At 50.5% G+C, this 57,671-nt stretch carries 45 protein-coding genes and 1 pseudogene (2 of these 46 cut by a window edge); 21 read left to right on the top strand and 25 right to left on the bottom strand.

The features are described 5' to 3' along the window. On the bottom strand, positions 1–968 hold the 5' portion of the coding sequence (locus OO017_RS08190) for a PQQ-dependent sugar dehydrogenase (protein WP_266051986.1). It extends 496 nt beyond the left edge of the window; the window shows 968 of its 1,464 coding nt (coding positions 1–968); it begins with the start codon at positions 966–968; its stop codon lies off the left edge, out of view. A 122-nt stretch (positions 969–1,090) separates the two neighbouring features. Then, entirely contained in the window at positions 1,091–1,603 is a 513-nt protein-coding gene (locus OO017_RS08185) for a cupin domain-containing protein (protein ID WP_266051985.1), read from the bottom strand. Positions 1,604–1,677: 74 nt separating this feature from the next. Here OO017_RS08185 and OO017_RS08180 point away from each other — a divergent pair, with 74 nt between their 5' ends. The 7 genes from OO017_RS08180 (at position 1,678) to OO017_RS08150 (ending at position 11,056) form a co-directional block, all read left to right on the top strand. Further along, complete coding sequence (locus OO017_RS08180) at positions 1,678–2,763, top strand: Gfo/Idh/MocA family protein (protein ID WP_266051984.1); 1,086 nt, start codon at positions 1,678–1,680, stop codon at positions 2,761–2,763. 101 nt (positions 2,764–2,864) lie between these two features. After that, complete coding sequence (locus tag OO017_RS08175; protein ID WP_266051983.1) at positions 2,865–3,278, top strand: Dabb family protein; 414 nt, start codon at positions 2,865–2,867, stop codon at positions 3,276–3,278. A gap of 814 nt (positions 3,279–4,092) precedes the next feature. Next, positions 4,093–5,328: a DUF6438 domain-containing protein gene (locus OO017_RS08170; protein WP_266051982.1), complete on the top strand. Its 1,236-nt coding sequence runs from the start codon at positions 4,093–4,095 to the stop codon at positions 5,326–5,328. Positions 5,329–5,455: 127 nt separating this feature from the next. After that, complete coding sequence (locus OO017_RS08165; RefSeq protein WP_266051981.1) at positions 5,456–6,766, top strand: DUF885 domain-containing protein; 1,311 nt, start codon at positions 5,456–5,458, stop codon at positions 6,764–6,766. A 141-nt stretch (positions 6,767–6,907) separates the two neighbouring features. After that, positions 6,908–7,384, top strand: a complete 477-nt coding sequence (locus tag OO017_RS08160; RefSeq protein ID WP_266051980.1) for a Dps family protein — start codon at positions 6,908–6,910, stop codon at positions 7,382–7,384. 290 nt (positions 7,385–7,674) lie between these two features. After that, positions 7,675–8,526, top strand: coding sequence for a class I SAM-dependent methyltransferase (locus tag OO017_RS08155; RefSeq protein ID WP_266051979.1), 852 nt, complete (start codon positions 7,675–7,677; stop codon positions 8,524–8,526). 16 nt (positions 8,527–8,542) lie between these two features. Beyond that, entirely contained in the window at positions 8,543–11,056 is a 2,514-nt protein-coding gene (locus OO017_RS08150; RefSeq protein WP_266051978.1) for an FAD-binding oxidoreductase, read from the top strand. A gap of 92 nt (positions 11,057–11,148) precedes the next feature. Here the strand turns inward: OO017_RS08150 and OO017_RS08145 are convergent, their stop codons facing one another. After that, positions 11,149–12,420, bottom strand: coding sequence for a hypothetical protein (locus OO017_RS08145; protein WP_266051977.1), 1,272 nt, complete (start codon positions 12,418–12,420; stop codon positions 11,149–11,151). Between the two features lie 80 nt (positions 12,421–12,500). Between OO017_RS08145 and OO017_RS08140 the strand changes: the two genes are divergently transcribed. Continuing rightward, a complete protein-coding gene (locus tag OO017_RS08140; protein WP_266051976.1) occupies positions 12,501–13,397 on the top strand; it encodes a PhzF family phenazine biosynthesis protein in 897 nt (298 codons plus the stop codon). Positions 13,398–13,460: 63 nt separating this feature from the next. Here the strand turns inward: OO017_RS08140 and OO017_RS08135 are convergent, their stop codons facing one another. From OO017_RS08135 to OO017_RS08110, 7 genes and pseudogenes are all read right to left on the bottom strand, one after another. Then, complete coding sequence (locus tag OO017_RS08135; protein WP_266051975.1) at positions 13,461–14,141, bottom strand: TetR/AcrR family transcriptional regulator; 681 nt, start codon at positions 14,139–14,141, stop codon at positions 13,461–13,463. Positions 14,142–14,151: 10 nt separating this feature from the next. Continuing rightward, entirely contained in the window at positions 14,152–14,787 is a 636-nt protein-coding gene (locus OO017_RS08130) for a carbonic anhydrase family protein (protein WP_266051974.1), read from the bottom strand. Between the two features lie 61 nt (positions 14,788–14,848). Next, positions 14,849–16,396 (bottom strand): SulP family inorganic anion transporter, encoded by a 1,548-nt coding sequence (locus OO017_RS08125; protein WP_266051973.1) that lies wholly within the window; start codon positions 16,394–16,396, stop codon positions 14,849–14,851. A 218-nt stretch (positions 16,397–16,614) separates the two neighbouring features. Then, the gene (locus OO017_RS08120) at positions 16,615–18,372 is read right to left on the bottom strand and encodes a M14 family metallopeptidase (protein ID WP_266051972.1); all 1,758 of its coding nucleotides are present in this window, start codon (positions 18,370–18,372) and stop codon (positions 16,615–16,617) included. A 724-nt stretch (positions 18,373–19,096) separates the two neighbouring features. Continuing rightward, positions 19,097–19,174: a hypothetical protein gene (locus tag OO017_RS19995; protein WP_369426423.1), complete on the bottom strand. Its 78-nt coding sequence runs from the start codon at positions 19,172–19,174 to the stop codon at positions 19,097–19,099. 109 nt (positions 19,175–19,283) lie between these two features. Beyond that, positions 19,284–19,562, bottom strand: a pseudogene (locus tag OO017_RS19990) (DoxX family protein); the annotation flags it as partial. A gap of 40 nt (positions 19,563–19,602) precedes the next feature. Next, positions 19,603–20,223, bottom strand: coding sequence for a mechanosensitive ion channel protein MscS (locus OO017_RS08110; protein WP_266051970.1), 621 nt, complete (start codon positions 20,221–20,223; stop codon positions 19,603–19,605). 123 nt (positions 20,224–20,346) lie between these two features. Between OO017_RS08110 and surE the strand changes: the two genes are divergently transcribed. Then, positions 20,347–21,123 (top strand): 5'/3'-nucleotidase SurE, encoded by a 777-nt coding sequence (gene surE, locus OO017_RS08105; protein WP_266051969.1) that lies wholly within the window; start codon positions 20,347–20,349, stop codon positions 21,121–21,123. An 82-nt stretch (positions 21,124–21,205) separates the two neighbouring features. Here surE and OO017_RS08100 read toward each other — a convergent pair whose 3' ends face one another. The 9 genes from OO017_RS08100 to OO017_RS08060 form a co-directional block, all read right to left on the bottom strand. After that, positions 21,206–21,901 (bottom strand): energy transducer TonB, encoded by a 696-nt coding sequence (locus OO017_RS08100; protein WP_266051968.1) that lies wholly within the window; start codon positions 21,899–21,901, stop codon positions 21,206–21,208. Positions 21,902–22,037: 136 nt separating this feature from the next. Beyond that, the gene (locus OO017_RS08095; RefSeq protein WP_266051967.1) at positions 22,038–23,483 is read right to left on the bottom strand and encodes a hypothetical protein; all 1,446 of its coding nucleotides are present in this window, start codon (positions 23,481–23,483) and stop codon (positions 22,038–22,040) included. 202 nt (positions 23,484–23,685) lie between these two features. Beyond that, the gene (locus OO017_RS08090; RefSeq protein WP_266051966.1) at positions 23,686–24,930 is read right to left on the bottom strand and encodes a TonB family protein; all 1,245 of its coding nucleotides are present in this window, start codon (positions 24,928–24,930) and stop codon (positions 23,686–23,688) included. A gap of 97 nt (positions 24,931–25,027) precedes the next feature. After that, positions 25,028–26,326, bottom strand: coding sequence for a M56 family metallopeptidase (locus OO017_RS08085; RefSeq protein WP_266051965.1), 1,299 nt, complete (start codon positions 26,324–26,326; stop codon positions 25,028–25,030). Continuing rightward, a complete protein-coding gene (locus tag OO017_RS08080) occupies positions 26,310–26,702 on the bottom strand; it encodes a BlaI/MecI/CopY family transcriptional regulator (protein ID WP_266051964.1) in 393 nt (130 codons plus the stop codon). Before OO017_RS08080 ends, OO017_RS08085 begins: the two co-directional genes overlap by 17 nt. Before the next feature lie 146 nt (positions 26,703–26,848). After that, positions 26,849–28,243 carry a RagB/SusD family nutrient uptake outer membrane protein gene (locus OO017_RS08075; RefSeq protein ID WP_266051963.1) on the bottom strand — a complete coding sequence of 465 codons (1,395 nt, stop codon included), beginning with the start codon at positions 28,241–28,243 and terminating at the stop codon, positions 26,849–26,851. 28 nt (positions 28,244–28,271) lie between these two features. Beyond that, entirely contained in the window at positions 28,272–31,298 is a 3,027-nt protein-coding gene (locus tag OO017_RS08070) for a SusC/RagA family TonB-linked outer membrane protein (protein WP_266051962.1), read from the bottom strand. Positions 31,299–31,554: 256 nt separating this feature from the next. After that, positions 31,555–32,142: a histidine phosphatase family protein gene (locus tag OO017_RS08065; protein ID WP_266051961.1), complete on the bottom strand. Its 588-nt coding sequence runs from the start codon at positions 32,140–32,142 to the stop codon at positions 31,555–31,557. Between the two features lie 62 nt (positions 32,143–32,204). Next, positions 32,205–32,807 (bottom strand): GNAT family N-acetyltransferase, encoded by a 603-nt coding sequence (locus OO017_RS08060; protein WP_266051960.1) that lies wholly within the window; start codon positions 32,805–32,807, stop codon positions 32,205–32,207. A gap of 318 nt (positions 32,808–33,125) precedes the next feature. Between OO017_RS08060 and OO017_RS08055 the strand changes: the two genes are divergently transcribed. The 11 genes from OO017_RS08055 (at position 33,126) to OO017_RS08005 (ending at position 45,510) form a co-directional block, all read left to right on the top strand. Beyond that, a complete protein-coding gene (locus tag OO017_RS08055) occupies positions 33,126–33,830 on the top strand; it encodes an SDR family oxidoreductase (protein WP_266051959.1) in 705 nt (234 codons plus the stop codon). Positions 33,831–33,919: 89 nt separating this feature from the next. Then, positions 33,920–35,038: an NAD-dependent epimerase/dehydratase family protein gene (locus tag OO017_RS08050; protein WP_266051958.1), complete on the top strand. Its 1,119-nt coding sequence runs from the start codon at positions 33,920–33,922 to the stop codon at positions 35,036–35,038. A gap of 38 nt (positions 35,039–35,076) precedes the next feature. Beyond that, positions 35,077–37,221, top strand: a complete 2,145-nt coding sequence (locus OO017_RS08045) for an SDR family NAD(P)-dependent oxidoreductase (protein WP_266051957.1) — start codon at positions 35,077–35,079, stop codon at positions 37,219–37,221. Further along, positions 37,145–38,155, top strand: coding sequence for an MDR/zinc-dependent alcohol dehydrogenase-like family protein (locus OO017_RS08040; RefSeq protein WP_266051956.1), 1,011 nt, complete (start codon positions 37,145–37,147; stop codon positions 38,153–38,155). The genes OO017_RS08045 and OO017_RS08040 overlap by 77 nt, the downstream gene beginning before the upstream one ends. Before the next feature lie 2 nt (positions 38,156–38,157). Continuing rightward, positions 38,158–39,210 (top strand): Gfo/Idh/MocA family protein, encoded by a 1,053-nt coding sequence (locus OO017_RS08035; RefSeq protein WP_266051955.1) that lies wholly within the window; start codon positions 38,158–38,160, stop codon positions 39,208–39,210. 6 nt (positions 39,211–39,216) lie between these two features. Then, positions 39,217–40,317, top strand: coding sequence for a glycosyltransferase (locus OO017_RS08030; RefSeq protein WP_266051954.1), 1,101 nt, complete (start codon positions 39,217–39,219; stop codon positions 40,315–40,317). 251 nt (positions 40,318–40,568) lie between these two features. Continuing rightward, positions 40,569–41,711, top strand: coding sequence for a CgeB family protein (locus tag OO017_RS08025; RefSeq protein WP_266051953.1), 1,143 nt, complete (start codon positions 40,569–40,571; stop codon positions 41,709–41,711). Beyond that, positions 41,701–42,807, top strand: coding sequence for a CgeB family protein (locus OO017_RS08020; protein WP_266051952.1), 1,107 nt, complete (start codon positions 41,701–41,703; stop codon positions 42,805–42,807). The genes OO017_RS08025 and OO017_RS08020 overlap by 11 nt, the downstream gene beginning before the upstream one ends. Next, positions 42,804–43,907 carry a CgeB family protein gene (locus tag OO017_RS08015; RefSeq protein ID WP_266051951.1) on the top strand — a complete coding sequence of 368 codons (1,104 nt, stop codon included), beginning with the start codon at positions 42,804–42,806 and terminating at the stop codon, positions 43,905–43,907. Before OO017_RS08020 ends, OO017_RS08015 begins: the two co-directional genes overlap by 4 nt. 121 nt (positions 43,908–44,028) lie before the next feature. Continuing rightward, entirely contained in the window at positions 44,029–44,844 is an 816-nt protein-coding gene (locus OO017_RS08010; protein ID WP_266051950.1) for a TIGR04290 family methyltransferase, read from the top strand. Between the two features lie 102 nt (positions 44,845–44,946). Continuing rightward, the gene (locus tag OO017_RS08005; RefSeq protein WP_266051949.1) at positions 44,947–45,510 is read left to right on the top strand and encodes an NUDIX hydrolase; all 564 of its coding nucleotides are present in this window, start codon (positions 44,947–44,949) and stop codon (positions 45,508–45,510) included. Positions 45,511–46,458: 948 nt separating this feature from the next. Here OO017_RS08005 and OO017_RS08000 read toward each other — a convergent pair. The 5 genes from OO017_RS08000 to OO017_RS07980 form a co-directional block, all read right to left on the bottom strand. After that, on the bottom strand, positions 46,459–48,027 hold the full coding sequence (locus OO017_RS08000; protein ID WP_266051948.1) for an NFACT RNA binding domain-containing protein: 1,569 nt from the start codon (positions 48,025–48,027) through the stop codon (positions 46,459–46,461). A gap of 113 nt (positions 48,028–48,140) precedes the next feature. Continuing rightward, positions 48,141–48,902: an MBL fold metallo-hydrolase gene (locus OO017_RS07995; protein ID WP_266051947.1), complete on the bottom strand. Its 762-nt coding sequence runs from the start codon at positions 48,900–48,902 to the stop codon at positions 48,141–48,143. Beyond that, positions 48,899–49,174, bottom strand: coding sequence for a hypothetical protein (locus tag OO017_RS07990; protein WP_266051946.1), 276 nt, complete (start codon positions 49,172–49,174; stop codon positions 48,899–48,901). Before OO017_RS07990 ends, OO017_RS07995 begins: the two co-directional genes overlap by 4 nt. Beyond that, the gene (locus tag OO017_RS07985; RefSeq protein WP_266051945.1) at positions 49,175–49,555 is read right to left on the bottom strand and encodes a response regulator; all 381 of its coding nucleotides are present in this window, start codon (positions 49,553–49,555) and stop codon (positions 49,175–49,177) included. Positions 49,556–49,558: 3 nt separating this feature from the next. Then, on the bottom strand, positions 49,559–54,787 hold the full coding sequence (locus tag OO017_RS07980; protein WP_266051944.1) for a PAS domain S-box protein: 5,229 nt from the start codon (positions 54,785–54,787) through the stop codon (positions 49,559–49,561). Between the two features lie 234 nt (positions 54,788–55,021). Between OO017_RS07980 and miaA the strand changes: the two genes are divergently transcribed. Continuing rightward, entirely contained in the window at positions 55,022–55,945 is a 924-nt protein-coding gene (miaA, locus tag OO017_RS07975; protein WP_266051943.1) for a tRNA (adenosine(37)-N6)-dimethylallyltransferase MiaA, read from the top strand. Between the two features lie 135 nt (positions 55,946–56,080). Here the strand turns inward: miaA and tamL are convergent, their stop codons facing one another. Next, positions 56,081–57,671 carry the 3' portion of a translocation and assembly module lipoprotein TamL gene (tamL, locus tag OO017_RS07970; protein WP_266051942.1) on the bottom strand. Its footprint extends 788 nt past the window's final position, so 1,591 of the gene's 2,379 nt are visible here — the last part of the coding sequence; the start codon falls outside the window, past its right edge; it ends in the stop codon at positions 56,081–56,083.

Raw genomic sequence — 57,671 nt, 5'->3', positions numbered from 1 at the left:
CCTGCCTGGTTCACGAATGGGTTATCTGCCGGTGTGCTGCCGTCGTCTTTTATGCGGTGCACCTTACCCGGGCCGCGCTCCAGGCTCTGTGGGTTCTCATCGTGGTTGCCGCGGTCGCCCACCGATAAGTATATATATCCGTCGCGGCCAAATTCCAGGCGGGAGCCGTAGTGGTGGCGGGTTCTGGAGTAAGGCAGCGCCTCAAAAATCACCTGCTGGTTCGTCAGTTTGTTGCCCTCCAGTTTGGCGCGCATCACGGCTGTGGTAGAGAGCGTATTTCCCCCTTCTTCTTTAAAAGCAGAGTAGGAGAGGTAAATAATGTTGTTTTTAGCAAAATTAGGGTGTAGTTCCACATCCAGCAATCCGCCCTGGCCTTGCGCCAGCACCTTCGGCCCTCCGGTTATTTCCTGCAACTGCTTTTTCTGCGTGAAGCGGTAAAGCACACCGGAGCGATCCGTTATCAGCATCTCGCCTTGTGGCAGAAAAGCCATACCCCAGGGTACATCCAGGCCGGTTACCACCGTGTCAAGCCGAAAGTTCAGGTCTTCGGACTGCTGCACCGCCGCCTGGGATCTCTCTTCGGTAAAATCATAGGCCTTCACCTCCTTAATGCCTTCTTTGATGTAGGCAACAAGCCCTTTTATCTCCTCATCGGTAAAAGTCTCGTCGAAAGCGGGCATGCCCTCGTCAGGGTAGCCGTGCTTAATGGCCTTGAACAGGTCTTCGTCGGAGCTGCCGTGCTTCCACTTACGGTCAGCGAAAGCCTCCAGCTCCTCGCCGTGGCAGCCGGAGCAGTAGCTGATATAGGATGCTTTGGCGCTCTGCAGGCCGGCCTCCGGTGCAGCCGCCGAGGCTACGGCATTGGCACCGGCATCGGTGGTGGCGTTAGGGGAGGAAGTGCTGCTGCAACTGCCCAAAGCAAGTATGGCGGCTACCAGTAACGTATAGAGGTATGAGGTTCTTTTCATGAGTTTCTGTGTGCGATGGTAAAGTATAGTTTTTAACAAATATAGCGCTCTCTCCGGATTCTCTGTATACGCTGTTAAGCAGTACAGGTAGTTTTGGGTGGAGGATACAAGTAGACTTGCACTTAATACTTCCAGTGTAGCAGCAGCGGACCATCGGCTCCAAAAACCGGATCGCTCGTAGGCAACGCAACCTGCGCTATGCTCTTTTTCTTCTCCTGCGGGTCATCTTTTTCGGTGCAGATGTCATAGTTCTCCTGGCCGACGGGATAGGCACCCACCACTTTAAAACCGGAAGCAGAGGACTTCAGGCAATGGCCTGTGCCGGCCGGAAGCACCAGCATGTCACCGGCTTTCACCTCAACTTCCTTGCCGGCCGGTCCGCCAAGTATAAGCACAGCTGAGCCAGCCGCCACACCCAACACCTCATGCGATCTGCTGTGGTAGTGGTGGTAATCGAATACGCCGTTCACCCAGCTGCCGCGCCAGTTGTTTTGCTTAAAAGTTTCTTTAAATTGATTTACCAGGTCATCGCTTTGCCCGAAAACCTGCTGATACACCAGCAGGGGCAGCTGCTGGTTGTTTGGTATGTTGCCGTGGGGCTGAAGGAAGTGAGGGGTTGAGGTTTGTTTCGTCATAATTCCTATATTTATACTGAAGTATTACGTCGCACGCTTTAAAGGTTAAAGCAAAGTATAAATCAATACATACAATGGCCGATAAAACAGCGCCTTTGCGCATACTGGTGGTAGGTTGCGGGAACATGGGGGCTTCGCATGCCCTGGCTTACCACACGCTGGATGGTTTCGAGATCTGCGGACTGGTGTCTACCGGCGCCAGCAAAGAGGCGCTGAACCAGCAGCTGGGCGGCGGCTACTCCCTGTTCAGTGACTTTGAGGAGGCCCTGCAGGTTACCCGACCCGAGGCCGTCTGTATCTCCACTTACCCCGATACCCATGAGGCCTTTGCCATCAGGGCGTTGGAGCAGGGCTGCCATGTGTTTCTCGAAAAGCCCCTGGCTGACTCTGTGGCAGGTGCCGAGCGCGTGGCGGAGGCAGCTAGAAGAGCAGGCAAGAAACTGGTGGTCGGGTACATTCTGCGCCATCACCCTTCCTGGGAGCGCTTTGTTACCCTAAGCCAGGGATTGGGCAAGCCCCTGGTGATGCGCATGAACCTGAACCAGCAGAGCCATGGCTACATGTGGACGGTGCACCGCAACCTGATGAAAAGTCTGAGCCCGATCGTGGACTGCGGTGTGCATTACATTGATGTGATGTGCCAGATGACGCGCTCCAGGCCTGTGCAGGTGAGCGCCATCGGGGCAAGGCTGACCGACGAAATACCGGAAGACAATTACAACTATGGCCAACTGCAGATCCGTTTCGAGGATGGCTCGGTGGGGTGGTATGAAGCCGGCTGGGGGCCGATGATGAGCGAAACCGCTTTTTTTGTGAAAGATGTGATCGGCCCGAAAGGGTCGGTGTCGATCGTGGCGCGGGAGGCGGGCGGAGCCGGTAAGTCGGATGCCGTTGCCGCGCACACCAAAACAGAGGCGCTCCGGGTGCACCACGCGGGGCTGGATGGGAATAACCAGTTTCTGCAGGATGACAGCTGGATAGACCTGGAAGATGAGCCGGACCACCAGGAACTCTGCAACCGCGAGCAGCGCTACTTCCTGAAAGCCATTCAGCACGATATGGACCTGACAGCGCATATCCAGGATGCGGTGAACAGCCTGCGGATCGCGTTTGCCTGTGATGAGTCAGTACGGACGGGGCGGGTGGTGTCGCTTATTTAATGCAAAAGCCAGTGTTAGGTCATAGGTATTAAAGAAACGCCTGGTTCTGTTGCAGCACCACAGCGATTACAGGTTTCAAATATGTTACAGATCAAGACAAAATGAAAAAGCTAACAAGAAGATCATTTCTCGGAAACAGTACCTTTTTATCTTTTGCCGGCATGCTGGGTGCTTTGCCGCTTATGGGCAGCATGCATAAAAAGCCGAAGGGCGATTTTGTGCACCACGTATACTTCTGGCTAAACAACCCAGACTCAGAAGAAGACAAGGCCAAGCTGATAGAAGGACTGAACACGCTGAAAGCGATCAAGGAGATCCGCCTGGCGCGCATCGGCGTACCTGCCAGCACCAACCGCGACGTGATAGAGCGTGGCTATGCCGTGTCTTGGCTGCTATTTTTTGACAACCTGGAGCAGCAGGAGGTATACCAGAAGCACCCCATCCACCTGAAGTTCGTGGAGAACTATTCGCACCTTTGGTCGAAGGTGATCGTGTATGATTCGGTGGATATGTAGGGGAAGTATGGTTGTTTGTACTTGTGTCGCCGCAGGCGCCCCGAAAGCTTTCAGGGTATCCTGAAATGATACCTTCTGTTGCTGCCGCGAGTTTGCAACTCGTGCCTTTTAATGATGTCGAGTTTGTAACTCGACTGGCTTGCAAAGCCATATTTTATACTTGGGTTATACTTTCTTACAATTGCTGTTCCGGACACACTTGTCCGGAACCTTTCTGCCGCGGTTTTCCAAATCCAAGTGAGCCATACTTTATACTTGTCCTTTTATATTTCGATAGCCGCTGCTACCTATAACTTGAACCAAGCTATCCTTCCTAGCCACCGTTCATCCTCAGTCTTACAAGCGACTCGTTGCATCTCCGGCTTTGGCTCCCTCCAGCCCGGGAGGGCTCGTCTTCCCGCATCGCGCTGGGAGCTTTTCCTGCCCTCGTGCTTCGGGCTGCCTTCGCTCCCGCTCGGCACCGGAAAAACTCCAAAGGCGCTCAACGGAAAGACTGGTATCAGATTCGATAGCCGCTGCCTTTGCTATGGAACAAGTATAATTCCCCTCCTCGGAGGGGTTAGGGGTGGGTTTACACCTGCCGAAAACTCCCCTCCTTAGTCAAGGAGGGGTAGGGGTGGTTGGAACCGGTACTGCGAAACTCCCCCCCCTCTGAACTAGCCTAAACGAGAGTTTTGAGCTAGCGAGTGTAGCTCTAGGGGTGGGTTAATCGAAGGAGTCATGATTGGTTGTACCCGACAACGCAGGCAATTACTCAAATTAATTAATTGCTTGTGCTTTTATTTTCATACTTTTAAAACAAGCCACTCTACACATGAAGAACATCCTATCATACTTATTGCTCATCCTGCTATTTGCTTGCAATGCAAAAAAGGATAGGCCAACAGGGCAGGAGAGGCAGCTGCAGGAGCAACTGATTGGAGATTGGGTGCCGGTGGAGTCTAAAAGCAGTAGCCTCTCAAATGGAGTTTACTTTTCGGAAGATTATATACCGAAAGGTTACACGTTCTATGCTAATGGTGAGACCGAAAACAAGCAAGGGTATTATAAAGTAGCACCTGCCGAAGGTGACACCCCTAATGGTCGTTTGAAAATCCACTACTTAGGAAGCAGAACAAAATTTAATATTTCAGGCGACTCTCTCAAAATTTATAATCCTGCGGACTCCACATGGGAAAATCTCGCTATCAACTACCTAAGAAATGATACCTTGTCTATCAAAGGTAAAGAAGGAATATATTTTTATAGAAGAGCATACTATAATTTAGACACAATCCCTACTTTCGATGCCATCATTCTGTCAACTTTGGGTTGCTATGGTAGATGCCCTGTAACCAACACTATGGTCACTCCTGAAGGAAAAATGTCTTTTATAGGAGAATACTTCACTACAAAAGAGGGGATATACTTGGGCTCCATATCCACTAAACTGTATTCTGAACTACAGGATAACTATAGAAGAGCCGCGGTAAATAGTATACCAGCTAAGTTCGAAAGTGACGAACATCATATGGAGACGATATTAGTTACATTCGTGAAAGACGGCAAGATTTATAAAACGATCCGGGATTATGGTAACTCTGGTCCTAAAGAGCTTGTGTGGGCTCACATCCCCCTGCGCTTCCTTCATCAGCAAATCGATTTAGAAGAAGTCAATGCATGGGATCAGGCAACACCTTTAGCTTATAATTTATTAGGTTTCATGAAAGCTGGTAAAGTGTTGACGCTTGAACCGTCTGAGAGTTTTTTGCTCTGGAATTATTTGAGAACTGGCTATAAGACTGACAAAGCTCCTCGTAAAAGGTTTGAAATGAAATGCTGGAGAAACTATCATGTAACTACTTATGCCTACGAAGCATCAGATAGTTTACAATCTAGAAAACAGCATGAGTTGCAGTCAGTGACAACTGACGGGCAGTTATACACCTTTACCTTTGAAGGTGAAAAACCTCTTACGATTGATATTGGCTTCAACTTTTTCGATGTGAATTTCGAAGAATCTGATATGGTAGCAGAGGCAGAAGAATGTTGGCAAAATGTGCCACACTAGCTTTATAACGATAGGCAAGGATGTACAGCAATTATATAGTAAGGCTATCCTATAACAGAAAAAGTCTCTTTCACCCCAAAAACCTTATCTTGCTAGCATAATCATACTTAAACAAAAATCACCTACTATGAAAAAAGTGCTTTTGCTGCTGGTACTGGGTTTCTGGGCCTGTTCCTCCCCGCAAAAAGATACAGAGAACGCCAGTGCAGCCATCAACATGGACCAACTGGCCGAACGCTACGTAAAAACCCTGCTCAAACTGGGCCAGTATGACGGCGATATAGTGGATGCCTATTACGGACCGGAGGAGTGGAAGCCAACCGAGACCGCCAAAGACTCGCTTCCGGCAGAGAAGTTCCTGGCCGAGTTCCGAGCGATTCAGGAGCAGCTGGAGGCGCAGGATGCCAGCGAACTGCCTGCCGATGAGCAACGCCGCCTGGCCATGTTTAAGAAGCAGGTGCTGGCCGCCATTACCAAAGTGGAGATGATGCAGGGCAAAAAGCTGCCGTTTGATGAGGAAGCAAAACTGCTCTACGATGCGGAGCCACCGCACTACGAGCTGGCTCACTTCGACTCCATACTGGCCGCCATAGACAAGGAGCTGCCGGGCAAGGGAAGTATAACCGAGCGCTGGGATGCCTACCGGGCCAAATTTGAGATACCAAAAGCCAGGCTGGACACAGTGTTTAAAGCCGCCATTGCCGAAGCGCGAAGCCGCACCAAAAAGCACTATAAGTTGCCGGAGCAGGAGAGCTTCAAGATGGAGTTCGTGACGGATAAGGCCTGGTCGGGTTACAACTATTACAAAGGCAACGGCTACAGCCTCATCCAGATCAACACCGACTTCCCGATTTACATTGAACGCGCCATCGACCTGGCCTCGCACGAGGGCTACCCGGGCCACCATGTGTTTAACGCGCTGCTGGAGCAAAACCTTGTCAACAAGAAAGGCTGGAAAGAATACGCCATCTATCCGCTGTTCAGCCCGCAGAGCCTGATTGCTGAGGGCAGCGCCAACTACGGCATTGAGGTGGCTTTCCCGGCAGAGGAGCGCCTGAAGTTCGAGAAGGAAGTGCTGTTTCCGCTGGCCGGCCTGGACCCAGCCGAAGCCGAACGCTACGACAGCATCCTAGAGAAGATCAGCCAGCTGGACTTTGCCGGGAACGAGGCGGCACGGCTTTACCTTAACGGTGAAATAAGCCGCGAGCAGGCCGCCGACATGCTGGTGAAGTATAACCTCTACCAGAAAGACCGGGCCCTGCAGCGCACCCGTTTTATGGATAAGTACCGCAGCTACGTGATTAACTATAACCTGGGCCAGCAACTGGTGCGCAACTACATCGAAGCCAACGGCGACACCGACGATAATCCGGAGAAGCGCTGGGAACTGTTCGAAGAACTGTTGTCAAACCCGTACACCGCCTCCATGCTAAATTAGCCGCCGTTCGCTTTCTTCAGGAGCCGTAGCCGTATACTAAGAATAAGTATGGCCATGAGTGACTTTAGTCATTTGCGGTAGAGTAGCAGCAGGCTATCTTTATACTTGTACAGGATGTTTTATCTAAAACAAAATAAAACTATGGCAACTAAGAACATGATAGGCATTGATGTTGAAAAGGCAGCGCACCTGGCCGACAAGCTTAACACGCTGCTAGCCGATTATCAGCTCTTTTATATCAATGCGCGGGGCTTCCATTGGAACATATCGGGCAACAAGTTCTTTGAGCTGCATGCCAAATTTGAGGAGCTTTACAGTGATGCTGTTATTAAGATAGACGAGATTGCGGAACGTATCCTGACGCTGGGACACACCCCTTTTCACTCCTTTACGGCATACCTGGAGAATGCTACCATAAAGGAGGTGGCCGATGTGTCGGATGGCGACCAGGCCGTGCGGGAGGTGCTGAACGGCTTTAAAGTGCTGATTGAAGCAGAGCGCGAGCTGCTGGCCCTGTCTGCCGAGGCCGACGATGAAGGCACCAACGCCCTAATGAGCGACTACATCCGCGAGCAGGAGAAGCTGGTGTGGATGTATTCGGCTTACCTGCGGGAGTAATGTAGATTTATACTTTGGTAGAACCGAAAAGCCACTCCTGAAGGAGTGGCTTTCTTGTTTATAGGATTTTTAATGGTTATTCCCTGGATGTATAATATCAAATCAATACAATATAGTATATTCGATATTCCATATCCATTCAACCGCCCATAAGGTTTCGTTTGGTAAAAGGCATTTGTTAACATCAATTTACAAAGAGAATGCGAAGACGTTTCTTCATGAAAACAATGCTACTGGTTGCTCTTCCATTAAAGATGTTTCCTCTTAGTGTTGTAAACACGCTTTCTGAAGTGAGAACCAACTTCAAGACTATTTACTCAAATAGTAAGCTAAAGCGTGAGTTCTACAAATTCCTCAAGAATATCTTTAACCTATACCCTGAGGATAATCTTCATCAACTTATAGCTGAAACCACAAAGCAAAAGGTTTATGACAGGGAAGTATACTTAGGGGCTCAATCCAGGCTAAACGGCATCACCCCTTTCTTCTCCACCTTCCGATACCAGTTGCCGGCCCTCTTCAAGCAAAAGGATGAAATGGCAAAGCAGACAGCCGAACTGTTGGGTGAGGGTTCCTCTTTCAAAGGATACCTGGAAATCGGTTCCTCAGGCAGATACCTGGACTACCTGGAAGAAACCATGGAAATACAGGGTGAAAGATACTATGCGGATGGAAAAGAGCCTGGTTATGCTATTACCGAAATGGTAGACAGGGGGCAAATAAGTATAGGCGCTACATACCTGCCGTTAGCCGACTACCGCACCGATTATGCCCGTGTTATTCCCCGGGAAAGCCTTGATTTGGTAACCGTTTATATCGGGTTCCACCATTGCCCCATAGAGTTACGAACCTCGTTTATCTCCTCTATCAGAGAAACCCTGCGGGTAGGTGGCAAATTGATTTTGAGAGACCACGACTGTGATACAGAAAACCAGAAAACATTGGTCGCGCTTGCTCATGATGTCTTTAACATGGGAACGAACGAAACCTGGGAGTACAACAGCAAGGAAGTGCGCAACTTCTACTCCTTAGATTTTATTTGCGGATTCGTGGAGAACCTGGGTTTTAAGTTTGACAAAAGAACCCTTTTCCAGGACGGCGACCCTACCAAGAATGCGCTGATGATGTTTACAAAAGTATAACGAGTATCCCCATTTAATGAAACGACTTATTAACCTGGTCTACTACCTGTTAACAAAGGTAGTAGTACTAGTAAAGACTCTGCTGGTATCTGCAAAACGCCTGCTACTCCACATAAGCCGAAAGAAGCGATATGCCATTCCGTTCTATGGCTTTATTGCTTATGTACTGTTTGTGGTTGCGCTGGTCAAGACATCCGGAGACGCTAACTACAATAAAGTGTTGGCCAATAAACGGATCAATGATGTTACGGTCATTAATCCCATTCAGGTGAATAAGATCATAAAGCCGCACACGAATGAAGAACTAATCCAGGCAATACAGGCAACTTCTGGCCCGATCTCTATTGGTGGTGGGAAGTTTAGCATGGGTGGGCAGACCGGGTATGAGAACAGCCTGCACATCGATACAAGGGAGTTCAACAAAGTCATCAAACTGGATACTGTTACAAAGCAGATCACCGTACAGCCCGGCATCACCTGGCGAGACTTACAGGATGTGATAGATCCGTATGATCTCTCTGTCAAAATTATGCAGACCTATGCCAATTTTACGGTAGGCGGTTCTCTGTCCGTAAACTGCCATGGTAGGTACATCGGCCATGGCCCGATAATATCCTCTGTGGTAGGCTTAAAGATCATAACAGCAAGCGGAGAAATAATCACGGCGAGCCGGAGCGAGAACCCAGACGTGTTTAATGCAGCCGTTGGTGGGTACGGTGGAGTGGGTGTTATAGCTGAGGCCACTTTGCAGCTGACGGATAATGTAAAGGTGGAGCGCCACACCCAGTTAGTAAAGGTTGAGGAATATCACCAGTACTTCAACAACAACATCAGGAACGACAAAAAAGTAATTTTCCAGAACGGGGATTTGTACCCGCCTGACTACGACTATGTGAATGTTGTGTCGTGGAAAGAAAGCGACAAGCCCTTAACCGACTCCGAGCGCTTCACATCAAAAGATGAAAATTACTGGCTGGAGCAAAACCTGGTAGAGGTAGTATCGTGGGGCGACTTTGGGAAGTGGGTGAGAAGAAGCGTTATCGACCCGATCAACTACAGTACTGAAAAGGTAACCTGGAGAAATAAGGAAGCAAGCTACGATGTAAAAGAGCTGGAGCCTGTGTCCAGGGAAGATGAGACGTATGTGCTGCAGGAGTACTTTATTCCGGTAAACCGCATAAACTCCTTCGTGCCTAAAATGAAGGCTGTCTTCGATAAGTATGAGGTGAATGTTATGAATGTCTCCTTGAGGCATGCTTACCCCGATACAGCATCCTTTCTTTCATGGGCAAATGAGGAGGTTTTTGCCTTCGTTGTTTACTACAAGCAAGGTACTGACCAGGCATCAAAGGAGACTGTAAAGCAGTGGACTCTTGAGATGACCGATGCTATCCTGAGCGAAAACGGAACATGGTATTTGCCGTACCAGCCCCATGCCTCGGCAGCGCAGTTTGAGAAAGGCTATCCGAATTCAGGTAAATACTTTGAAGTTAAAAACAAGCTTGATCCAGTGCATCGTTTTACCAACAAGCTTCTGGATAAGTATAACCCTTATGTAACCAATACGCTTGCCAAAGAAAGAGAGGCTATCAATGGATATTACAGGGCAGAAGAGCAGACAATCCTGACTGTTCCGGAGTGGTACCTGGTTTTCAACCCGAAAGAGTATGCTGATTTTCTGCAGGAAGGAAACAATCCCTCCGATTTCCCTTTCTATGCTTCTATTGATGAGTACTGGCGACTTTATGACCGCTCCATGAAACTTGTGTCGGATGCATACCCGGAAAATGAGGAATACAATACGATGCTTCAGGTGATAGGGGTAAGTATAACGATGGAGTACGCAGGCAAAATGATCTATGAGAACACCATCGGAAGGGTTTTCAGCTGGTTCTCAAATAGATCCCTGTCTGAGGAAGAAAAGACAATCATACAAGCTCACCGGGCCTACAGCGATTTTATCTATGATACCGCCTGGTACGAGTTTGAGTTTATGCCCTGGGTAGGTAAAGTATGGACTGTCTCCGATGCATCGGAAGCCAATTGGCTCAGGAAATGGGAAAGGGCATTGTTTTTTACGTTAGAATTTACTTTTAAGGCGGGTTATGCCCAGTTAATTGAATGGGCTGCAAAGAGCAGTTACGAAACTCCTGTTACAGATGTTTACCTGTTGGTTGCAGGTGAAGGACCAACTGAGGGGATGGGCATCAAAATCATAAAAGCGCTGGATGACAAGAAGATCATAAGTATACCTCGCTGGGGGGTATTCACGAGTACACTGTTAGAGTTAAAGAACACAAACTTTGAAATAATCGAAATTGGAGGCAATGATGAAATTGCCGTTTCTGTGTTAGTGGATAATTTAAAAAGCGTCGATTTCGATCAGGTTGATAGGCTGTATGAGTCACGTGTTGTAACGAAGCCTAATGCGAAAAGAATCGTTTATTTGTTGCAAGTTAAAGAGTTGTTGCCCTTCCTTAGCTACGCAGCAAGCAACCACATCGAAGTAGAGCATATGTATGATTATTGATGCTACCAGTTGCTAAGGCACATAAAACAAAGTGTCTACGCTACACCTTGGTTGGCGGTAGCACCAAATGTCAGGCTTGCTCTTGTTACTTCCTAATGCCAACTTCCCATATGCGCCGCATGTGTTTTAAGGTATGCCCCTGGCTTGTAAAACTTATCGTAAAACTCCAGGTCGAGGTGGTGGGCCTGCAGGTACATGATAGTGAAGATGGAAGGCACAGTGCCCGGGAACTTACCAAACGTGTCGTAGATATACTGCGCCTGCAGTGCCACACATTCCCTGAAGACCTCCGGGTGCTCCTCTGCCGCGCTACGTACTTTTGCTGATTCTTTCCAGGGGCCGGGGGTGCCAGAATTAAAAGGACCTCCTTTGCCAAATTTGCGCTCGCAGACGGCATCCACGGCGGCACGCATATCGGCGAAGTGCGGCGGGCAGTAGCCTTCCATCACGCCTTGTAAGCCGGTGGGGTTGGGGTAGGGCCAGTTATCGTTCGTATCAAACCGGAAGCCCAGCCCCGGCACGTCAGGGTTGCCGCTGGCGCCCAGCATACTGAAGGGATCAATGCCGTTGAACATCCAGCCGCCGAGCCCCATGGCCTGCAGCATCAGGGCTCCGGCATAGCAACTGGTGCTCAGTTCCGCCGTCAGCTCCGCCATCGACCATTGCTCCAGAAACGTGATTGGCCATACATTTTGCGGGTCGGCCAGGTGGCTGTACTTCTCTATGCCGGGTATGGGGCGCTTGTTGATATTGTCGGTGAGCACCATGCCGTTCTGTAACATATAGCAGATGGCCAGCAGCACATGCTGCGATAAATCCCCCACAGGCATCACCAGCAAAGTGCCGGGCTTGTTTACCACCCATGTATTATGCGCCTCCACGTAGGGAACCTCACAGGGTACGCCCACACGGCCATCCTGCAGTTTCTTTACCTGGCTTTTCAGGGCGCTTACCACGTCATCCAGGTTCAGCTTTCCCTCATTATCACGCTCAGCGGAGGCCGGGGCATCGCGGTTGTCGAGGACATAAACACCCTCATCATCGGTAAAAAAAGTCATGCTGGTATGGAAACCGGCGGCAGAGGGAAAGGTGCGGCCCCCGGCGGCACCTGCGTAGTTAGAGAGGTGCGGCGCGTAGCGCTCAGCCCTGTAGATCATGTGGTGCCAGCTGGTGTTGCCGGCACAGGCCGCTACCACCAACAGTTTCTCCAGCTCCGACAGCGGCACCGGCGCATGTTTGGATTTGTAGGTGAAAACCCCATCCGGTATCTCGGCACCCATAAAAAAACGGCGCGAACGTCGGCCAAGCAGTGCTTCTACCAAGCCGAAGTCCATCATCTGCTCAAATCCTTTAGGTAACTCCATAGTTCTACTTTTATACTTTGTTTTACTTTGATAACATGCTATGGTTCAGCTGTTGGCTAAGTATAAACCACATCGCTACTATGTTTTTCAGAAGTATGATTATGCTGATGCTACAGCGTATAAAGTATGGCAGGAATGGCTTTTTTCATACCTTAGTACTACAGATACAAACCTTAGATTCTATCACATTGAAAAAGATACAACTATACCAGGTGGATGCCTTCACCGACAAAGTGTTTGGCGGAAACCCTGCCGCCGTGTGCGTGCTGGATGCCTGGCTCGAGAATGATGTCATGCAGCAAATAGCCGCTGAGAACAACCTGGCCGAAACCGCCTTTGTAGTACCGAAAGGCGATTCTTACGAAATACGGTGGTTTACGCCAACAGTAGAGGTAGATCTGTGCGGCCACGCCACGCTGGCAGCTGCCTATGTGTTGTTCCGCTATTATGACCATCCTTCAAATAAGATTGTGCTTCACTCGCGCAACAGTGGCCAGCTGACTGTTACAAAACAAGGCGAAGAACTTACACTGGACTTTCCGGTGGATACACTTTCTGAGATAGATACGCCGCAGGTGTTGGTAGAGGCCCTGGATAAAGCACCAGTAGCAGCTTATAAAGGCAAAACCGACTTTTTACTGCTATACCCGACTCAGCAGGACATAGAGGAGCTAGTCCCGGATTTCAGATTAGTAGAGCGTGCAGGTGGGAGAGGTGTGATCGTGACAGCGCCCGGTGATGAGGTAGACTTTGTGTCAAGGTTCTTTTGCCCGAATGTGGGTATAAATGAAGACCCTGTAACCGGTTCTGCGCATACTACGCTTACACCTTACTGGAGCCAGAAATTAGATAAAACTATACTTACAGCAAAGCAACTCTCCAGGCGCCAGGGCAACCTTACCTGCGAACTAGACGGAGACAGAGTAAAGATTACCGGTAAGGCGGTAACATACTTAACCGGAGAAATTGAAGTATAAATAAAGCAGCAAGGCCACCCAAAAGGTGGCCTTGCTGCTTTATTTATACCTCGGTTAAAGTAACTATTTTGTGATAGCCTTAAACACCAGGTCAGTCAGAAACTCCTCGAGTTCGCTATGCTTGCTATCATTAATGTTAGTTAGCGAAGGCAGGTGCTGCGAAAAGAAAATCTGGTAATGGGCACTTTCCGCTACCGTAGAAATCAGGGAGTCTGGATACTTATAGTCGGGGTTAATTTCATGTATGATGCTGGAAATTCGCTTGCAAAGGCGTTTATAGCTCAGAAAGAACCCATGTTTATTGTCTGTATCTACCTCTTTAGTCAGATAAGCTTTAGAAGACTCCGCCACCACTATCCGCTGTAGCACCACCTCGCTGATGTGCGCAAAGTCCATATCGTTTTCTATCTTACCAGATAAGATGTGGATGGCAATTCTTAACCTGTCTTCTGGCGAGGCTATATTGCTTGTGGCGAACACCAAGCGGTACTCCAGCCAGTTCCAGTACCAGGATATAAGGTATACCAGCAGCATGTGCTTACTTTCAAAGTACCTGTAAATAGTGGCCTCTGTGGTTCCTATTTTCTCAGCAAGCTTTCTGAAAGTAAACGACTCAAGACCAAGTTCATCGATAAGAAGTATACTGTTCTGTATGATTTGCTGCCCTTTAACAGAGCTTTCAGGGTCTTTCAGGTATACTTTCTCGTCAACTTTGATCTTAATGTTTGCCAGCAAACTCCTCATGCGTTGTGTCTTATTTATTAAACGTGTGCTCGTAAAACTCAACGGCTCCGTTTTCTACATCATACATACCGCCTATGATACCAATCTCACCCTGCTCTATCATCTCCTTAAGTATAGGGCTTTTTTCCTGAATTTCATCAAGCATTTTGTGCACATTTGTCTCAGCTACCTTTTCTACGAACTCGGCATTTGAAGAATTTCTGGCGCCCTCTGTTTCAACAGCATTTACAGATGGTTCAATTTTCTTCACCAAACTTGTTAGGTTACCCATTTCTACATGGTCGCAGGCACCTTTAACAGCACCGCACTTGGTGTGGCCAAGCACTACAATTAGCTTAGAGCCGGCTACTTTGCAGGCAAACTCCATACTTCCAAGTATATCTTCGTTTACGATGTTTCCAGCAATTCTGGCACTGAAGATATCACCTAGCCCCTGGTCGAAGATCAGTTCAGCAGAGGTTCTGGAATCGATGCAGCTAAGGATAATAGCAAATGGATGCTGTCCTGTAGATGTCTCGTTTACCTGCTGTAGCAGGTTACGGTTTGCTTTCAGGTTGTTTACAAATCTCTTGTTTCCTTCAACAAGTATTTCAATCGCCTTTTGTGGGGTTAGCTGTGCCTGTGTTTCTTTTGTTTGGGTTCTCATTAATTTAGAATTATGTGTTAGGTGATACTATACTTATTATTATATGATACTATACTTATTATTATACTTTAAGCTCTTCCTCCTGTAACTCATGGATGGTCAGCCTTATGTTTTTGGTATGAGCTGTCTCTCTGAAGTCCTCTATCAGTTCCTTAACATCGTGGTCCACAACTGCTGACTTGGTATAATCAATTACCAATTCGGCTCCCTCAGGTACTTTTCTTAAGGTACGAAGAATGTTGCCCTTGTTCAGAAAAGTCACCTCTTCTGCCAACACCATATGGTATAGTTCGCCACCCTCAACTGATTTTTCTTTGTGCATGAAGTGGGATACTTGGTAGCTGTTTTTGAGTATAAAGAAAATCGCTACTGCCATACCTATACCGATACCTGTAAGCAGGTCGGTAAACACAATGGCCACAATGGTAACTACGAATGGCAGAAACTGCATCATGCCATTGCGATACATGCTCTTGAACAATGCAGGTTTAGCTAGTTTGTAGCCTACCATTAAAAGTATGGCTGCCAAACTTGCCAGCGGTATCATGTTAAGCACATTTGGTATGGCCATAACACAGATAAGTATAAGCAGGCCATGAATAAAGGCCGATAACTTAGTTCTGCCACCAGACTGTATGTTAGCTGAGCTTCTTACAATTACCTGAGTTAAGGGCAAACCACCGATCAAACCAGAGATAATGTTACCCACACCTTGTGCTTTTAACTCACGGTTAGCGGGGCTTATGCGCTTGTATGGGTCCAGTTTATCGGTTGCTTCCAAACATAACAATGTTTCTAAGCTTGCTACTATTGCAAGAGTACCTGCTAAAAACAGTACCTCGTAGCTTAAAACCCTGCTAAAATCTGGTGCTGTAAACAAAGTGAAGAAGCCGCCAATACTATCTGCGACAGGAAGCACGACCAGGTGGTTATCGCGTAAGGTTAGCTGCGGGAAGAAATTATCGAACACAACATTGAGTGCAATGCCTAACAAAACAACTACAAGCGGACCTTGTATCAGCTGGAAAACTCTACTTTTTTTAGCAAGCACCTGTTCCCAAAAAATTAAGATAAACAGCGATAAAACACTGATAACAACAGCTGCTGGTGTAATGTAGTTGATGGCCTTAAAGATCTCGGAGAATGTAGTTCCGCCCTGCGGTTCCAGGAAGTGTAAGTTACCCTCAAAGTTTTCATCATACCCGAATGCATGCGGAATCTGTTTCAGGATGATGATGACACCAATACCGGCCAGCATCCCTTTTATAACTGATGTTGGGAAATAGTAGCCAATACTTCCGGCCTGCAAAAAGCCTAGTACCAGTTGAATAACACCGGCTAAGACTACAGCAGAAAGAAACACCTCAAAGCTGCCTAAGTCCTGTATGGCATGCAATACGATAACAGCCAGACCCGCAGCCGGGCCACTAACGCCCAGTTGAGAACCACTGATAAGAGTAACTACAATACCACCAACAATTCCCGCGATGATACCTGAGAAAAGTGGCGCACCAGATGCCATGGCAATACCCAGGCAAAGTGGTACGGCTACCAGAAAAACTACAATGCCTGCCGGCAGGTCGTGTTTAATTTCTTTAAGGCTAATCATAATTCTATGCTAAAGTATTTTATTCTTTAACAATAGTAATACTATTGGGTTTCAAAGTAGATTATATTTTTTCTGTTTTGCAACATAACTTTTAGTAAGGGTATGGTTTTTAGTGGAGAAGGTACTCTTCTGTAATCAAGCTGTTTAAATTTGTTCCCACTATAAAGTATAAAAGCCACCCGGAAAGGTGGCTTTTATACTTTATACTTGACTATACGTTACAGCGGCAGTTTCACGTCCTGCATCAGGCGGCCCACAGGGTACATCTGGTGCGTGTACTCGTAATGCGGCGTGTTTCTGTAGACAAAGTCCAGTTGGGCGCGGGCACTTTTGGCAAATGCCGGATCCTGCTTTTTGCGTTCTTCCAGCTTTTTGCGCAGTTCAGGGTCTTTCTTCAAGTAATCGGCGGCCAGGTCCTCAAACACATAGCTGGAGAAATACTCTTTCTGCATTAGGATCCCGTCGAAGAAGTTCCAGTTGAAGTAGGAGTCCACGGCCTGCGGTTCCAGTGTCTCTACCAGAAAGCGGTTGGCCTCCTGGTTCAGGTACACCACATAATCGCCTTTGTAGAACTGGCGCGGCATGCGCTTCGTCTCCACTTTCACATCCGAGTGCAGGTAATGCCCCTCGTATGGGCGCTGGCCCGTTTTGTAATCGGTAATGTAATAGGTGTCGAGGGTGATGGTTGTGTCGCGCTGCAGTTGCTGCATTTGCACCTTGTTCAGCTTCAGTCGGTCAATCACCTCGCGCCAGGCCTGCGGAATAATGTAGGCCACTGGCTTTTCCACCGCCACGGTAGGCGTGAACTCATCGTAGTAATTTATTTTTTTGCTGTACGGTGATTTGCGGTCGTAGTACAGGCGCTCCAGTCCGCTCACTTCGCTCGGCTTATACTTTGCCTCATAACCAAGGAAGGGGATCTGCGCCACTTTGGTTGTATCCAGCTGCCAGTTCAGCGGGAACTGCTTTTGAGCAAGCGTCTGCTGCTTTGCCTGCTGGCGCAGTTTGCCTATCTCGTCGGCATCGCGGTGCACCGTCTCGATCATATTCTCCATCAGCTTGTAGGTAGCCTGCACGCGCTGGTTAAACGGCTTCAGCATGTGTGTTTCGGGCACAAAGCCAATGGTGTTATACAGGGCGGTGTAGCCGGTGGCATAACGGGGAGACTCCATGAAACCGATGATCCCTTTATCCGGCGTCTCCTCCACGGTGTTCATGTAAGGCACCATCGGAAACTTATCCTGCTTCATGCCCTCGTAAAGCGTTGGCACCATTTTCCCGTTCAGGTACTTGGCTAGTCCAGGGTTCAGTTTGTTGTGCTGTGTGGCGATCAAGGTCATCACGTGCTGGTAATCGGCTCCGTTGGAAGTATGGTTGTCCATAAACACGTCCGGGTCCCACTCCCTGAAAATCTCGTGGAAGGTCTGGGCGTTGCGCGAGTCGGTTTTGATGAAGTCGCGGTTCAGGTCCAGGTTGCGGGCATTGCCCCGAAAGCCGTATTCCTCGGGCCCGTTCTGGTTGGTGCGGGTGTGGCTGTTGCGGTTAAGCGCCCCGCCGATGTTGTATACTGGGATTACGGCAAGCACCACGTTATCCAGCTGCTTGCGCCGCTTTTTGTCTTGTAGGTAATCGCGCACCAGCATCATGGTGGCGTCAATGCCCTCCGGTTCGCCCGGGTGGATGCCGTTCTGAATCAGCAGGACACGTTTGTCCTTTTGTTTGATGGAGGCCGGGTCAAAATCCTTGTCAGTGGAGACGATGACCAGATGCAGCGGGCGGCCTACATCCGTAGTGCCATAAGGCATCATTTTAACTTCGTCATAAGCCGCATCAAGCTGCTGGTACCATTTTATGGCTTCGTCGTAAGTGGCTGTCTGGTTGCCGTTCCCTTGCTCAAAGGGCGTTTTTAAAGTGGGCTTGTCTTTGTCGGGTGCGCCGGTACTTAGTAGCGCAGCAAGTAGTAAGGAGGTTAGCATGGTTTGATTTAGCGTAAGATCAATAGGCAATGATAAGGAATTATGGGGAGTTAGCGGGTTAAAAAAAATAGAAATTGGTTACTCCAGCTGTTGTTCTGGTCCTTTTGTCCGGAAAATATCCGCTGCGGATTTACTAAATCGCATACCTACACTTTCCGGTTTATACGCCTTTAGGCGCCAGTCTTCAGACTTGTATACTTTTTATGAAGTTGGGTTTGTAACGCAACTGGCTCGAATACCTATTACATTGCTATACTTCATACCTGTCCATTAAGAATTTAGCCGCTGCTTCCTGCAACTGGAACCAAGCAATCTGTTATTTCTGCCGTTTATCCTCAGTCTTACAAGCCCACCGTTGCATCTCTGGCAGTGGTGCCCTCAAGGCCGGGAGGCCTCGTCCTGGGGGTAGGGGCCCTCGATGAAGGGCATCGCGCGGTGTACATTTCCTTTGCTCCTGACGTCGCAATGTCTCACTGCGTTCGTCACCGGAAATTTACAAGGCGCTCAACCCAAGGACTGGGATCAGGTACGATAGCCGCTGCCTTTGCTATGCGTTAAGTATAGCTCCCCTCCTTTGACAAGGAGGGGCAGTGGAAGTGGACCGTGAACTACTGCCACAACACATGATAATGCAAAACCCATGCCTCTAAATACGGAACACGAAAATAAGAACAGCAGAAACAGAAAGAGACGCTGGCGTTGCGTCTCTTTCTGTTTCTACTTCTTAGAAAAAGGTTAGTTTATGCGAAATACCGACGGGATCGGTTTTTGTCTTTTTGCAGGAACTTGTGATCGAAGCTATACTTGCCAGGGCCGATAAACAGCAACGAAAGGAATAGAAAAGCCGCTTCTAAGGCATGAGAGTACCCCCCGAAACCATCGCCTCCAAGCACGTGCTTGACAGTTGCCACGGCCATTGTAATAAGGAGCAGGAATACAGCGGGACGGAACAGCATGCCCATGATCAGCAATGCACCGCCCACTACCTCGGCAAAAGCTGCCATAAAACCCCAGAATACCGGCGCTACGCCAATGCTGAATAGCTCCATCGTTTGCCCGATCGCCTCCCAGCGCTCCGGGCCACCGTTCAGTTTCGGCCATCCATGAAGTATAAACATGACGCCAATACTCACCCGGAGGACTAGCAACCCAAAGTTTTTTGATTTGTAACTGGAGCGAAGTATACCCATAAGGGCAAGTATAGGAATTTTACTTTAACATAGCAACAGGCTAATATATTAAGATTTTACGAACCAACACGTTGGCCGGGACAGTGGAGGCGTTTAAAATAGGAAGCTGATCTGTCGGCAAGCTGCTATGGTCTAACATAAAACTCATACCAGCCGCTGGGGCAAGGGCAACTAAGTTCCCCTCTTCAAAGGTAACAGTGCGAATGGAGTAGGCTTTCTGCAGCTCGCCATACTTTGAGCCAACTCCTACACCTTTGCCTGTTCTGAAATCAGGGCTGAGCACGCTGATGCGCCAGACACGACATTCCTGCTGCTCACACTGCTGCTCTACCAGGATTCCCTTGGGCTTATCCTTGGGGTGCAAGACATAGGCCGTGCTTTGCATACCCTCCAACCGCAAGGTCGTGTCTTTTATGGCGAAGCCGTCGGGTACATGTTGCCGTACCTGCTCTATCGGCATGCCGATTTTTATGTTGCCTACGTGCTGTTTCCCTACGACAAACAGTGCAGGGGCAGGGGTGGCTTCTGAGTCATCTGCAGTGTCTGCAAGTATAAAGTCTTCTGAGGTGTCTTCGGGTGCATCCTCCTGTTTATCGTTTTGGGAGAGACAGGCCGCCATACCCGCCCCCAACAATACTGCGTAAATTATATTTCTCAACATGTAATTTTCATCGTCTAGGTTATTAAATATTAATAAACCTTGATGCGCTGCGGCAGGTTGTAGTATATTAGCAGCAGATACAAATTAGTTCTTTTTGTTAAACACCAACTTTAAATAATTAAAATGGCTAAACCATTAATATTAGTTTCTAACGACGACGGCATTACAGCCCCGGGCATCCGTACGCTGGTGCGTGTGGCCATGAAGATAGGGGAGGTAGTGGTAGTGGCGCCGGATTCGCCGCAGTCGGGTATGGGGCACGCCATCACCATCGGAAACACGCTTCGTTTAGATAAATCCATTGCGTTCGAGGATCTGGGCATAGAGGCTTACGAGTGCTCCGGCACGCCAGCCGACTGCGTAAAACTGGCCAAGCACCACGTGCTGCGCGACCGTCAGCCCGACCTGGTGGTGAGCGGCATTAACCACGGCTCCAACTCCAGCATCAGCGTGCTTTACTCCGGCACCATGTCTGCGGCCATCGAGGCGGCCATCGAGGGCTTGCCGGCCATCGGGTTCTCGCTTTGCGATTACGGCCACGGCGCAGATTTCTCGCATGTGGAGGAGTATGTGGAGAAGATCATCCGTGAGGCGATTGCCAAGGGGATCCCGGATAACACGACCCTGAACGTGAATATCCCGAAGAAGAGTGAGGAGCCGATAAAGGGCATTAAAATCTGCCGCCAGGCCCGCGCCAAGTGGCAAGAGGAGTTTGACGAGCGCCTGGACCCGCACAACCGCAAGTATTACTGGATGACGGGAAGCTTCGTGAATTTCGACAAAGGCGAGGACACCGATGAGTGGGCCCTGGTGAACAACTACATCTCCATCGTGCCGTGCCAGTTCGACATGACCGCTCACCATACCATTAGCATGATCAACGAGGAATGGGATTTCTAGACTACGCTTAAACCAACGTATAAATGCCCTGCTAAACTCAATCAGCAGGGCATTTATACGTTATACTTTGTGCGGGGAGGTATTAGAAGTATACCGGCATGGTATAGGTTACCTTCACTTTCTCTCCGTCTTTAACCGCAGGCAGCCAATTGCCTTCCGTTAGCCTGGCCAGTCGCAACGCTTCTTTATCCAGTACAGGCTCCACACTACTTTCTATTTGATAGTCGCTCAGGGATCCATCTTCATGAATGACAAACGAAACCACAACGGTGCCATGCTTGGTACCTTTGCGTGGGTATTTGGCGTTCTTTTTCATGAATGCCTTGAATGCAGCAGCACCTCCTTTGTACTCCGGCATGGTTTCAGGGCCGCTGTCTTTCAGGTCAGATTTGCCAAACTTAACGGGCAGGGTAAACCGAACCGCTACAGGTTCTCCCTTCTGTACGCCCGACGTCCATTTGCCGCTCATGGCATTTACAGCATTTACGCAGGCAGCATCCAGCGCCGGGTCCAAGCTTTTTACCACGTGCACACTATCCACAGAGCCATCTTTATCCACGATAAAACTTAGGACAACCATGCCCTCTGGCTGTGTGTTGGAGTAGGTTACCTGGGAGCCGATGAACTGCATCATGGCACCCATGCCGCCCTCAAAAACCGGCATTTGCTCTACGTAAGTATAAATTGGCTCGTCCGTGTCTTGTTTTTGGGCGAGGGCAGGGGCTGTGATCAGGGTAGCCGCAAAAAGCAGCGCGGCAGGAAAGAGTTTGTTGTTCATATCAACTATCTGGGTTCAAAGTATAAAAATAGCATATAGTTGATATTTATGATAATTATTTGCTGTGCTTTGTCACAATCACATCGGCGGATTGTGCAGGTTCTAGGCAATGTGCTTCACCAAGGCTCCTTTACTTTTATCGCTTATGATCCCTGTTTAAAGCAGATACCATTTTGTTTCCTACCTCTTTACCGTTTGCGTCAAAAAGAATAAGGTAAAAGTCTTTTGGAGGCAGCTTCAAGGTAGCCCTTTCATTAGGTTTCAAATAAATTGCATGAACAGGCGTTTTGTCTTTGTAATCATATTCATGCGCCAACTCTTCAGCTAAGAAGAAGGTAAGCTGCACCGGAAACGAGTATTTGTTTTTATAAGTGAAGTTAGCCTCTTGCTCATCTGTCAACGAATGTGACATATTATCTAGCAGGTGATAGTCTACGGCAAGAAGCCGGTTTTTGAAGTGTCGCCCCTCTACCATAGCTATTTCTTCTTTAAAGAACTTTCTGTACTTGTTTAAATGGGTTTGGCTTATGGTTAAGGGATCGATACCATATTCCTCATGAAGTATAGCACCCAACCACATCTTACCCTTTTCAGTTGGCTGTTCCAATATATGGTCTATTCCGCCTAATAGTAGAACTTTAGCATTTTTATCACGTCCTATCGTCTTATTATAGAGATTCTGGGCTTGTCCAAGTTCTCGATCCATTGAGCCGTCGCTTTCATAAGCTACAAATTCGAAGCCTAAGGTTTTGGCATACCTCAATAGGTTAGCAAAATGCTGCTCTCTTGTGTAGAAACCAGTTTCAAGAGTCGGAAATCCTCCCTCTTTGTTCAAAAGACTGTCCTGTTCTTTGCCTAAAGCCTCGAGAGCCAGATACTTGTAGCCAATTTCTCTTAGTGCGGGTAATAAGCTGTAGACAAATTGTCGGTGCTGTGGCATAAAGTGATTCTCATTGACCATTACTAAATTGGTCAATTTTGCTTTTGTCGTGATTTCTTCATAAACCTTAGGTGCAGGTATCAGGTTCTGTTGGATAATCTGGCTTATTGAGTCCTGAATACTTTTTGGAGTAAATCTGTTCATTAATTTATCATACTCGTAATGATTCTCTAAGAAAGAGGCATAGGTAAGCTGCATTTGCAGTTTTACCCACTCCTCACTTTCATCATAGGCGGGATACTTTTTTATTTCTTCATATGCTTCGATGAACCTGTTTGAACCACGGTACTTTGAAACGATATCTATAACAGTAGAAATATCCTTGCGATAACTTGGACCGATCTGAATACTGTAAAATATAGTATTTATGTCTGCCTTGAAAGCTACAGTATCCTGATCCAAGCTCTTAGCTATTAGACTGACCGTATGATTATTTAGTATGGTATCTAAAATGATGGTATTCTCTTGGATGCCTATTTTTGGAACAGCTGGATCATCTAAAATTAAGAAATACTCATAAAATGGATCTAAGTTAGTTTTTCCAAAAAGCAACACATTGCTATAAGTGCTTTTTCTTTTCCGAATGATTTTAGAAAGAGCTTTCCTTTCTGTAATGTAGGTGATGTCTCCGGGTGAATTCAAATACAGTTGAAGAGAATCATTGATGATGTGCGTATTATAGTTCTTTACGAATCTGTTAGCGGCGAAGTCTCTGTGAACCCGCTGAGTACAGGACAAAAAAACATGACTACAATAATAACATATCTACTCTTAAGCATGCCTTTTTAGCTTTTAATGTGGCCTTAATTATAGGAGTAATTTTACCCTTATGATAAATTATTACTTACCTGTGCCTTGTCACAATCACATCAGCAGGCTTTGCGGCGCTGGCAGTTGCTACTTGCTTCCTATCTTTTTGAACGAAGCGGATGTTCAGGTTTCGGAGGGTGGTAACGGGTGTGCCATCCACTTTACCTGCTATCCAGTTCTCCCTGGTTAGGTCGAGCACGCGGAAAATCTCATCTGTTATACTTTTGTCTTCGCTGGCAGCCATGGGCGCAAGCATTCTGCCGGTTTCGTCTATCACCAGCTTTACCATTACATCGCCTTCAAAGTCTGTGTTGGTCGGGTAGCGCAGGTTTTTGGCAATATGCTTCTCCAGCGGCCCATTCTTCAGTTGTGGCTTTACCTCCACCTCCTCATACGTATAGGCACTCTTGTGCTGCTCCGCCTTCTGCTTTGCCGGCGAGATATGCGAAGAGCCATCGTTTTCTATCTCAGAACCCATAAACTGCACGGGCAGGTACATTTCAGCGGCTACCGGTGTGCCGTTTTTGGTAGCGGGTTGCCATTGGCCGGAGGTTACTTTCACGGCTTCGGCGGCAGCTTCAGCCAGCTTGGCAAGTATGGTTTTGTTCTGCAGGTTAAACGTAGAGGCATCCATGTAATCAAGCTTGGCATCCGGGCCAACGGTTTTCTTTAGTTTGGTGTTTGCCAGTTGTATGTTCGATACACTGCCATCTTTCTCCACCGTGAATTTCACCACCACCCGGGCGTCCAGGTTTTCCTTTTTAGCTTCCTGCGGCATTTTCAGCTTCTGGTTGATGGAGCGCATCAGGGCTTCCTGCCCGCCTTTAAACTGCGGCTGCTGGTCTGGTGTGGCGGTACCTTTCTGCTCTTCCTTTATGGCGAAGCGAATGGGCAAGGTATACTTTACGGCTACAACCTTCCCGCCTTGCTTGCCGGGCACCCACTTGTTATCCGTCAGTTTTACAACACGGGTGGCTTCGGCATCGGTGCTGGTGCTGAGTGGTTTTACCACCTGCACATCACTTACGGATCCGTTGGCATCTATCACAAAGCTCAGTACCACCAGGCCCTGTACACCGGCTTTCACGGCATCCTCAGGGTAGTGGATGTTGGTTCCCAGGAACTTCATCAGTTCGTTCTCGCCTCCTTTAAAGGTTGGCATCTGCTCTACTACAGTATAAGGCTTTTCGGCTTTCTGGGCATGTGCAGAAGGTGCAGCGGCGAGTAGAGCCATACTTAACAGTGCTGCGGTAGTGAGTTGTTTGAATGTGTTTTTCATGGTTTGTGTATGTTTTAAGGTTTGAGAAAAGGCAATAGTTATCCTGCCCCAGCCCGAACAGGCTGAAAAAAGGTAAAGAGTAAGGATGGGGTATGGTTTATTTCATGGCGAAGCGCACTGGCAAGGTATAGCGTACCGGAACAGGCTTGCCGTTCTGTGTACCCGGGCTCCACTTGCCGTCCATCATTTCAACGACACGCATGGCTTCAGCATCTATACTTGGCTCCACGCCTTTTAGCACCTGAATCTCATGCAGCGAGCCATCATCTTCCACCACAAAGCTCAGCACTACCAGCCCCTCGGTACCGGCCTGCTGCGCCTGTTTCGGGTAGCGAACGTTTTTGCCCAGGAACTTCATCAGCTCCGTTTCGCCGCCCTCGAAAGTGGGCATTTGCTCCACAAAAGTATAAGGCTTTTCTTTGGTGGAGGAGGGCGACTCTAAAGCAGGCACCAGGGCCTCGGTTGGGGATGGTGCCTGAGTGGTAGTGGTGATGCTTTGTTTCTCTGCCGTAACCTGTTGGCGTGCAAGTATAAAAGCCAGACCAGCCAGAAGCGGGAGCGTGAGCAGCGGACGCAGCCAGCCGGGTTTCTGGCCTTGCCGTTGCAGCATGTGCAGGCGCTTGAGCACCTGTGGTTTGGTGAAGTGGCTGCCTACCGGCAAGCCCATACTTAGCAGCGCCTCTCTTGAGAGCAGCGAAGTATACTTCTGGGTTTGGTGCTCCTTTACCACAGCGGCATCGGCCTGGTACTCGTGCACATCGCGCAGCTCCTCTTTTATTAACCAAATGGCCGGGTGAAACCAAAGTATGGCCGAGAGTATTTCATAGAACAGCACATCCCAGGTATGGCCAAGCTCCACATGCGCCAACTCATGGGCCAGTACCTGTTCCTGCTCCTGCCGGTTTAGCTGCTCCTGCTGCCTGCTCAGGAAAATGCTGTTGCCAAAGGCAAAGGCGGGGTAGTGGCTCTGGAGCTGAAAAACCTCCGCGGGCACTTCGACCAGCACAGGGGTAGATGCAGCTTTTAACTGCCGAATCTGCCAGAGCTGCCGCCCCAACTTTGTTAGGATCAGTACCAGGCCTGTAAAGTATAAAATGGTAAGTATGGTGCTCAGGGAGGAGGCTGCGCCTGTTGCCGCCGCGGCCTCAGGCCGGTAGGCGGTTACGACTACCTCGCTAAGCTGCACTGCCTGCAGTGTCTGGCTTACCAATGTGTCCGGGGCAAGTATGGCTGGCCAGCTAAGCAGCGGGAGGAACAGTGCCACCAGCGGGGCAGCCAGGAGGTAAGCCCGGTTAAAGGCAAAGTTGTTCTGGCGGCGCAGCAGCGCGTAGTAGAACAGATACAGCACCAACAGCCCGATGCCGGCCTTGATGGCGTAGTTAAGAAGCTCTTCCATTGTTATTCTCGTCTTGATCCAGGTCTTGTTTTACATGCTTCATCAGCTCGTCCAGCTCCTTTACATCCAGGTTATTGTCCTTGGCAAAGAAGGAGACAAGCCGCTCGAAAGATCCCCCGAAGTAGCCACTCATAAAGTTCTTCAGGAAGAAGCTTTTATACTTGTTCTGGTCTACCAGCGGGTAGTACTGGTGCGACTTGCCAAAGGCCTCGTGCCCCACAAAACCCTTTGTCTCCAGTATACGCACGATGGTGGACACGGTATTATAGGCAGGTTTCGGCTCCGGCAGCTCCTCCAGGATGTCGCGCACAAAGGCCCGGTCCAGCTTCCAGAGCACCTGCATAATTTCTTCCTCGGCTTTGGTCAGTTCTTTCATATAAGTATAAGTAGCTGTAGTTCTGTAGTAAATATATAACTATATACTTAGTTTACAAACTAAAAGTTTAGTTTTAATGCAAGCTTTATAAAAAAAGCGGCCCTTGCATGTGCAGGGGCCGCTTTAGGTTTATACTTAGGAACAACTTAGTATGATGGGTTTTGGGTAATGTTTGGATTAACGTCGATCTCACGCTGTGGAATTGGCAGCACCAGCTTTGGTGCATTGTAAGCCAGGTTACCCACCGAGTTTCGCAAACGTTTTACATCATACAGGGCCAGTCCCTCAAAAGCCAGTTCTCTTCTTCTCTCCTGAAGTATATCCTCCAGCGTAACAAGCGCCAGCGGAGCAAGGTTTGCCCTTGTTCTAACGGTGTTGATATCTTCCAGAGCCTGCTCCAGGTCACCATTTCTGAAAGCGGCTTCTGCTCTGATCAGGTACATCTCAGCTACACGGATTACAGCTATGTTTGTGAAAGGATCAAGGTATTTGCCATTTCTCAGCACACCGTTATCATCTACATAGAATACATCCAGGCGTTCATCACCTTCAGCATACAGGTTGTCAACATAGTTAGGCGAGAGGTCAACATCACCACGGCCTACACCATTAAAGTCGGCATAGAAAGTAGCCAGGCCATCGTTAGACGAACCGGCATTGCTTTGCTGATTTTGCTGAATGGCAAATACATACTCAGAAATGTTGGCAGCATTATTAAATGCTTCCGTATAGTTTTGCGTAAGGGAGTATTTTCCAGACTCAATTACGCGATCCGCTTCTGCGCCGGCCATATCGAAGGCTTCATCAGCATTGTTAGAGGCATCAGCCTGCTGGAGGTATACACGTGCCAGGAAGGCGCTTGCCACATAGGTGTTGGCTCTTGTACCATTAGACTCCGGAAGCAATGTTTTTGCTCTTGTCAGGTCATCCAGCAATTGTGCATACACATCCGCTACGGAAGCTCTGCTAACATTGTCTGCATCAGAAATAGCCTGAGTTGGCTCAAGTATCAGCGGAACACCTGGGTTAGATGCTTGATTGCCGGCAGACCAAGGCAGGCCGTAGAGCTGAATCAGCTCAAAGTAAACGATGCCTCTGATGAAGAGCGCCTCACCCAGTACCCTGTCTCTTGTAGTTTCATCCTCAAACACATCTACACTGGCAATTACGTTGTTGGCAATGTTGATGGTCTCGTAAGCCCTTATCCAGGTCCTGGTTGCCTCTGAGTTGTCTGCCACAGTGGTTTTGCCGAAAAGCTGGCGATAACCTAGGAATGTACCTGACCACTGCAGCTCCGCTCCGGATGCAGCTAATAGCTCACTTACCAGGTTAAGGTTTGTGCCATACAGTTGGCCGCCCTGTAGCCTCTCATAGGCACCGATCAGGGCTGTCTGCACTCCCTCCGGCGTAGAAAGAGCTACGTCAGAACCGATGGACTGCTGCGGATCAATGTCGAGTTTATTATCGCAGGAGGAAACCAGCGCAAGCACGCTCAGTGCCGTAAAACCCAATCCTTTGCTTAATATATTTTTCAGTTTCATACTCTAATTTGTCTTAGTTGTAATCTGTTTAGAATCCGAAGTTTACACCTACTGCAAGCGTTTTAGCCTGTGGAGCTGTATAGAAGTCCGTACCGGCTCCTATGTTAGATCGCTGAGCATTTGGGCCTGTGCCCTGTGTGTTAACTTCCGGGTCCCAACCTGGGTAGTCTGTAATAGTGAAGAAATTCTGAGCTGTTAAGTATACACGCACGCTGGACATGTGTGCCTTTCCGGCAATATCCTTCGGTAAAGTATAACCCAGGGTCAGGTTCTTGCCGCGCAGGTAAGAACCATCATAGATCCAGCGGGAGGATGTAGCTGTACCGTTGCCATCCAGGAAGCGGGCTTCAGGCACATCTGTGATGTCGCCTGGCTGCTGCCATCTGTCCAGCTGGTCGCTTGTCTGGTTGTCCAGGTAATCCATGTTGGCTGACTGGAAACGGCCCGCATTATTGTATATTTCGTTGCCGGATACAAACTGTAGCAGCACGCTCAGGTCGAAACCTTTGAACGAGAAGTTGTTCAGTAAACCACCCTGAAAGTCAGGGTTCGGGTCACCTACCACCTGCTCTTCAGCAGCGCCATAGTCAGTTGTGGTTTCATCGCTCTCAGCGTTCAGGTAGTAAAGGGCATCCCCGGTCTGTGGGTCTACGCCTGCATACTTCTTCGTGAAGAACACACCAATAGGCTGCCCTTCCACAGCGCGGTTAATAGCACCCGCTCTGATTACCTGGCCCTGTAGGTCGGTAATCTCATTTCTGTTTCTGGCATAGTTCAGTGTGGTAGACCAGCTGAAATCTCCCGTCAGGTTCTGTGTGGTAAGGCTAACTTCCCAACCTTTGTTCTCCAGCTTACCCACGTTTTTGGTAATGCTTGTAAAACCGGTTGTAGATGGTACCTGTACGTTCAGCAGCAGGTCTTCAGTGTTCTTCTGGTAGTAATCAACAGTACCGGAAATGCGGTCGTTAAACAAGCCAAAGCTTACACCAGCGTCAAACTGCTTTGTAGTTTCCCACTGCAGGTCAGGGTTCTCAACAGAAATTGGAATGATACCTGAAGTACCGGCATAAGAGATGCCGCTATAAAGGCCTCTTGAGTCGAAGTTTCCAATCTCCTGGTTACCGGTAATACCGTAGCTGGTCTTCAGCTTCAGGAAGCTCAGGAAGTCAACTCCTTGCATAAAGGCCTCATCTGACACGATCCAGCCTAAGCCAATTGCCGGGAACACACCATACTTGTTGTCAGCACCGAAGCGGGATGAACCGTCCACACGGGCGCTAAGCGAGAACAGATATCTGTCGTACAACTTATAGTTAGCTCTTGCAAAGTATGAAAGCAGTGAGTTTGCCGTACCTGATGAAGAACCAGAGGTAATATCAGAGGCACTGGCAAGCTTCTTGAAGTCGTCGTTCGGGAAGCCCTGACCGGATACGTACGTAGCGTTTGTATTAGAACGCTGGTAACTCATACCCACAGTTCCGTCCAATGAATGGATATCACCGAACTCGGTGTTGTAGTTGAAGAAGTTGTTGGTAGTATAGTTTACTACGTTTACATTTCTCATCTCTCCAAGACCACCAACCGGCTCACCACCTTGTGTCTGTCGGCCTTGGTAAGATTCTTCTTCCTGGTTTAACAGGTCGAGGCCGAACTCACTTCTGAATGTCAGTTTTGGCGTGATGTTGAGGGCACCGTATACTTTGCTGATGTTTCGGTATACTCTGGCGTCATCAAACGCGTCTCTTGCCTCTATCAGACCGTTGTAGTAGATGGTGTTAGGGTTCAATTCTCCTGTTTCCGGATCCAGTATTGGCTGGATTGGAGCCAGGGCAACGATCTGAAGCGGAGTTGCGAAGGCATTGTCGTTAGCAACACGGTTATTCTCAGATCTTGCAAGGCTGAAGTTAGCACCAACCGTAATCTTGTCAGAAGCTTTGTGGTCCAGGTTGATACGGCCGCTAATACGCTCAAACGCGTTACCGATCAGTATCCCTTCCTGGTCGTTGTATGAGCCACCTACATAAAAAGTAGTTTTCTCATTACCGCCGCTGGCAGACACATTCACTTCCTGGTAAGAGCCGTTACGGAACACCTCATCCTGCCAGTTAGAGTTTACAGGGTTTCTCCACTCCGGTATGAAGTAGTCCATGGCGTCGTCCACATCAGCAAAAAAACCTAGGTCATTAATGTAGAAATCAATGGTAGAGGAACGCTCAAAAGACTCTCTAAGCAGCTCGCTGTATTCCGGGCCGTTCAGGAAGTCAACTTTGTTGGTGGCCTTGCTCACACCTGCAGAGTAACCCACGTTAAAGTTTGTCTTGCCTGCTCTACCTTTTTTAGTAGTAATGATCACAACACCGTTGGAAGCTCTTGAACCGTAAATTGAGGCAGAAGAGGCGTCCTTCAGAATGTCGATAGACTCGATGTCGTTCGGGTCAAGGTCAGCAAGCGGGTTGGTAGGCTCGTTGTTGGCGATACCTTGGTTATCAGAGGTGATCGGAATACCATCCACCACGTAAAGTGGCTGATTGCTGGCCGTAACTGAAGCCGAACCACGGATACGCACTTTTATCCCCTGCCCAACTTTACCGCTACCAGACTCAATCTGTACACCGGCAGCTCTGCCTTGTAAGGCAGACTCAAGGCTAGGGGTAGGTACGTTTTCCAGATCCTCACCAGACACACTGGCTACTGAACCAGTTACGTCACGCTTTTCCTGCGTACCGTAACCCACTACAACTACCTCCTGCAGTTGCTTCTCGTCAGCGCGAAGCTGCACGTCAACAGTAGCGCGGCCGTTTACAGGTACCTCCTGAGTGGTCATGCCTATAAAACGAAATACCAGCGTAGCATTTGGCTGCACGTTCAGGCGGTACTCTCCGTTAGCATCGGTAGTAATGCCATTGGTAGTACCTTTCTCCAGAACAGTAACCCCCGGCAGTATAGAGCCATCAGAGGCTGCCGTAACCCTTCCTGATACAGTTTGAGCCTGAGCCCACGCACTTGTCATAAGTGCGAAGATCATCAGAAAACTCAGTAGTAATTCTTTCTTCATAATTTGTACGTTAGGTTTAAATAATAAATAGGGTACTAGAAAAGTGTTTAGACATTCTTAAAAACATCTGAATAAATTAATAAAGTATACTGTAAATATAAAATTTGTATGCGAAATAATAGTACGCCAGGCAGCTGTTGCGTCAAATATTTTGCACAAGCGGGTAATCAACCAAAGAGAACATAGACAATGAATTAGCTATTGAAACGGGGGATATTAAGTCAATTCCCAGCAAAAAAGTGTTTTCAGGCTGGTTTTAAACTTTGCGTTCGGCCTTTTCCATTATATGCACCGATAAAAAGTTGTTGCCGCCTTTTATACTTGCCTGCCATCCTAAACGGGTTAACTCGCGACGGATAAAATTGTTTAGCAGCCCGTGGGCCACAAGCACGGTCGTATTGTTTTGTCGGGCATCCTCGTCCAGCAGCTCGGCGGCTTTTCGGGCGCGGGTACGGGCTTGCCGGAAGGTCTCGATGTCGCGGCTGTTGAAGCCCAGGAACCAGAGCAGCCGGGCGCTCAGCAGCCACAGTTTTATAGGCAGGCGCAGCAGGGGCAACGTAAATATGCGCCGCTCAAACTCCCTGAAAGTATGGTCTATCTTCAATTCTACCTTCTCCCCGAAAATAGCGCGTGCTGTAAGCTGGGAGCGCACGAGTGTGCTGCAGTATACTTTCTTGATCTGTTTGTAGGGGATAGCCTCGTGCTGCAACACAAACTCCTCTACCTGGGCTGTATCGTAGTCTGAAATGTACTGGCGTGCCGCCTCTACATCAAAAAAGCCTTCACGCTCTACCTTAGGTTTTGCGTGGCGGATAAGGAAAATTCGGTTTGGGGAAGAATTCAATTAAAGCAGCTTTGGTAACAGGTATACATTACCTGTAATGCCCTGCTGTGGTTGCCTTTGCCCTAATATGGTTTTATGGCTGGGGCAAAATCTGCAAAAACGCTATGCTTTATGCCCGGCCACTCCTGTTGCAGGATACTATAATAGATGGTGTCGCGGCGTCGGCCGTCGTGCATCTGGGTGTGGCTGCGCAGTACACCTTCTTCGGTTGCGCCAATCTTCAGCATGGCGCGCCGTGAGCGCTGGTTAAGTACGTCGGTCTTCAGCTCTACCCGCTCCATTTGCAGTTGCTCGAAGGCGTGCTGCAGCAGCAGGAACTTGCAATGGCGGTTAAGGCCGGTTCCACGGAAGGCGCTGCTCAGCCAGGTCCAGCCAATCTCCAGGCGTCTGTCCGGTACCGAGATGTTGCCGTAGCTGGTGCTGCCGGCAAGCTGGCCGCTGGCTTTGTCTATGATCATGAACGTATAGCGGGTACCATTTTCAAACCCCTGCTCCACTGTTTGCGCCCAGGCCAGTAGTTCGGTTTCAGTGCTGATCTTGTTAGGCATAAACCGCCATATATCCTCATCAAAGGCAATGGCAGGTAACTCGTTTAGGTCAAGAGGTTGGTAGCGGCGGAGCACCACGCGGTTGTCTTGCAGGGGAGTGTCTGTCTGGAAATTCATGGCAAGTATAGCTTTGGGCAGTAATTTACTGGGTTTATACTTAATGGCAAGCGATGGACGTGAGAGCGCTATATCTTTCTTCTTACTTTGTGCATACAAGCATGAGCGGCAAATTTCAACTTCTCCTCCTTTTTAATGCAACGCTTCAAGTATGAGTTTTTGGATTTTTTTGTTGTCCACCTAGCTATACCGATAGTTAAACTGATTTTATAAAGTAGTGCAGCAGCAGCTATAACCCTGTATCATTCTACTACGTTCTACCTAAAAGTTTTAAAGCACCCACATTTTTAACCAGGAGGACAAACTTTAACGGAAAACGTGCGGCACTTAGAAGGAAAAACAGCGCTAGTAAGTGGAGGCGGCTCAGGCATTGGAAAAGCCATTGTGGAGCAGCTATCAGAAGACGGCGTAAACACTGCCATTGCCGACCTGCACCTGCCCGTTAACTTACCCTCCGGAGCAATTCCTTATACCTGCGATGTAACTGATGGAAGAGCCGTAGATGCCCTTTTTGCAAAGGTGCAGCAGCAGCTGGGCACACCCGATATGCTTGTCTGCAGCGCCGGGCAGGGCATACACGAGAAACTCACCGAAGGCGACCCTGAGAAGTGGCAGCAGGTGATCAATACCAACCTGATGGGTACGCTCCGCATGATCCGGGCCTTTGTGCCGGGAATGCTAGCTGCGGGGCAGGGCGACGTGGTGCTGGTTACTTCCGTGGCTGCAGGGCAGGCTTACCCTTACGGAGGCGTTTATGCCGCCACTAAAACCGCCCTGCAGGTTATTGCCGAAACGCTGCGGCAGGAGGTGCTACCCTCCATTCGCGTAACGGTGGTCGCGCCAGGCGTAACCGACACCCCTTTTTTTGAGAACAGCCTCTCTGGTTACCAAACAGTGGAAAGTATAGGCTATGGCGCCCTTAGCCCCAGCCAGGTAGCCGACGCCGTTCTGTATGCCCTGCGGCAGCCCCCGGGGGTATCCATCAATAACATCACCCTCAGGCCAACGGAGCAGGTTTTTTAACAGCCTGCCAGTACGAGCGCCTCTTCTTCAAAAAAATAGAAGCATCCGATTAATCATATACAAACGAAACAGACCGTAAACGCTGAACTATGAAAAACAAAGTATTGATAACCGGCGGAGCCGGATTCATTGGATCTCACCTGGCCGATGAACTGTTGCAGCAGGGTTATGCTGTGAGAGCCCTGGATAACCTGAGCGAGCAGGTGCACGGCAAAGACTGTAAAAGGCCCGACTACCTTCACGAGGATGTGGAACTGATGATAGGGGATGTGCGCAGCCCGGAAGACGTGGCACGGGCGCTGGAGGGCGTAGACTACGTTTTCCACTTCTCAGCCATGGTGGGTGTGGGGCAGAGCATGTATGAGCTGCGGGAGTACACCGATGTAAACAACATCGGTACTACGGTGCTGCTGGAGGCGCTCATTAAAAATCCGGTGAAGAAGCTGGTGGTGGCCAGTAGCATGAGCATCTACGGCGAGGGTATGTATAAAAGTCCCGCTGGTGAGCTTACAAGCGTACAGGAGCGCCCGCTGGAGCAGCTAAAGGCCGCTGATTGGGAGCTATACAACGCCCAGGGCGAGCAGCTGCAGCCGGTGCCCACGCCGGAGTCCAAAACACCGTCGCTCTCCTCTGTTTACGCACTGTCCAAGTATGACCAGGAGCGCCTTTGCCTGATGGTGGGCCGCGCCTACAATATCCCGACAGTGGCCATGCGCTTCTTTAATGTGTACGGCACTCGCCAGGCGCTCTCCAACCCCTACACGGGTGTGCTGGCTATTTTTGCATCCCGCCTTTTAAACAACAATGCCCCCATGATTTTCGAAGACGGTTACCAGCAGCGCGACTTTGTGCATGTGCGCGATGTGGCGCTGGCCTGCCGCCTTGCCATGGAGAAAGAAGAGGCCGACGGCAAGGTGTTTAACGTGGGCAGCGGTCACAACTATACTATCCGGGAAATCGGGGAGCGATTGGCCACCGTGATGGGCAAGACGGAGCGGAAGCCGGAAATAACAGGCAAGTATAGGGTTGGAGACATTCGCCACTGCTACGCCGACATCTCCCTGGCCAAAGAAGTACTGGGCTTTTATCCGCAGGTGGAGTTTAACGCCGGCCTGGAGGAACTGGCCAACTGGCTGGAAGGGCAGATTGCCCATGACCGTGTAAGTGAGGCAAGTGCCGAACTGGCCTCCCGCGGATTAACGGTTTAAGCACCCGTTTATGTACTCAAAATAGGATTCAAGTAAATATGAAAATAGACGATAGAGCAAAGAACAACACGTCCTCGCTGCCCTTGGTGGGGCTTGTGGAGTGGTTCAGAATAGGGGAGTATGAGCATGTAAAAGAAGTGTTGGCGAGCTTGCAGGAATTGGGCATAACTGAGTTGCGCACCGGTGTTTCCTGGGCCGACTACTATACTCCCGAAGGAAAAGACTGGTACGACTGGCTTATACCTACACTGGCCAACAAGGTGAACATACTGCCGTGTTTCCTGTACACGCCGCCCAGCATTGGCGAAAAGCCCCGCACCTCTTCCCCTCCAAAAGACAAGAAGGCGTATGCCGATTTCCTGGATGTGTTTATCGCCAGGCATGGCGAGCACTTCGAGTGGGTAGAGCTCTGGAACGAGCCCAACAACATGGTAGAGTATGACTTTACGCATGACTACGGCTGGAACAAATTCTCCGAAATGATAGGCGGTGCGGCTTACTGGTGCCAGCAACTGGGCAAGAAAACCCTGCTGGGCGGCATGAGCCCCATCGATCCGAACTGGTTGCAAACTATGTATGACCACGGGGTAATGAAGTACATTGATGCCGTGGGTATACATGGCTTCCCGTATGTGTTCGATCAGATGTGGGATGGCTGGGAAACCAATATACAGGCTGTGCGCGAGGTAATGGAGCGCAACAACTGCACGGCAGAACTCTGGATCACGGAAGCCGGCTTCTCAACCTGGCAGCACGATGAGTTTAAACAGTTGCAGGAGTTTAAGGAGGCGCTGAAGGCCGATGCCGCACGTGTGTATTGGTACGCTGTAAAAGACCTGGACCCAAGCCTGCCGACGGTAGGGGGCTTCCATCTGGACGATCGGGAGTACTACTTCGGGCTGAAGCGCGCCGATGGCACCAGCAAATTACTGTACAGGCTCTGGGCACGCCATGGGCTTAAAAAGCTAGACAAGCTGGACTACGTGAAACGGACGCTCAACGAGCATACAGAGCCATATTCGCTGATAACCGGCGGCGCAGGTTTTGTGGGTACCAACCTGGCCAAGCGCCTGCTACAGCAGGGCAAACGCGTGCTGGTGTTCGATAGCCTGAGCCGCGACGGCGTGGAGCAGAACCTGCAGTGGCTGCACGATACCTATAGCGACAGGCTGGAAGTATACGTGGGCGACATCCGCGACATGCAGGCCGTTCGCCAGGTAATGAAGGGTGCCGAGGAGGTTTTCCACTTTGCTGCCCAGGTTGCCGTCACCACCTCGCTGGACTTGCCCATAAACGACTTCGAGATCAACGCCCGGGGTATTATAAACGTGCTGGAGGCAATACGCGAACAGGACAACCCGCCGCCGCTGGTGTTCACCTCTACGAACAAAGTATACGGTGGCCTGGAGGATATGACCTTCATCTCCAACGGCTCCCGCTACTACCCGGAGGACACGGGCACGAAAAAGTATGGCATCTCCGAAAAGCGCCACCTTGACTTCCACAGCCCCTACGGCTGCTCCAAAGGTGCCGCCGACCAATATGTGATCGACTATGCCCGCACCTATAACCTGCCGATGGCGGTGTTCCGGATGAGCTGCATCTACGGCCCACACCAGTACGGCAACGAAGACCAGGGTTGGGTGGCGCATTTTGCCATCAAGGCCATTGAGTGCGAGCCGGTGAACATCTACGGGGATGGCAAGCAGGTACGCGATATCCTTTTCGTGGAGGACCTGGTGGACGCCTTCCTACTGGCCCAGGAGCAGATAGAAAGTTTAAGCGGGCAAGCCTTTAATATTGGCGGCGGACCTGATAACACGGTAAGCCTGCTGGAGCTTCTCAAGACCATCAGCAAGTACCGGGGCCAGGAAATCCCGCTCCGCTTCGGCGACTGGCGCCCCGGCGACCAGCACTACTATGTGTCCGATACACGAAAGTTTCAGAAAGCCACCGGCTGGTATCCGAAGCACACGGTGCAGGAGGGCGTAGCCAAGCTATATCAGTGGCTATGTGAGAACCGGGGTGTTGAAGTACCCATGGCCCTTACCTCGATACTAGAGAAAGATGAAGAACCTGTTAAAAAAAGCCGCAGTAGCCTAACCCATGCAAGATACGCTTACAAACAACCAAAAGAAGGTAGCCAGCACCCAGGCTACCACCATGAAAGCCGCCGTAATTGAGGCGCCGAAAAGTATAAAAGTTCAGGAAACCGCCCTGCCCAGGCCAAAAGCTGGGCAGGTGCGCATCCGGCTGCAGGGCTGCGGCCTCTGCGCCTCCAACATACCGGTGTGGGAGGGCCGCGAGTGGTTTAGCTACCCGGTAGAGGCCGGTAATCCGGGCCATGAGGGCTGGGGTGTGGTAGATGCCGTGGGCGAGGGCGTGACGGAGGTGAAGCCCGGGGATCGGGTGGCAGCCTTATCCTACAACGCCTATGCCGCGTATGACCTGGCGGATGCCGACAAGGTGGTGAAACTGCCGGAGAGCCTGGCCGATAAACCTTTTCCGGGAGAGCCGCTGGGCTGTGCCCTGAACATCTTTAAGCGCAGCGGGATTGAAGAAGGGCAGACGGTGGCCATACTTGGTATCGGTTTCCTGGGGGCGCTGCTGGTGCAGCTGGCTAAAAGCGCAGGCGCAAGGGTTATCGCGGTGTCGCAGCGGGGTTTCTCCCTGGAGGTTGCCACAGCGTGCGGAGCTGATGAGATCATTAAAATGGATGATCATTATAAAATTATAGAAAAAGTTAAGGAACTGACAAACGGAAACTTCTGCGAGCGCGTAATAGAGTGCACCGGAAAGGAGTGGCCGCTGAACCTGGCAGGTGAACTGACCGCAGAGCGTGGCAGGCTGATCATCGCCGGTTTCCATCAGGACGGGATGCGCCAGGTGAACATTCAGCTTTGGAACTGGCGCGGCCTCGACGTCATCAATGCGCATGAGCGCGATCCAAAAGAGTACATCAAAGGTATAAAAGCAGCTGTAGAAGCAGTAGCGGAAGGCAAGATCAACCCTGACCCACTTTATACCCACAGTTATACTTTAGATAATATCGATAAAGCATTCGAGAACCTCACCAACCGCCCCGACGGTTTTGTGAAAGCGCTAATAACCTTTTAAATATGCAGGAAACTATACTTGATCAGGCGGAAGCCTATCCAGCATCTTCTTCTTCTAAAGCCTCAGACGCTAAGCCAAAGCTTGGCTTCCTGGGTGTTGGCTGGATTGGCCGCAACCGCATGGAAGTTATTGCCAAGCACAAAGCCGCGGAAGTTGCCTACATCTCCGACACTGCCGCACATAATGCCGAGGAGGCTCTGAAAAGTGCCCCGGAAGCAAAGCAGGTGCCTTCCTTGGAATCTATGCTGCACAAACCCGAAGTGGATGGTATCGTAATCGCCACGCCAAGCGCCTTCCATGCCGAGCAGAGCTCGCTGGCACTGGAGGCCGGCAAATCCGTTTTCTGCCAAAAGCCGCTGGGCCGCAACGTGGAGGAGACAAAACGTGTAGTGGAGGCCGCCCGCCAAAGCAACAAACTACTGGGCGTGGACCTGTCATACCGCTACACAGCAGCCATGCAGGAAGTGTACAAGGTGGTGCAGAGCGGGGAGCTAGGCCAGATCTACGCCATCGAGCTGGTTTTCCACAACGCATACGGTCCGGATAAAGCCTGGTTCTATGAGCCGAAGCTTTCGGGCGGCGGCTGCGTGATAGACCTGGGCGTGCACCTGGTGGACCTGGCGCTGTGGGGTATGAATTTCCCGAAGGTAAGAAAAGTACAAAGCCACCTGTTCGCCAAAGGCAAGCCCATAAGCATGGCCGAGGGCAAGGTAGAGGACTATGCTTCCGCAAGTATAGAGTTGGAGGGCAACACGCATGTGCAGCTAAGCTGCTCCTGGAACCTGCCGGCGGGTCAGGAGGCCATCATCAGCGCCACTTTCTACGGCATCAACGGCGGCGTTGCCTTCAAAAACGTGAACGGATCCTTCTATGATTTTGTGGCAGAGCGCTACTATGGCACCAAAACCGAGCAGCTTTGCGCTCCGCCTGACGATTGGATGGGCCGGGCCGGTGTGGCCTGGGCTGAGCGTGTGGCCAGCGGCGAAGGATTTGACGAGGATGCGGAAGAATTTATAAAAGTAGCAGAGGTATTAGATAAAATTTACGGAAGATAAGAAAACATGGAAGCACATCATCCTTCAAGAATATTGATGACCGCAGATACCGTAGGAGGTGTCTGGACATATGCGCTGGAGCTCATCAGAGCACTGGCACCGTTCAAAACACAGGTAGCCCTGGCTACCATGGGTGCGCCTCTGTCGGAGGAGCAACGCCAGCAGGCCGACGAGATAGACAACCTGACCCTCTACGAAAGCGAGTACAAGCTGGAGTGGATGGATGCACCCTGGGACGATGTGGAGGAGACCGGCAAATGGCTGCTGAAGCTAAAGGAAGAGGTGCATCCCGACCTGGTACACCTGAACGGGATGGTGCACGGAGCGCTTGATTTTGGCGTGCCAACAGTAGTGGTGGTGCATTCCTGCGTACTGTCGTGGTGGCGAGCCGTGAAGGATGAGGAAGCGCCGCAGGAGTGGGCCAAGTATAAAGAAATGGTTACCAAAGGCCTGCAGAATGCCAACATAGTAGTGGCGCCAACACAGGCCATGCTACACCAGGCTGAAACCTTGTACGGCCCGTTCCAGAACAGCTCCGTGGTATACAATGGCCGCGGACAGCATACCTTCCAGTTCGGTAAAAAAGAACCATTTGTATTTAGTATGGGCCGTGTGTGGGATGAGGCCAAAAACATTTCCACGCTGGCGCACATCGCCTCCGACCTGCAGTGGCCGGTGTACATTGCCGGCGATGCCCGTCACCCTGCCAATGGCAAGGAGGTACAGTTGGAGAACGTGCACTTCCTGGGCCAACTGACGGAGAAAGAAGTGTCGGATTGGCTGTCGAGAGCTTCCATTTACGCTTTGCCAGCCAAGTATGAGCCTTTCGGTCTGACCATTCTGGAGGCGGCCATGTCGGGTTGTGCGCTGGTAGTGGGTAAAACCGATAGCCAGGCCGAGATCTGGGGGAATGCCGCCAAGTATGTGAACCCGAACGATGCTGACGAGCTGCGCGATACCATCAATAACCTGATCGACGACGAGTTTGGCCGAAACATCATGGCCTGCCGCGCCGTGAAGCGCTCGCACGGCTACACCGCCGACCCCATGGGCCAGGACTACGACCACGTTTACCGCCAGCTGCTGAAGCAAACGGTTATAGTATAATTTTGAATGAGTGAATGAGTGGATGAATTATTTTGCTCAATTGTGAATGTGTGAATGGATCGATCGATGATTCGACTGCCTCCGCCGTTGTTGCGTGTTTTTACCAACAACTTACATGGCTGTAGGAGGTGGTAAGAGCTATCATTTGCTTTCACAGAGGTTGTTGGTCATAAGACACAACAACGGCAGAGGTTATTTACTCGTTCAAAACTCCCTCATCCAACAACAAATAACGAACAACCAATAACTACATGCATATAGTCCTTTTCTACCACTCTATACTTTCTGACTGGAACCATGGCAATGCACACTTTCTGCGGGGCATTGTGCGTGAGCTGGAGGAGCGGGGGCACCGGGTGCAGGTGTATGAGCCCGAAAAGGGCTGGAGCCTGCAGAACCTGGTAGAAGGCTCCAGCAAAGATAAGCTGGACGAGCTGCAAGAATACTACCCAGGCATCAGCACCAGTTTTTATACTTTAGAAAGTATAGACTTGGATGCGGTGCTGCGAGATGCCGACCTGGTGCTGGTGCACGAGTGGAACGAGCATGAGCTGGTGAAGCGCATCGGGGAGCACAGGGCCAACGGCGGCAAGTATAAACTGCTGTTCCACGATACCCATCACCGCGCCGTAACAGAGCGTGAAAGTATGGCCAAGTATGACCTAACGCACTATGATGGCGTGCTGGCTTTCGGGCAGAAGATTCGGGATTTATACTTGCAGGAGGGTTGGGCCCAAAAAGCCTGGACCTGGCACGAAGCCGCCGACATCTCGGTTTTCTATCCGCACGAAAAAAAAGAATACGAAGGCGATCTGGTATGGATAGGCAACTGGGGAGATGAGGAACGTACCGCCGAGCTGCACGAGTTTCTGATCAATCCGGTAAAGGAGCTGGGGCTGAAGGCGAAGATCTACGGTGTGCGCTACCCGGAGCATGCCCGCAAAGCTTTGGCCGAGGCCGGCATCGAATATGGTGGTTGGCTACCCAACTATAAAGCACCGGAGGAGTTTGCCAAGTATAAAGTAACCGTGCATGTGCCGCGTCGGCCTTACGTGGAGGCACTGCCGGGTATCCCGACCATCCGCCCTTTTGAAGCCATGGCCTGCGGAATTCCGCTGATCTCCTCGCCCTGGAACGATGCCGAGAACCTGTTTACCCCAGGAGAGGATTTCCTGGTGGCCCGCAGCGGCGACGAGATGAAGCAGCAGCTGCAAAGTATCCTCAATAACCCTGCTAAAGCAAAAGGAGTAGCCGCGCACGGATTGGAAACCATCCGTAGCCGCCATACCTGCGCCCACCGTGTAAACGAGCTGGAGAAAGTATGCGGGGAGCTGGGCATAGCCGAATCAAAAATCTACCTCACCCCAAAAGAGAAAATCCTGCATGAAGAATAACAAACTCAACATCGCCTTTTTCGGCTCCAGCCTTGTTTCTGCTTATTGGAATGGCGCCGCCACCTATTACAGAGGCATCGTTAGGGCCTTGAGCGAGCGCGGCCACCACGTTACCTTTTACGAGCCCGATGCCTACGAGCGGCAGCAGAACCGCGACATGGACGACCCGGATTGGGCAAAAGTGGTGGTGTACGAGGCTACTGAGGAGGCCGTGCGCAAATGCTTAGCCGACGCCGAACATGCCGACATGGTGGTAAAAGCCAGCGGTGTAGGCGTGTTTGATGAGCTGCTGGAGCGAGAGGTGCTGAAGCTGCAGACCGACGAACGCCTGGTGGTGTTCTGGGATGTGGACGCGCCTGCCACCCTGGACCGTGTGCACAACGACCCGAACGACCAGTTCCTGCAGCTGATTCCGCAATACGACTTGGTGCTGACCTACGGCGGCGGCGACCCGGTGGTGAATGCCTACGAGGCGCTGGGCGCGAAAATGTGTATACCGATCTACAATGCCCTGGACACCGCCACACATTTCCCGGTGGAGCCAGACCATCGTTTTGAGGCTGATTTAGCTTTTTTAGGGAACAGGTTGCCTGACCGCGAGGCGCGCGTGGATGAGTTTTTCCTGAAACCTGCGGCACTGGAGATGAACAAGAAATTCATCATAGGTGGCAGCGGCTGGGGCGATAAGCAGATGCCCGACAACGTAACCTACGTGGGCCATGTGTACACCAAAGACCATAACGCCTTTAACTGCACCCCAAAGGCCGTGCTCAACATCAGCCGCGAAAGTATGGCCCGCTACGGTTTCTCGCCAGCTACGCGCGTGTTTGAGGCTGCCGGTGCCGGGGCCTGTATCATCACCGATTACTGGGAGGGGATCGACTTCTTCTTTGAGCCAGGCACAGAAATACTGGTGGCCAAAGACGGGGCCGAGGTAGCTGAAATAATGGCTAATTTATCTAAAGAAAAAGCAAAAGCAATCGGAGAAGCTGCGTATAAGAAGGTACTTGCCGCGCATACCTATCATCACCGCGCGGAGCAACTGGAAAAATTGCTATACGCAAAAGTTAAACTTATAAACAAAGCATTGGCATGAATATCGTAATTCTTGGCTTATCCATCACCTCCAGCTGGGGCAACGGCCACGCCACCACGTTCAGAGGTCTGGTAAGAGAGCTAAACAAGCAGGGCCACTATGTTACTTTTTTAGAACGGGATGTGCCCTGGTATGCTGGCAACCGAGATTTGCCCAAACCAGACTATTGCCAGACAGAGCTCTACAAATCAGTGGATGACCTGCAAAAGCGCTTTACCGAAGAGGTGCGTGAGGCGGATATGGTGATAGTGGGCTCTTACGTGCCGGAGGGCGTGCAGGTAGGGGAATGGGTGATAAAGACTGCCCGTGGCATCAAGGCTTTCTACGATATTGACACACCGGTAACACTGGCCAAACTGGAGCGTGGAGACTACGAGTACCTGCACCCGAACCTTATCCCGAAGTATGATTTATACTTGTCGTTTACCGGCGGGCCAACGCTGGATTTGCTGGAGCGAAAGTATGGCTCACCCATGGCACGCGCGCTTTACTGCTCTTTCGACCCGACTTTATATTATCCGGAGCTGATGGAGGCGAAGTGGGACCTGGGTTACCTGGGCACTTACTCTGACGACCGCCAGCCGCCCCTCGACGATCTGATGCTGGAGGCGGCACGCCAGTGGCCTCTGGGACGATTTGTGGTGGCTGGTCCGCAGTACCCTGCAAGTATAAAATGGCCTAAAAACGTGCAGCACATTCAGCACCTGCCGCCAGCCGAGCACCGCAACTTTTACAACAGCCAGCGCTTTACCATGAACATCACTCGCGCCGATATGATAAAAGCAGGTTATGCGCCAAGCGTGCGCCTGTTTGAGGCAGCGGCCTGCAGCACCCCGATCATCTCTGATTATTGGGAAGGGCTGGAGACGATCTTTGAACCAGGCACGGAGATTCTGATCGCAAAAGATGCTAAAGACACGCTGCGGTACCTGCGCGAAATCTGCAAGTCGGAACGCAAGCTGATCGCGGAGCGGGCTCGCAGAAAAGCTATGGCACACCACACAGCTGCCCATCGTGCGCAGGAGCTCATAAGCTATGCTGAGGAACTGATGACGCTGGAAAACCCCTTCTCAACAGCCGAGATCGGACAGGAAGTATAACACACAAGTATAAACACGAAGCTGCCGCCTCCGGAACTGTGCCAGGGGCGGCAGCTTCGTGTTTATGTATCAATAGCCGCTGCACCTGCGTACGTTTTCACATACTTACACGCTTAGCCCCATGACAGAAATAGAAGCGCTGGCGCCCTGGTTTCATAACCTGCATCTGCCAAACGGAGAACAAACAGCCCCTAATCACTTTCTGGGAGACTTTCCTCAATTTAAATGGGCGGAGTTAGAGCCATATATTCCAGAGAATTTATCGGGTTGGGAGGTGCTGGACATTGGCTGCAACGCCGGGTTTTATAGTATAGAGCTGGCTAAGCGAGGGGCAAGTGTATTGGGCGTTGATGTAGACCCGCACTACCTGAAGCAGGCGGAGTGGGCGGCAAAGCAGTTTGGCCTGGAAGATAAGATAGAGCTGAAGCAGATGCAGGTGTACGATGTGGCGCGCCTGGACAGGGAGTTTGACTTGATCTGGTACATGGGCGTGCTTTACCACCTGCGTTACCCGCTGCTCTCGCTGGACATCCTCTCTCAAAAATGCCGGGGTCAGATGGTATTCCAAACCCTGACCATGCCGGGCAGAGAAGTAGCAGAAGTGCCGGATGACTTCGAGATCAATGACCGCAACCGTATGCTGGAGGAGGGCTGGCCAAAAATGGCTTTCATCGAGAAACGCATGGCCGGCGACATTACCAACTGGTGGGCACCAAACCATGCCGCCATTGTGGCCATGATGCGCTCCTGCGGCTTCCGGGTAAAAGAGCAGCCGGGCCACGAGCTGTACATTCTGGAAGTGGATGAGCAGCTAAAGCAGGCACAGCAGTGGAACGAATCTGAATACCTCTCCGCCACCGGCCAGGACTGGCAGGAGGCCGTGGCCCGAAAAGTAGCCGGTAAAAACGAGTACATGGTACGCAAGCGGGAGAAGTAACCCCACTGCGCGAAACTTTCATAAAGTATAAAACCTTCTATTTAAAGTAAAGCCATTCTGTTTAGGCGGATTTTTTACGTTGATAAAGTATAACTTGCCGATATGTCTGAAATGAATAATGCACCACAGCCCTGGAAGATCCGGAAGTCTGACATGGTGGTGGATGAGAAATGGTACAAACTGCGCCGCGATGAGGTGGAGCTGCCCAATGGCCATGTGATGGACGATTACTACGTAAGCGTGCGCCCAAACGTGGTGCTTATTTTCCCGCTAACCGAGGATGGTCACGTTATTTTCGTGCGGCAGTACAAGCATGCGGCAGGTGGTATTTTTATAGAGTTACCCGGTGGTGTGATTGACGAACACGAGGATATTCCGCTGGAGGCCGCCCGACGCGAGCTGTTGGAGGAGACAGGTTATACTTCAGAGGTCATGGAGCCGCTGCTGGAGGTAATCGACAACCCTACCAAGGATACGAACAGGATTTACTACTTCCTGGCACGTAATGCCCACAAAATAGCTGAGCAGGACCTGGACGTAAGCGAGCACATTGAAGTGCTGAAGGTACCGCTGCAAGAAGTGGAGCACCTGGTGATGAGCGGACAGGTAAACGTTTCTGGATCCATTGCGCTCTGTTTGCTAGCCTTGCGGAAACTGGTGGCGTAGTTCGTTTCTTGAAAGCAGGAGAGGGGGATCAGTGATACCGGGTCCAACCATCCCTGCCCCTCTTGCTACCTTCGAGCTCGCGTTCTCGGTAGTCCAGGGAGGGGAGCCTGTAACTGCTTTGGCCAAAGTATGAATTGCTGGTGGTATAACGCGGGCAGGTCGCAATCCGCCTTTATTAGTGTAAATCCACCTCTTGAGAGCTACGCTCGCTAGCTCAAAACTCACGTTTTGGCTAGTCCCGAGAGGGGAATCCGGTAACGATTTCATCCCCCTGCCCCCTTCGAAGGGGGACTTGGTTCAAGCTTCGTCAGCAGGGGCATCTAACTACCCCTACCCCTCCTTGTCTAAGGAGGGGAGTTCTGTTGAAGCTCCGTCAGCGGTGGCTATCGAAATGTTCCCAGTCTTTCCGTTGAGCGCCTTTGGAGTTTTTCCGGTGCCGAGCGTAAGCGAAGGCAGCCCGAGGTACGAGGGCAGGAAAAGCTCCCAGCGCGATGCGGGAAGACGAGCCCTCCCGGGCTGGAGGGAGCCAAAGCCGGAGGTGAAACGGTAGGTTTGTAAGACTGAGGATCAGCAGCAGCTAGTAAGAATAGCCTGTTTCAAGCAGCAGGAAGCAGCGGCTATGGAAGTATAAAGTATAATCTCAAAGTATAAGTATGGCTCTGCGAGCCAGTTGAGTTACAAACTCAACACCATTATAAGACACAAGTCTGAAGACTTGCGCCAGAAGGGTTTTGTGATACAGGGAAGAAACGGCAAAAAACTGCTTCTTCAAGTAATTGAAGAAAGCAGCGGCTATGCAAGTATAAAGATTGCCTTACGGGGACTTGGAAGTCCGCGGCAGAGAAGTTCCGGACAGGGATGTCCGGAACAGCGGGAAGAACATAAATCCGGAGACTTGCGCCAGATAAGCGCCAGAAAAGCCGAAAAGCTATAAATACCTATCCCGCGCTACACTTTGGCAAAAGGGTTTTCCGGCTTTACCAGTAGCACCTTCTCCCGCTCTACCACCACTGCTCCGGCAGGTGCGCCTTTGGGTTTGCGGACCCACTTCTTCGGCGTATAAATGACCGGGCAGAGCGAGTCGGTTTTGCGTTTGCTGTAATAGGCTGCCAGCTGCGCAGCTTTCTCCAGCACGGTATTGGGTATGGTTTTGCCCGCCTGGTGTTTGACCACCACATGCGAGCCCGATACATCTTTGGCGTGCAGCCACATATCCTCTTTGTATGTATGGCGCTGCGTTAGCTCATCGTTGTTCTGAGAACTTTTACCCACGAGTATCTTAAAGCCCTCACTCTCAAACACCCTGAACGGAATCTGCACCTGCTCCTGCTGTTTACTGCCGAGCAGGTGGCTGTACTCCCGTAGGTATACTTTAAGCTGTTTATAGTTCTCCACCTCGGCCAGTGTCTGCAGCGCGTCCTCCAGCACGATCAGCTCCTCCAGCTTGCGCTCCACTTTCTCCTCCAGCTGCCTCACCTCCATGTGCTGGTTTTTGGCTTTGCGGTAGAGGCGCTCGGCAAACTTTTGTGGCGTTTCGTTCTGTTTTAAAGTATAGGTACGGTTCTGGTCGGTGTAAAAGTCGTAGAGCTCTACCTCGGAGGCACGCGGCGGAATATTAGTGAGGTTGGCCATGATGACGTCAGCAGTCTGGGAATAGGAGCGGTTGTTGCGCAGCTCCTGCAGCTTCTCCTCGCTTTGCTCCATCACTGTATTGGTAACGTGGCGCTTACGCTCCAGCTGCTGCTGTGCCTGCTCGTACTGGCGCTTAAATCCTGTTTCGGATAAGTATAAACGGGTAAACTGATTCGAAGCCTCCAGCGGATCCGGGTAAGTATAAACCACCTCGCCGAGCGGCAGCAGCGAGAGGCGCAGCTTGCCTTTTAAACGGATAATGTAGTATACTTCTGGTGCTTCCAGCACATCCAGCATACTTTGCACCAGCTCCCATTTCTCTACCAAGGTTGCCTGACTGTAACCACGCTCCTCTAAGTATAAAGCGGGCACGTCGCCAAAGGTAGGGTATACTTTGCGCAGGTTTCCGTCGGCAGCGGCAAAAGCCGCGAAGTTCTGCAGCAGCGGCCTATCCATCTGCAGCGGGTCCAGTTCGGCATCAGACGGAAATTTTTTCAGGAAAAGCCTTAACGCCTCCCCATGCTGGTACAGCACAATGTTGGAGCGGTTGCCGAACATCTTGAACAGCAGCAGGTAGCCCCCCGAAAGTAGAAGATAAAAGCTGCGCTCGTTCTGGTGCTGCACCACGTCCTCCACGGTCTGCCCCTGCATCTCCTGCAGCAGCTCTATGGTGTTGGCGCGGGCTCTTTTAAACGCAGTGGGGAAGGAGAGGGAGGTGAAATGCGACCCCAATTGTGCCCTGATGTATAGCTCCTCCTGCTCACGGGTAAAGCCAAGTATAAGCTCCGCCTTGTTCTGGCTGAAAGCCGTCACCACCTGCATACCTACAAGCTTATGCTTGAGTGCCTGCGACAGTTGCCGTAGAAAGTAAAAGTTAAGGTGCATAGTTATGGGGTGCGTATTACGTATCTCGTATCAAGTAGCACGACCTTATTATCAACTCAGGTTTAATCTTTTAAAGAAAGTCTTGATACCTGATACGTGTGTCGTGCTACGGATTATACTTCAATTTGCAGGCCGTCGTAAGCGAGGCGCACGAAATCGGGCAGCTGCAGCTCCACTTCGCGGTGCAGTCCCATCAGGTGGCTGATGTGGGTGAGGTACGCTTTTTCTGGCTGCAGGTCTTCCAGCAGGTCCACGGCCTCTTTCAGCGAGAAGTGGGAGATGTGCTTCTCCTGGCGCAGCGCATTTACAACCACCACTTTGGAGCCGCGTATTTTCTCCTTCTCTTCCTCAGAGATGTGGTTGGCGTCGGTAATGTAGGTAAAGTCGCCGATGCGGAAGCCCAGCACGGGCAGTTTGTAGTGCATCACACGGATAGGTATAAACTCCACGCCCTCTACCTCAAAAGGTTCCTCGGAAATGGTGTGCAGCTCCACCTGCGGAATGCCGGGATACTTGTAGTCGGAGAAGATGTAGGCAAACTCCCGCTTCAGTTGCTCCAGCACGCGCTCTTCGCCATACAGGGGCATGTCTTTGTGCTGCGAGAAGTTGTAGGCGCGGATGTCGTCTAGGCCGGCGGTGTGGTCTTTGTGCTCATGCGTGAATACCAGGGCATCGAGCGATTTAATGCGCTCACGCAGCACCTGCTGCCGGAAATCAGGGCCCGAGTCAATGATAATGCTCTTGCCATCGACCTGCAGGTGCACCGATACGCGCAGGCGCTGGTCTCGGTAGTCTACAGAACGGCAAACCTCGCAAGTGCACCCAATTACTGGTACGCCCTGCGAGGTGCCCGTGCCTAATAATGTTATTTTCAATTGGCGTTCTCCTCGTTTCGGATTTCCTGGTAAAGCTGCCTGTTTTTGTCGCTCAGGCGGCTTTCATCCACAGAAATAGTGCGAAGGATATCGTAAAGGCAGTTTATCTTCCCCTCCAGGCTGTAGTATTTGTTCACTACCGCCACCTTCATATCTCTCAGCACACAGTAGCCGGCTTTAAAGTTGCCTTTCTCGTAGCGCAGCACAAAATCCGACTCTGCAAAAATATCCTCCAGCTTGTTTAAGAATGGCCTTGTGTACTTAAGCTGCATTTACTTTACTGTATACTTCTTTACTGTTTCCACCAGCATGTCAAAATCCAGTGGCTTAGGCAGGTAGTCGTTAATGCCCACGGCCTTAAAGTCTTCCATGCTGTAGTTGTTGGCGTTACCCGTTACCGCGATGATCGGAATGTTGGCAATCTCAGGGTTTTTGCTGGCGCGAATCTCCTTGGTGCAGTCCATGCCATTCTTTACCGGGATGTTCAGGTCCATCAGGATAGCGTCGATCTTGCCGGCCTCTACCTGCTTTAGAACCTCGCCGCCGTTCTTGGCTGTCAGGATCTTGTAGTTCTGCAGTTCCAGGATCTTCTTCGTTAGGTTCAGGATAACGGAGCTATCCTCAGCGATCAAAATAGTTTTGTTTTCTGCCATTTTCTAACTGAATATAATGTCCTTATAAGTTTTTTTATAGTTTTCGTACTGCGTCTGTAATCTGGAGAAGTTCTGTTCGACCTGTTCCAGGTTATCATTCTTAATATCGTGTTCCAATTGCTTGGCCAGTTCTGCCAGCGGGTTTATACCCAACGTGAAGCCCGTACCTTTAAGCTGATGCAATGTACTTAAAATACCTTTGTAATGTTGTACATCCAGTTCTTTTTTGGCTTCCTCTAGCAATCCGGCGGCTTCTTCCTCAAACTCGGTATATAATTGCTTGGTAAAATCCTCTCCGCCTATCTCTTTTAACTGCTCTACTATGGTCAGGTCAATAATGGGCTCCTGGTTGTTGGGCTCTTGTTCCTTTGCGGCGGCCTCTTCCACTGCCGGTTCCCAGGAATTGCTTTCCCATTTGCTGATCATGGCATGTAGATCGGAGCTCTTAACCGGCTTTGATACATAGTCATCCATGCCCTGGTTCATAAACTTCTCAGCATCATCTTTCATGGAATAGGCCGTCATGGCGATGATAGGCGGACAGTCCGCTCCGAGTTGTTCCTTGATGTGCCTGGTTGCCGTCACACCATCCATCTCCGGCATCTGTATGTCCATAAAAATAATGTCATACTTGTTTTTGGTGGCGTGGTCAATGGCCTCGAAGCCGTTAGAGGCAATGTCGGTAATGCAGCCAAGGCGCTCCAGTTGCTTCTGGGCTACTTTCTGGTTTATCTGGTTATCATCTACCAGCAGCACGTATGGGGTAAACTCCAGCGAGCCAACCTCCTGGTGCTGCTGTTGCTGGCGCAGCTTCTGCTCTTCTACTTCCGAAGCAGTTGCCACGCGCACCTTTATGTTAAACCAGAACACACTGCCGTCGCCCGGGTTCGACTCTACTCCAATGTCGCCGCCCAGCAGGTGGGTGAGTTGCTTGGAGATGGCTAACCCAAGGCCGGTTCCGCCAAATGTCTTCGTGGAGGAGTTGTCGAGCTGCGTAAAGTCGGTGAACAGCAGTTGCTGGTCTTCCGGCGAAATGCCTATACCGGAGTCTTTCACGCGCACATTTAGCCTGTAGTATTCTCGGTCCAGTTGGTCGGCGCTTACATGTATACTTACATCGCCGGCATTGGTAAATTTAATGGCGTTGGATGTAAGATTAGACAGCACCTGCAGCAGCCTGGTTTCGTCCGTGAAGATATGGCGCGGTACATCCGGGGTAATGGTGTAGGTAAAGTTAAGGTCTTTCTGTTGCGCCCGGTTCACGAACAGTGAGTGAATTTTGTTCAGGGTTTCATCCAGGTCTACGCCGCTCTCGTGCAGCACCAGCTTACCCGCCTGAATCTTGCTCAGGTCCAGGATGTCGTTCAGGATGGCCAGGAGGGCGTCTGATGACTTGCGGAGTGTATCGATATACTCGCGCTGCTCCGGGTCTGTGTTGATCTGGCTCATCAGGTCGATCATGCCAATAATGCCGTTCATCGGTGTGCGGAGTTCGTGGCTCATGTTGGCCAGGAACTGTGTCTTCACCTTCAGCAGGTTTTCGGCCTCTTCCTTGGCGCGGAGCAAGGCCATCTGCGTGCGCTTCAGCTCGGATACGTCTCGTACCACACCCTCCAGTGCCACCGGCTCGCCTTGCTCGTTATACACCAGCCTGGAGTCCAGTACCACGGTTTTGTGTGTGCCGTCCTTGCATACCATTTCTACCTCTACATCCCGGATGCTTTGCTCTGCAAGAACTTTTTCGATAATGTACGGCTGGTCCTTAGGATTGGCGTAGAACCTGGTGGTGCTCTTGCCCAGCACCTCTTTTTCCTCGTAGCCAAGCAGCTGCGCGATGGAAGGGCTGACAATCTCGAGTATGTTGCCCATGGAGGCCCGGTAGAATACATCCTGAAACGACTCAAAAATGTTACGGAACTTCTCCTCGTTCTGGGCCAGGGCCAGCTGCGACTTCTTCTTATCGGTTATATCCAGAGCGATGCCTGAGATTTCCTCAAAGGTGCCATTTTCCAGGTAAATCGGGTTCAGGTACACTTCGCGCCAGCTCTCCGGGTGGTTCAGGTGTATCTCAAAGTGCTGTGGGTGGCCTGCAAACGCCTGTTTATACTTGTCTTCCCAGAAAGCGTAGGAGTTCTCATGCACCATCGATTCATCATCGATGCGGATGTACGGTTCCAGTTCTTGGCCGCTGCGGTCTTTAAAGGCCTGGCTGAAGTTGCGGTTGAACGAGGTTAACTCATAGTTGCGGTTGAGTGACCACATATGGTGCGTTCCGGACTCAAAAATGGCATTGAGGCGGGCGTTCTGGGTATTAATCTGCTCCTCGTTTCGCTTTCGCTCAATAGCCAGGGCCACCTGGTTCGAGATAAAATGGAGTATCTCAATATCTGTGCTCACATAGGCTTCCGGGTTCTGGTAATCCTGTAGCGTAATAACACCGATGATGCGGTCGCCGATAGCAAGCGGGGAGCAAAGTATAACCTCCGGCACAGCCCCGAAAATAGAAAGATTCTCCCGCTCTGACAGCTCCAGCAGCTCCTGCTTTTGCATGTATAGCGGCTTGCCGGTTTTAATGATGTACTCCGAAAGGCCCTGCGAGAACGGGCGCTTCATTTGGGCTTTCGAGGCTTTATCCACAAACTGGTCTACCAGGTACACAAAGTTGAGCTGCTTATGCTCGTTGTCGCACAGGGCGATATAGATGTTGCGCGTCTCGATAATCTTGCTTAGCTCGCGGTGGATGGCCGAGTAGAGCGAGTTAAGGTCTTTACTGCTGATGGCCAGGTTTGCGATGCTGTAGTATACTTTCTGCAGGCGCTCAGCCTTGATGCGGTCTGTGATGTCGTGCAGAATAGCGCGGGTAGCTACAGGTTGGCCTTCCTGCCAGCTGCAGGTTATACTTCCGATCAGGTGCACCGGCTTGCCAGCCTTGGTCAGGAATACCGTCTCAATTTTGTTCACATTCTCGCCCTTATACAGGTTACGCAGCTGGTAAATCAGCTTGGCCTTGTAGTAAGGGTGCACAATGTCGTTCAGTGTCAGCGACTCAATATCGTGGTCTGTGTAGCCGAGGCGGTCTTTCCAGGCTTTGTTTACGAAGATGAACTTATTGTCTACAGAGATATTCTGAATCAGGTCATGGGCATTGTCGAAAAGGTCCTGCAGGCGTATCTTGTTGTCCTTCAGGGCCTCCATGGCAATGCGCTTGTCGGTCATGTCCTTGCCCACGCTGGTGACGCCGGTAACCTGCCCCTCCGAGTTATACTCGAACATACAGTTCCAGCGGATAGTCTTCAGCTGCCCAGACTTAGTCACCACATCGCGCTCGTAGTAGGAGCTAAGCTGCTTCGTCTCCAGCGAATTCCTGAAATCCAGCAGGCGCTGCATACGCTCCTGTTTGGGAACCAGCAGCTCGTAGAAGTTCTGGCCGATCAACTCGTCCTCGGGGTACTCCACATACTTCATGAAGTAATCGTTCGCGAAGGCAATGTTGCCTTCCTTGTCAAGGCTGTAGTAGATCAGGTTTACTTTGTCCAGGAAGCTGCGGAACTGGTTCATAGACTCGTGCAGCACTTCTGCGCGGCGCCTTGTCTGCTGTGCCAGCTTACGCTGTGTAATGTCCCGTTTAAACACCTGGATGTAGGCCTCCCCATCAAGTATAAGCCGGTTCACGGTCAGCTCTGCATCGAAGAGGGTGCCATCTTTACGGCGGTTTTTCCACTCAAACGTAATGGAGCGACCTGTTTCCAGCACTTCGCGCATCAGGCGCTCGGTCTTGTCCGCGGAGCGCTCCCCGTCCGGCTGGTACTCCGGAGAAAAGTCCACCGGGGATTTACCGATCAGGTCTTCGCGGGTGCAGCGGAAAAACTCTATGGCCTTGTCGTTGCACTCTTTCACCACACCATCCTTAAACAAAAGTATAGCATCATAAGAGGCCTCGAACAGCAGTTTATACTTGTCTTCGGTGTTTATTAGCTGTTGTTGCAGCTGGTGGCGGTCTATGTAGTTGCCGATAGCATTGCCGATAAAATCTAAGAGCGAGACGAATGACTGCGTCATACGGGGCTCGCTGTTTGGCCAGATCAATATCAGGGCCAGTGCCTTGTTGTTTGTTGTGATTGGTACGATGGTGAGCGACCTGTGCAGCTTTTTCTGCAGGTGCTCCTGTAGGCTAACCACAACCCGACGTTTATTCTGGGTGTGCAGCTGCTGGAGTTGTGATTGGTCCAGCTGCAGTTCATCTGGCAGGGTAGGATTGCCCACCTCTCCGGCAGAGTAGGAGAGCCTGGCTATACTATCGAAGGTGTTGAGCAAGTATACGCAACCTCCCTTTACATCGCTTTTCTCCAGGAGCTCATCCAGGGTATTGTGTAGTATGTCGTACTGGCTGTCGGAGGAGGAAAGGTTGGTGATGAGCTGGTTCACGAACTCCAGTTGGTGGTTACGGAAACGCACATCCTGCTCGGTCTCTATCAGCTCGTTCAGGTTCTTTACGGAGCCATAAAGTATATCCTCTGTCTTGAACCTGCCTCGCTGCAGCGTAATTTCCACGGGCAACAGCTCGTGCTGGTCTTCGTGCAGCCACCACTCAAAGCGCTGCTTGCCCTCTTCCAGGGCTTTCTTCAGTTGTCCCTTCAGGGCCACCCGTTCGAAAAGGTTCAGCTTAAAGGCCTTAAAAATAGACTTGCCCGTTAGCTGTTCTTTGTCCTGTTTTACCAGCTGCAAAGCCGATTGGTTGATATCGATAAAGTGCCCGTCGCAGTCGAGCAGGAACATTGGCTCGGCATTCTCCTCAAACACATCATGGTAGCTGTCGCCGTCGTAGGGCAGTAGCGCTGTGGCCTGGCCTACGTTGGCCAGTTCCACGCACACAAAGGTTTCGCCCTGGCAGTGCACCATGCGGCAACTATAGGTAAAAGGGCTGCAGGATTCATCTTCCTCATTCACATCTACAAAGCCTGTCAGTTTGCGCTGGTGCTGCAGTTCCTCCATCAGTTGGTTAAACTGATCCTGCGAAATGCCAAACAGGCTGCGCAGGCTGCGGGTGGTGCTAAAGTCAGAGTCAGCAACTTTGTAGTTGGTGGTTTGCGCATTGGCGGCCAGCACCAGGCCATTTGGCTGTGCCACTACCACGCCATGCGCTGGTTTTGCCAGCTGCACCAGCACCTGCAGCAGGTTGGAGGCTGATTGTACTGATTTCTCGTCAGGTTGCCGTATGGTTGAATGGGGCATGTGTTGTTTTCTATAAGTATGACAGTATGCGAATTGCACCGGACCAGACGCAACGCCTATGCTAATTTCTTAAATAAAGCGATAATTTAGCAAAAAAATGCTTCGAAGGCTATCGCTCATCCAAAGTATAACAAAACCCTGGCGCAGTTTGTGCCTTTTGCTGGTGCAGAGGCGTTTAGAATTTTATAGTATAGTTTGTGAGGCACAGCAACCCTAGACAGCTCACGGAAAAGTATGAAAAGTAAGAACAAGCAGAAGTACCTGGTGGTGGTGGTAGGGCCTACGGCCGTGGGCAAAACAGACCTTTGCGTACAACTTGCAAAGCACTTTGGCACCGAGATTATCTCCGCAGATTCACGCCAGTTTTTCAGGGAAATGAGCATTGGTACCGCCAAGCCCAGCCCCGAAGAGCAGCAAGGGGTGAAGCACCACTTCGTGGATTCGCATAGTATAACCGAGGAGTATAGTGCAGGTGCGTTTGAGCAGGATGTGCTGGAGCTTCTGGAGCAGCTGTTTCAGGAGCATGACGTTGTGATCATGACAGGAGGATCGGGGCTGTATGTGCGCGCCGTGCTGGAAGGTATGGACGAGATGCCCGAGACAGACCCGCAGGTGCGGGAGGCGTTAACCAAACAGTACGAGCTGCAGGGGCTTCAGCCGCTGTTGGATAAACTGCAGGAACTGGACCCGCTATACTTTGAGCAAGTGGATAAAGCCAACCCGCAGCGCGTGGTGCGGGCGCTGGAAGTATGCCTGAGCAGCGGCAGGCCTTACTCGTCTTTCAGGTCTAGCGAAAAGCAGGAACGTCCCTTTTATAGCATCAAAATAGCCTTGAACCGAGACCGGGCAGAACTCTACAGCCGCATAGACCAGCGCATGGACCAGATGCTGGCGCAGGGGCTGCAGGAGGAGGCAAAACAACTGTACCCGTACCGTCAGCACAACGCCCTGCAGACAGTAGGCTACAAAGAGATCTTCGATTTCATGGAAGGCAAGTATGATTGGGAAGAGGCCGTGCGCCTGTTAAAGCGCAACAGTCGCCGCTACGCCAAACGCCAACTCACGTGGTTCCATAAAAACCCGCAGGAGTATGCCTGGTTTCATCCGGCGCAACAGGGGGAGATCATCGCTTTTATAAATGAGCGAATGAGTGACTAAGTGCACGTGTGAGTAAAGGGTCTGTAAACCCCGGGAATGTGGGTTTGCTTCTTAGGAGCTACTGTCGCTGTTTCTAAAGTATAATTTCAGAAGTCTAAAGGACAATCACTCAGTCACATAGTCACCCATTCAAAATTAGAAAGGATAGCCGATGGCGATATTGAGCACCATGCTGTTCTCGCCGCTGAAGCTGCCGTTAAAGTCTGAAAGCACGAAGCGTTCGCCTTTGGGCAGGTAAGGCACGCGTACAGGTATACCTAAGTCAAGTCGGATCACGAAGAACTCCACATCGATGCGCAAGCCAACGCCCGTGCCTATCGCCAGCTCATTCAGAAAGTTATTGGCTTCGAAGGTACCGCCAGGTTTTACCGGGGTTCCGTCATCTCTGTAGGTTTGGCGCAGCAGCCATATATTACCTGCATCTGTAAACACAGCGCCCTTAAAGAACCCGAAAATAGGGAAACGGTATTCTAAATTGGTCTCCAGTCTGATGTCGCCGGTCTGGTCAAAAAACGAGAACGTTTCTGTTGTTGTCGGCTCATAACTGCCCGGGCCAATACTCCTGGCCCGGAAAGCCCGGATACTGTTAGGACCTCCGATAGAGAACTGCTTGACATAGGGCATGGTGGAGGAGTTGCCGTAAGAATAGCCCACACCCGTTACCAGGCGCCACACCAGCTGGCTTTCTTCACTTAAGTTTAAATAATGCCGGAAGTCGTTATCCAACAACGCATATTGCGCATACCTATCCCCAAATAAGGTACGGGGATTATCGTCTGTAGGGGTGTGGGCTCCTGCCAACGACTGTATGCCGCTCACCAGGTTGCCGGAAATATCCAGCGTCACCTTATCAAAGATGTTGCTGGTCCGGTCTTTATACATTTGGGTGGTGTAGGTTAGCTGGTAAATAGAGCCTACAATAAACTGACTTTCAAAACTACGTTGTAAAAAAGGGTTATCCTCCAGGAAGTCCGAGAAAACCTCTGTGCTATCCGTGAGCCGCACATACTGCAGGTTAATCGGGGTAGCATCAAAGGTCAATGTTTCTTTTGGCCGCCAGGAATAGCCATAAGAGGCGTTGTAGGAGTTCATGCGGTAGTAGCCGGAGCGGCTCAGGAAGTTAAACCCAAGGCCGATGCGGGTTTGCGGTACAAACTCGGTGCGGAGGTTGCGTAGGTTAAACGGTGATACAATCCGCGGAATGGCCAGGTTGGCCTGTACTCCTAACTCATAGGAGGTGAGGTTCGTGTTTTCCGGGACTTCCACGCCTTCAGGGGCCGTACCAGTGCCCGTGCCCCCCACTTGCGATTCAAAGCTGCCCGTGAATTCCACGGTAAGAACCTCAGACCCTTTAAAGGTATTCCGGTTCCGGAAAGACACCTTCAGGCCTGGTCCTGCAAAATTGTTTGACTTGGTTACCATCTGCGCCTCCGCCCGCAACGATTTTTTTAGGGATGGGGTGAGGTATACAAAGGCATCCAGTTTTCCGCTCCCGGTGGTGTCAGGCTCATAGTCGATGTTCACGTATTTGTATGCGGCAAGGCCGGAGAGACGCTTGATCGTAAGCAGATGGTCTTCGCGGGTATAAAGGCTGTCCTGCTCCAGAAATACGCCGTCCAACAGGTGTCGCGCCCGCACATAGTTCTCGTTGGGGATATAATGATATCCTTGAAAATCGATGGTGTCGTTGGTGGAGAGGCTGTCGCCGAGCGAGTAGTTGGCAAAG

Source organism: Pontibacter anaerobius (assembly GCF_026241195.1).
Lineage (GTDB): Bacteria > Bacteroidota > Bacteroidia > Cytophagales > Hymenobacteraceae > Pontibacter > Pontibacter anaerobius.
The sequence above is the reverse complement of the archived record's forward strand: the minus strand, read 5'-3'. Positions and strand labels throughout refer to the sequence as shown.

Bases quoted from the DNA above. Each gene is read 5' to 3' on its own strand.
- OO017_RS08185 (WP_266051985.1), bottom strand. From the start codon at position 1,603: ATGACGAAACAAACCTCAACCCCTCACTTCCTTCAGCCCCACGGCAAC.
- OO017_RS08180 (WP_266051984.1), top strand. From the start codon at position 1,678: ATGGCCGATAAAACAGCGCCTTTGCGCATACTGGTGGTAGGTTGCGGG.
- OO017_RS08175 (WP_266051983.1), top strand. From the start codon at position 2,865: ATGAAAAAGCTAACAAGAAGATCATTTCTCGGAAACAGTACCTTTTTA.
- OO017_RS08170 (WP_266051982.1), top strand. From the start codon at position 4,093: ATGAAGAACATCCTATCATACTTATTGCTCATCCTGCTATTTGCTTGC.
- OO017_RS08165 (WP_266051981.1), top strand. From the start codon at position 5,456: ATGAAAAAAGTGCTTTTGCTGCTGGTACTGGGTTTCTGGGCCTGTTCC.
- OO017_RS08160 (WP_266051980.1), top strand. From the start codon at position 6,908: ATGGCAACTAAGAACATGATAGGCATTGATGTTGAAAAGGCAGCGCAC.
- OO017_RS08150 (WP_266051978.1), top strand. From the start codon at position 8,543: ATGAAACGACTTATTAACCTGGTCTACTACCTGTTAACAAAGGTAGTA.
- OO017_RS08145 (WP_266051977.1), bottom strand. From the start codon at position 12,420: ATGGAGTTACCTAAAGGATTTGAGCAGATGATGGACTTCGGCTTGGTA.
- OO017_RS08140 (WP_266051976.1), top strand. From the start codon at position 12,501: ATGTTTTTCAGAAGTATGATTATGCTGATGCTACAGCGTATAAAGTAT.
- OO017_RS08135 (WP_266051975.1), bottom strand. From the start codon at position 14,141: ATGAGGAGTTTGCTGGCAAACATTAAGATCAAAGTTGACGAGAAAGTA.
- OO017_RS08130 (WP_266051974.1), bottom strand. From the start codon at position 14,787: ATGAGAACCCAAACAAAAGAAACACAGGCACAGCTAACCCCACAAAAG.
- OO017_RS08125 (WP_266051973.1), bottom strand. From the start codon at position 16,396: ATGATTAGCCTTAAAGAAATTAAACACGACCTGCCGGCAGGCATTGTA.
- OO017_RS08120 (WP_266051972.1), bottom strand. From the start codon at position 18,372: ATGCTAACCTCCTTACTACTTGCTGCGCTACTAAGTACCGGCGCACCC.
- OO017_RS08110 (WP_266051970.1), bottom strand. From the start codon at position 20,223: ATGTTGAGAAATATAATTTACGCAGTATTGTTGGGGGCGGGTATGGCG.
- surE (WP_266051969.1), top strand. From the start codon at position 20,347: ATGGCTAAACCATTAATATTAGTTTCTAACGACGACGGCATTACAGCC.
- OO017_RS08100 (WP_266051968.1), bottom strand. From the start codon at position 21,901: ATGAACAACAAACTCTTTCCTGCCGCGCTGCTTTTTGCGGCTACCCTG.
- OO017_RS08090 (WP_266051966.1), bottom strand. From the start codon at position 24,930: ATGAAAAACACATTCAAACAACTCACTACCGCAGCACTGTTAAGTATG.
- OO017_RS08085 (WP_266051965.1), bottom strand. From the start codon at position 26,326: ATGGAAGAGCTTCTTAACTACGCCATCAAGGCCGGCATCGGGCTGTTG.
- OO017_RS08080 (WP_266051964.1), bottom strand. From the start codon at position 26,702: ATGAAAGAACTGACCAAAGCCGAGGAAGAAATTATGCAGGTGCTCTGG.
- OO017_RS08075 (WP_266051963.1), bottom strand. From the start codon at position 28,243: ATGAAACTGAAAAATATATTAAGCAAAGGATTGGGTTTTACGGCACTG.
- OO017_RS08070 (WP_266051962.1), bottom strand. From the start codon at position 31,298: ATGAAGAAAGAATTACTACTGAGTTTTCTGATGATCTTCGCACTTATG.
- OO017_RS08060 (WP_266051960.1), bottom strand. From the start codon at position 32,807: ATGAATTTCCAGACAGACACTCCCCTGCAAGACAACCGCGTGGTGCTC.
- OO017_RS08050 (WP_266051958.1), top strand. From the start codon at position 33,920: ATGAAAAACAAAGTATTGATAACCGGCGGAGCCGGATTCATTGGATCT.
- OO017_RS08045 (WP_266051957.1), top strand. From the start codon at position 35,077: ATGAAAATAGACGATAGAGCAAAGAACAACACGTCCTCGCTGCCCTTG.
- OO017_RS08040 (WP_266051956.1), top strand. From the start codon at position 37,145: ATGCAAGATACGCTTACAAACAACCAAAAGAAGGTAGCCAGCACCCAG.
- OO017_RS08035 (WP_266051955.1), top strand. From the start codon at position 38,158: ATGCAGGAAACTATACTTGATCAGGCGGAAGCCTATCCAGCATCTTCT.
- OO017_RS08030 (WP_266051954.1), top strand. From the start codon at position 39,217: ATGGAAGCACATCATCCTTCAAGAATATTGATGACCGCAGATACCGTA.
- OO017_RS08025 (WP_266051953.1), top strand. From the start codon at position 40,569: ATGCATATAGTCCTTTTCTACCACTCTATACTTTCTGACTGGAACCAT.
- OO017_RS08020 (WP_266051952.1), top strand. From the start codon at position 41,701: ATGAAGAATAACAAACTCAACATCGCCTTTTTCGGCTCCAGCCTTGTT.
- OO017_RS08015 (WP_266051951.1), top strand. From the start codon at position 42,804: ATGAATATCGTAATTCTTGGCTTATCCATCACCTCCAGCTGGGGCAAC.
- OO017_RS08010 (WP_266051950.1), top strand. From the start codon at position 44,029: ATGACAGAAATAGAAGCGCTGGCGCCCTGGTTTCATAACCTGCATCTG.
- OO017_RS08005 (WP_266051949.1), top strand. From the start codon at position 44,947: ATGTCTGAAATGAATAATGCACCACAGCCCTGGAAGATCCGGAAGTCT.
- OO017_RS08000 (WP_266051948.1), bottom strand. From the start codon at position 48,027: ATGCACCTTAACTTTTACTTTCTACGGCAACTGTCGCAGGCACTCAAG.
- OO017_RS07990 (WP_266051946.1), bottom strand. From the start codon at position 49,174: ATGCAGCTTAAGTACACAAGGCCATTCTTAAACAAGCTGGAGGATATT.
- OO017_RS07985 (WP_266051945.1), bottom strand. From the start codon at position 49,555: ATGGCAGAAAACAAAACTATTTTGATCGCTGAGGATAGCTCCGTTATC.
- OO017_RS07980 (WP_266051944.1), bottom strand. From the start codon at position 54,787: ATGCCCCATTCAACCATACGGCAACCTGACGAGAAATCAGTACAATCA.
- miaA (WP_266051943.1), top strand. From the start codon at position 55,022: ATGAAAAGTAAGAACAAGCAGAAGTACCTGGTGGTGGTGGTAGGGCCT.